The sequence below is a fragment of the Psychromonas arctica DSM 14288 genome (assembly GCF_000482725.1).
GTDB classification, from domain to species: Bacteria; Pseudomonadota; Gammaproteobacteria; order Enterobacterales; family Psychromonadaceae; genus Psychromonas; species Psychromonas arctica.
In genome coordinates, this window is record NZ_KI519478.1 from 48,401 (window position 1) to 97,522 (window position 49,122).

At 38.0% G+C, this 49,122-nt stretch carries 40 protein-coding genes; 15 read left to right on the top strand and 25 right to left on the bottom strand.

The window, feature by feature from the left end; all coding sequences use genetic code 11:
* Positions 1-49: 49 nt before the first annotated feature.
* Positions 50-1,114: a YcbX family protein gene (locus H592_RS22385; RefSeq protein WP_037071858.1), complete on the top strand. Its 1,065-nt coding sequence runs from the start codon at positions 50-52 to the stop codon at positions 1,112-1,114.
* Between the two features lie 61 nt (positions 1,115-1,175).
* Here the strand turns inward: H592_RS22385 and miaE are convergent, their stop codons facing one another.
* Positions 1,176-1,973: a tRNA isopentenyl-2-thiomethyl-A-37 hydroxylase MiaE gene (gene miaE / locus H592_RS24445; RefSeq protein ID WP_028869254.1), complete on the bottom strand. Its 798-nt coding sequence runs from the start codon at positions 1,971-1,973 to the stop codon at positions 1,176-1,178.
* Positions 1,974-5,216: a DEAD/DEAH box helicase gene (locus H592_RS0113665; RefSeq protein WP_028869255.1), complete on the bottom strand. Its 3,243-nt coding sequence runs from the start codon at positions 5,214-5,216 to the stop codon at positions 1,974-1,976.
* A 210-nt stretch (positions 5,217-5,426) separates the two neighbouring features.
* Here H592_RS0113665 and H592_RS23325 point away from each other — a divergent pair, with 210 nt between their 5' ends.
* Positions 5,427-6,311, top strand: coding sequence for a GGDEF domain-containing protein (locus H592_RS23325; RefSeq protein WP_028869256.1), 885 nt, complete (start codon positions 5,427-5,429; stop codon positions 6,309-6,311).
* Between the two features lie 118 nt (positions 6,312-6,429).
* Here the strand turns inward: H592_RS23325 and galE are convergent, their stop codons facing one another.
* Both galE and H592_RS0113680 read right to left on the bottom strand, forming a co-directional pair.
* On the bottom strand, positions 6,430-7,446 hold the full coding sequence (gene galE, locus H592_RS0113675) for a UDP-glucose 4-epimerase GalE (RefSeq protein WP_028869257.1): 1,017 nt from the start codon (positions 7,444-7,446) through the stop codon (positions 6,430-6,432).
* A gap of 197 nt (positions 7,447-7,643) precedes the next feature.
* On the bottom strand, positions 7,644-8,042 hold the full coding sequence (locus H592_RS0113680) for a ComEA family DNA-binding protein (protein ID WP_028869258.1): 399 nt from the start codon (positions 8,040-8,042) through the stop codon (positions 7,644-7,646).
* A gap of 164 nt (positions 8,043-8,206) precedes the next feature.
* Here H592_RS0113680 and glpG point away from each other — a divergent pair, with 164 nt between their 5' ends.
* Positions 8,207-9,043: a rhomboid family intramembrane serine protease GlpG gene (gene glpG / locus H592_RS0113685; RefSeq protein ID WP_028869259.1), complete on the top strand. Its 837-nt coding sequence runs from the start codon at positions 8,207-8,209 to the stop codon at positions 9,041-9,043.
* Between the two features lie 38 nt (positions 9,044-9,081).
* Here the strand turns inward: glpG and H592_RS0113690 are convergent, their stop codons facing one another.
* Positions 9,082-9,498, bottom strand: a complete 417-nt coding sequence (locus H592_RS0113690) for a flagellar basal body-associated FliL family protein (protein ID WP_028869260.1) — start codon at positions 9,496-9,498, stop codon at positions 9,082-9,084.
* Positions 9,499-9,819: 321 nt separating this feature from the next.
* On the opposite strand from H592_RS0113690, the gene H592_RS0113695 reads away from it, so the two are divergent.
* Together H592_RS0113695 and ubiA are read left to right on the top strand one after the other, a co-directional pair.
* Positions 9,820-10,377 carry a chorismate--pyruvate lyase family protein gene (locus H592_RS0113695; RefSeq protein WP_028869261.1) on the top strand — a complete coding sequence of 186 codons (558 nt, stop codon included), beginning with the start codon at positions 9,820-9,822 and terminating at the stop codon, positions 10,375-10,377.
* A complete protein-coding gene (gene ubiA / locus H592_RS0113700) occupies positions 10,374-11,246 on the top strand; it encodes a 4-hydroxybenzoate octaprenyltransferase (RefSeq protein WP_156916127.1) in 873 nt (290 codons plus the stop codon). Before H592_RS0113695 ends, ubiA begins: the two co-directional genes overlap by 4 nt.
* Before the next feature lie 109 nt (positions 11,247-11,355).
* On the opposite strand, the gene H592_RS0113705 is transcribed toward ubiA, so the two are convergent.
* The 3 genes from H592_RS0113705 to rep all read right to left on the bottom strand — a co-directional run bounded on the left by H592_RS0113705 (position 11,356) and on the right by rep (position 15,833).
* Positions 11,356-12,807 carry a dihydrolipoyl dehydrogenase gene (locus H592_RS0113705; protein ID WP_028869263.1) on the bottom strand — a complete coding sequence of 484 codons (1,452 nt, stop codon included), beginning with the start codon at positions 12,805-12,807 and terminating at the stop codon, positions 11,356-11,358.
* Between the two features lie 97 nt (positions 12,808-12,904).
* Positions 12,905-13,636 carry a glutathione peroxidase gene (locus H592_RS0113710; RefSeq protein WP_028869264.1) on the bottom strand — a complete coding sequence of 244 codons (732 nt, stop codon included), beginning with the start codon at positions 13,634-13,636 and terminating at the stop codon, positions 12,905-12,907.
* Between the two features lie 187 nt (positions 13,637-13,823).
* Positions 13,824-15,833: a DNA helicase Rep gene (rep, locus tag H592_RS0113715; RefSeq protein ID WP_028869265.1), complete on the bottom strand. Its 2,010-nt coding sequence runs from the start codon at positions 15,831-15,833 to the stop codon at positions 13,824-13,826.
* A 447-nt stretch (positions 15,834-16,280) separates the two neighbouring features.
* Between rep and H592_RS23330 the strand changes: the two genes are divergently transcribed.
* From H592_RS23330 to H592_RS0113735, 4 genes are all read left to right on the top strand, one after another.
* Positions 16,281-16,862, top strand: a complete 582-nt coding sequence (locus H592_RS23330) for a TetR/AcrR family transcriptional regulator (RefSeq protein WP_051369180.1) — start codon at positions 16,281-16,283, stop codon at positions 16,860-16,862.
* Between the two features lie 4 nt (positions 16,863-16,866).
* Entirely contained in the window at positions 16,867-17,988 is a 1,122-nt protein-coding gene (locus H592_RS0113725; RefSeq protein ID WP_028869266.1) for an efflux RND transporter periplasmic adaptor subunit, read from the top strand.
* 8 nt (positions 17,989-17,996) lie between these two features.
* A complete protein-coding gene (locus H592_RS0113730; RefSeq protein WP_028869267.1) occupies positions 17,997-21,083 on the top strand; it encodes a multidrug efflux RND transporter permease subunit in 3,087 nt (1,028 codons plus the stop codon).
* A 383-nt stretch (positions 21,084-21,466) separates the two neighbouring features.
* Positions 21,467-23,455 carry a methyl-accepting chemotaxis protein gene (locus H592_RS0113735; RefSeq protein ID WP_028869268.1) on the top strand — a complete coding sequence of 663 codons (1,989 nt, stop codon included), beginning with the start codon at positions 21,467-21,469 and terminating at the stop codon, positions 23,453-23,455.
* A 158-nt stretch (positions 23,456-23,613) separates the two neighbouring features.
* Here the strand turns inward: H592_RS0113735 and pyrE are convergent, their stop codons facing one another.
* The 7 genes from pyrE to typA form a co-directional block, all read right to left on the bottom strand.
* Complete coding sequence (gene pyrE / locus H592_RS0113740) at positions 23,614-24,255, bottom strand: orotate phosphoribosyltransferase (RefSeq protein WP_028869269.1); 642 nt, start codon at positions 24,253-24,255, stop codon at positions 23,614-23,616.
* Between the two features lie 3 nt (positions 24,256-24,258).
* Positions 24,259-24,978 carry a ribonuclease PH gene (rph, locus tag H592_RS0113745; RefSeq protein WP_028869270.1) on the bottom strand — a complete coding sequence of 240 codons (720 nt, stop codon included), beginning with the start codon at positions 24,976-24,978 and terminating at the stop codon, positions 24,259-24,261.
* Positions 24,979-25,174: 196 nt separating this feature from the next.
* Positions 25,175-25,915, bottom strand: coding sequence for a DUF481 domain-containing protein (locus H592_RS0113750; RefSeq protein ID WP_028869271.1), 741 nt, complete (start codon positions 25,913-25,915; stop codon positions 25,175-25,177).
* A 335-nt stretch (positions 25,916-26,250) separates the two neighbouring features.
* Positions 26,251-29,130: an insulinase family protein gene (locus H592_RS0113755; protein ID WP_051369181.1), complete on the bottom strand. Its 2,880-nt coding sequence runs from the start codon at positions 29,128-29,130 to the stop codon at positions 26,251-26,253.
* A 133-nt stretch (positions 29,131-29,263) separates the two neighbouring features.
* Entirely contained in the window at positions 29,264-29,701 is a 438-nt protein-coding gene (gene dtd, locus H592_RS0113760) for a D-aminoacyl-tRNA deacylase (protein ID WP_028869273.1), read from the bottom strand.
* Positions 29,698-30,585 carry a virulence factor BrkB family protein gene (locus H592_RS0113765; RefSeq protein ID WP_028869274.1) on the bottom strand — a complete coding sequence of 296 codons (888 nt, stop codon included), beginning with the start codon at positions 30,583-30,585 and terminating at the stop codon, positions 29,698-29,700. The genes dtd and H592_RS0113765 overlap by 4 nt, the downstream gene beginning before the upstream one ends.
* A 175-nt stretch (positions 30,586-30,760) precedes the next feature.
* Positions 30,761-32,584: a translational GTPase TypA gene (gene typA, locus H592_RS0113770; protein ID WP_028869275.1), complete on the bottom strand. Its 1,824-nt coding sequence runs from the start codon at positions 32,582-32,584 to the stop codon at positions 30,761-30,763.
* 476 nt (positions 32,585-33,060) lie between these two features.
* Here typA and glnA point away from each other — a divergent pair, with 476 nt between their 5' ends.
* From glnA to glnG, 4 genes are all read left to right on the top strand, one after another.
* Positions 33,061-34,479, top strand: coding sequence for a glutamate--ammonia ligase (gene glnA, locus H592_RS0113775; protein ID WP_028869276.1), 1,419 nt, complete (start codon positions 33,061-33,063; stop codon positions 34,477-34,479).
* Positions 34,480-34,608: 129 nt separating this feature from the next.
* A complete protein-coding gene (locus H592_RS0113780) occupies positions 34,609-35,148 on the top strand; it encodes a DUF4124 domain-containing protein (protein WP_156916128.1) in 540 nt (179 codons plus the stop codon).
* Positions 35,149-35,159: 11 nt separating this feature from the next.
* Positions 35,160-36,221, top strand: a complete 1,062-nt coding sequence (gene glnL, locus H592_RS0113785) for a nitrogen regulation protein NR(II) (RefSeq protein WP_051369182.1) — start codon at positions 35,160-35,162, stop codon at positions 36,219-36,221.
* A 32-nt stretch (positions 36,222-36,253) separates the two neighbouring features.
* Positions 36,254-37,654 carry a nitrogen regulation protein NR(I) gene (gene glnG, locus H592_RS0113790; RefSeq protein WP_028869279.1) on the top strand — a complete coding sequence of 467 codons (1,401 nt, stop codon included), beginning with the start codon at positions 36,254-36,256 and terminating at the stop codon, positions 37,652-37,654.
* 117 nt (positions 37,655-37,771) lie between these two features.
* Here the strand turns inward: glnG and recG are convergent, their stop codons facing one another.
* Positions 37,772-39,844, bottom strand: a complete 2,073-nt coding sequence (gene recG / locus H592_RS0113795) for an ATP-dependent DNA helicase RecG (protein ID WP_028869280.1) — start codon at positions 39,842-39,844, stop codon at positions 37,772-37,774.
* A 133-nt stretch (positions 39,845-39,977) separates the two neighbouring features.
* Here recG and H592_RS0113800 point away from each other — a divergent pair, with 133 nt between their 5' ends.
* Entirely contained in the window at positions 39,978-40,826 is an 849-nt protein-coding gene (locus H592_RS0113800) for a phospholipase A (RefSeq protein ID WP_028869281.1), read from the top strand.
* Positions 40,827-40,828: 2 nt separating this feature from the next.
* Here the strand turns inward: H592_RS0113800 and H592_RS0113805 are convergent, their stop codons facing one another.
* The 4 genes from H592_RS0113805 to H592_RS0113820 all read right to left on the bottom strand — a co-directional run bounded on the left by H592_RS0113805 (position 40,829) and on the right by H592_RS0113820 (position 45,092).
* Positions 40,829-42,235: a GTPase/DUF3482 domain-containing protein gene (locus H592_RS0113805; RefSeq protein WP_028869282.1), complete on the bottom strand. Its 1,407-nt coding sequence runs from the start codon at positions 42,233-42,235 to the stop codon at positions 40,829-40,831.
* Positions 42,228-43,688 (bottom strand): DUF2868 domain-containing protein, encoded by a 1,461-nt coding sequence (locus tag H592_RS0113810; RefSeq protein WP_028869283.1) that lies wholly within the window; start codon positions 43,686-43,688, stop codon positions 42,228-42,230. The genes H592_RS0113805 and H592_RS0113810 overlap by 8 nt, the downstream gene beginning before the upstream one ends.
* A 16-nt stretch (positions 43,689-43,704) precedes the next feature.
* On the bottom strand, positions 43,705-44,391 hold the full coding sequence (trmH, locus tag H592_RS0113815) for a tRNA (guanosine(18)-2'-O)-methyltransferase TrmH (protein WP_028869284.1): 687 nt from the start codon (positions 44,389-44,391) through the stop codon (positions 43,705-43,707).
* Positions 44,392-44,504: 113 nt separating this feature from the next.
* Positions 44,505-45,092, bottom strand: coding sequence for a superinfection exclusion B family protein (locus H592_RS0113820; RefSeq protein WP_028869285.1), 588 nt, complete (start codon positions 45,090-45,092; stop codon positions 44,505-44,507).
* A 284-nt stretch (positions 45,093-45,376) separates the two neighbouring features.
* Here H592_RS0113820 and oxyR point away from each other — a divergent pair, with 284 nt between their 5' ends.
* On the top strand, positions 45,377-46,279 hold the full coding sequence (gene oxyR / locus H592_RS0113825; RefSeq protein ID WP_028869286.1) for a DNA-binding transcriptional regulator OxyR: 903 nt from the start codon (positions 45,377-45,379) through the stop codon (positions 46,277-46,279).
* A gap of 198 nt (positions 46,280-46,477) precedes the next feature.
* Here oxyR and rplQ read toward each other — a convergent pair whose 3' ends face one another.
* The 5 genes from rplQ to rpsM all read right to left on the bottom strand — a co-directional run.
* Positions 46,478-46,858: a 50S ribosomal protein L17 gene (gene rplQ, locus H592_RS0113830; protein WP_028869287.1), complete on the bottom strand. Its 381-nt coding sequence runs from the start codon at positions 46,856-46,858 to the stop codon at positions 46,478-46,480.
* A 35-nt stretch (positions 46,859-46,893) separates the two neighbouring features.
* Entirely contained in the window at positions 46,894-47,880 is a 987-nt protein-coding gene (locus tag H592_RS0113835) for a DNA-directed RNA polymerase subunit alpha (RefSeq protein WP_028869288.1), read from the bottom strand.
* 25 nt (positions 47,881-47,905) lie between these two features.
* A complete protein-coding gene (gene rpsD, locus H592_RS0113840; RefSeq protein ID WP_028869289.1) occupies positions 47,906-48,526 on the bottom strand; it encodes a 30S ribosomal protein S4 in 621 nt (206 codons plus the stop codon).
* Positions 48,527-48,559: 33 nt separating this feature from the next.
* A complete protein-coding gene (gene rpsK, locus H592_RS0113845; protein ID WP_019613697.1) occupies positions 48,560-48,949 on the bottom strand; it encodes a 30S ribosomal protein S11 in 390 nt (129 codons plus the stop codon).
* A gap of 11 nt (positions 48,950-48,960) precedes the next feature.
* On the bottom strand, positions 48,961-49,122 hold a 162-nt coding region (gene rpsM, locus H592_RS0113850; protein ID WP_028869290.1), incomplete at its 5' end, for a 30S ribosomal protein S13.

Consider the following 49,122-nt stretch of genomic DNA (forward strand, 5'->3'; position numbering starts at 1 on the left):
TAACTAACACAAAAAGGTTCTTCTTTCTTCTATAAAATTCTATAACCACCTGAAATCAAATAGATCTTCCGTCGATTCAAAAGATCTACACCCAAAAGGTTTAGAAAATGATAGGCGTTACATGTTAGTTGACATGCAAGGGCAGTTTATTACGGGTCGAACACATCCTCAATTAACTCAAATCAGTATCGAATTTTCTAAAAAAGGCTTATTTGTTAGTGCACCGAATCAGCCTAGCTTCTATATTCAACGGGAGCAGTTTTCGAAGCAGTCATTAGCGGTTGATATTTGGGCAGACACAGTACAAGCGCAACACTGTCATAGCGATTATGATCAATGGTTTTCAAATTTCCTGAAACAACCGTGTCAGCTTGTTTACTTTGCCGAGAGTAGTGTACGCTGTGTTAAAAATAAGCAAACACAGGTCGGTTTTGCCGACGGTTACCCGCTATTACTGATTAATCAAGCCTCCGTCGAGCAACTTAATACACTGCTTGATAATCCTATCAGTGCACTGCATTTCCGCCCTAATCTATTAATCAAAGGAGATAGTGCCTTCGTTGAAGATAGCTGGTCTCGTATTAAAATTGGAGAAGTAGAGTTTGAGGTAAGTAAACCCTGCTCTCGCTGTATTTTTACTAATGTAGATCCTAAAACTGGTAAAGCGGATCTTGAACAGCCGCTTAAAACACTAGCGCAATATAGGTTCCACCAAGGTGATATCGATTTTGGCCAAAATTTAATCCCTTTAAATCAAGGAATTATCCGTAGTGGAGATCAAGTTCAAGTATTGGCTTCGCAGCAAGCGCCTGTTTATGAGTCGATGTTAGCAACTGAAGAAAGTAATAAAAAAGCACTACAGATAAACTTTGTAAGTACCGGCCTAGAAGTCACAGGTGATAATCAGCAATTGCTATTAAATCAAGCTGAACAGGCTGGAGTCAATATTCCCTATTCATGTAGAGGTGGTAAATGTGGACGTTGTAAAACAAAGTTATTATCCGGCGAAGTGGATGTATTAAATGACCAGGGTTTATTTAAAGAAGAAATAGAAGCTGGTTATGTATTAGCCTGTAGCTGTATACCTTTGTCCAATATCAGCATTGATCACTAATGATAAATACTTAAATGGTTACAGAAAGCCAGACCAATAAACTTTAAATGATTCATGGGAGCTAACAACATGAATCATTTTTAATAGAGCGAACAGATGCATCAACAGGGCAACCACTATGAAATCTAAAGTCTTCATCTGGCGAGCTAATCAACTGCCCTTCTAACTGGCCAAAATATTGAATACGATCATTAATATCTTTTCCCGCTATTTGCTCTGCTAATACTAAATAATCTTGATAATGACGCGCTTCCGAACGTAATAAAGAAACATAGAATTTATTTAAGATAGGGTCTAAATGCGGTGCTATTTTAGCAAACCGCTCGCAGGATCTAGCTTCAATATAGGCACTGCAAATCAGTTTATCAATCAGCATATTAGGCTCATGTGTTGTGACATGGCTTAACAACTCTTTGGCATATCGACTTGAGCCAACAAAATCAAAAGTAATATCGCGCGCGTGCATTATCTCTACTACTTGGTAAAAATGATGTAACTCTTCTTTGATCAACAAGATCATCTTATCAATTAAATCCTGTCCATAAGACGTGTTGTCTTTTGCGACAATTTTTTTGGATAAATTATTGTTAGCTAATGCTTTCCAATCCCCCTGCTTGCGATATACAAAATCATTATAAGGTGTCAACCAAGCCATCAGGGCATCACCACTTTGCTTGTCTACCGCATAACGACGAATTAATAACATCGCCGTCTGTGCCGCTTTTAACTCGCAAATCATATGATCAATTAATAGCGCAGATTGATTCTCCAGCAATTTTGCTTTATCTATCCAAGCTTGCGGTGTCTGCGTATGTAGAAACGCTTTTATCGGCGCTAATAATTGCTCATCTGCGTGCATCTAATAACGCTCAAATAGTTTTAATAACGCATCGCTATTATCAGCCGCAAAGTTCTCTTCTTGCTCTTTACCGTATACGCTATCAGCAAGCTTCTGCTTACGAGATTGCAACGCTAATACACGTTCTTCAACTGTTTGCTCACAAATCAGTTTATATACAAACACAGGTTTATCTTGGCCAATGCGGTATGCTCGGTCAGTGGCTTGGTTTTCTACAGCGGGGTTCCACCATGGATCATAATGAATAACCGTATCAGCAGCGGTTAAATTAAGGCCGACACCACCTGCTTTCAAGGAGATTAAGAACACTGGCACATCACCGCCTTGGAACTTATCGATAATTTCACTGCGGTTACGGGTTTGCCCTGTTAATTTAACAAAATCAATACCAGTTTCCTGTAAGGCTTCTTCAATCAAGCCTAACATTTGTGCAAATTGAGAAAAGATAAGAATACGTCTTCCCTCTTCTACCATTTCTGGCACAATTTCCATTAAGAAATCTAACTTAGCTGAACTTTTTATTTGCTGAGCATGCTCTAATTTCACCAAACGAGGATCACAACAAGCCTGACGTAACTTTAACAATGCGTCTAAAAATTCAATACGGCTTCTTGCCATGCCTTTTTCACGCAGTAAGTCACGTACTTTTGCTTCCATCGTAATACGAATGCTTTCATACAGAGTACGTTGATCGTTTTGCAGTGCAATCGTATGAATGATTTCAGTTTTAGCAGGTAATTCTTTAGCCACTTCATCCTTAGTGCGTCGTAATAAGAAAGGTTTAGTTTTTTGAATTAACCATTGCTGAACTTGATGATTACCCTCACCTTCAATACCTTTACGGTACACACGATTAAAGGTGCTGTATGAACCTAAGAAGCCTGGCATCAAGAAATCAAACAAAGACCATAATTCGCCGAGATGATTTTCCATTGGCGTACCGGTTAAACACAGACGCTGTTTAGCATCAATTTGTTTAATGCTCTTAGTCATTTTAGCCAGTGGGTTTTTAATGGTTTGCGCTTCATCCAAAATAAGATCAGAGAATGAAAACTCAGCAAACTCTTTAAAGTCACGAGCAATCAGAGGATAAGTAGTGATCACTAAATCATAGTTGTTGATATCTTTAAAGAATTGATGGCGACTAACACCATGCAAGACTAATACTTTCAAATCCGGAGTGAATTTAATCGCTTCATTTAACCAGTTACCCACTAACGAAGTAGGACAAATCACCATCGCAGGTAACGGCAACAACTGCTGTTGCTTTTTGTATAATAAGTAAGCTAACGTTTGTACCGTTTTACCCAAGCCCATATCATCGGCTAACACACCAGAAAACCCATATTCATTCAAGAACATAAGCCAGTTTAAACCTTCCTTCTGGTAGTCGCGTAAGTCGGCAGCTAGCCCTTCCGGTGCAGGTACATCTTGAATACCGCTAAAATTAGCTAATTTTTTAGCCAACGCTTGTACATGTTCCCCCCCAACCCAACGATTAATTTCAGGAAGTTGTGCTAATAAAGCAGCCTGATTCTGAGGTAAATTTATTTTACTGTCGCTAACTTCGCCTAGCTCTTGCAAAATAGATAAAATAGGTTGGATCGATTCGCGTTTAACACGTAGTGGACGACCATTCCCCTGAGCTAATAAAATATCGTAATCATTCTGCTGCCAGTCTTCATTACTACGCAACCATTCTAATAACAACGGTAATAGTTCGATACGCTTACCTTCCACTTCAATGGAAACACCTAAATCAAACCAGTTACCTTTTTCATCAATATCAATATCGATACTATCAACTTGCTGACTTTGTAGTGCTAAGTCCTTAGCAATATCAAACTGCCAACCTAATACTTCTAAACGTGCTTTATGCGCGGTTAATAGTGATAACCACTGAAACTCTTGAGATCCCCCTAATTCAGGCGGTAAGATACCTTGAGTATCCTTACTAACAGTATACTTAGGGTCATACATATACACATCAAGCAAACAAAGTTCATTAAACTCATTTAAAGCAGCTAACTCTGCATCAATATCTCTTGTAACACTGACAATTTGTCCTTTGTGCATATATTGATTACGTTGTTTATCTTCTAAGATGCTTGGTGTTAATAACAACACGCCATATTTAAAATACAAACGTCCTAAAAATAGACTTTGTCCTTTAATCTGTTGTACATCTAATTTAAAAATAACCTGTAAGGTCTCATCAATATGCTGAATATCGTAATGCTGCGGGTTAGGTAATACATTTTGTGCAAAACCCAGTGATACTTCTTGCGTAAAGTGCGCGCACTGTTCTTCACCTAATGGTGGAGTTTGTAACAAGGAAAGTAACCAATCACGATTAAAGTGAGTATCAAGTAGGCCAAATTGGTGACTATCAAGATCATAAAAATAAGGTTTAGGTGTTGGGATCAACAGCCAGTTTTCACTGCCTTCAAGATTGACCATTAACTGTTTCAGGCCATCTTCTAGCGATAACCATTCCAAAGTCACCGGACGAGAACCTGATAATGTTATTTTCTGGTCAAGGTGCTCCCAGAAGCAACGCCCAGTCTCTAATATTTTTTGTAAAGCCAATAAGTCCAGCTCAGTTTTAATATAAGTTTTGCCTAACTTAGTCGCTCGTCCTTCTTTAGTGAGTAATAAGCGTAAGATTTCAACATCCTCATCTTCTACCCATTTAAAGCTTTCCATCCAACTTTCATTGTCAGCAACAGACACTAAGTCTTTTTCACTAAAAACATGCGTATTTTCACTTTTCAAAAAGCGCACGCTACCATATTCAACTTTGATATAACGGTGTTCATGATTGAGGACTTTTTTATCAAAGGAAAAACGGAAGTATCCTTGATAAGCAGAGGCACGTACTTTTTCTGGTTGGCCTACTTTACCGTTTAACATTTCATACCAAGTTTGATAGCTATTTTCGATATTATAATTCGGCGTATCTGCTTGATAAGCTAACAGTAAAGCAACAGCATGTTTACAATTCCAGCCAACAGGGCAAGAACAAGTGCTGTGAATAATATAACCGCCTTTGTTAGACGGTTTAATGGATGCTTTAGTCTTATAAGGCGTGTCATTGGTCCCTTTGACCAATCCAACAAGTGAATTACTCGATTCATCGTAATCGCACGCTAATACACGACTTTCTTTAAAATAGAGGGTACCTCGGTCAATAATATTACGACCAAAACTTGTTGATATATCTTGCTGAGTCACTTTAGGCATCGGAAAAAACCATCTAAAAAACGGATCGTTAATGATAAAGAGATAGTGGACAGAAATAAAGGACTAATAATGGAATTACAGAATTCCTACGATTAACACCTTCATTTATTTACTAAAAAACGCAATTATAGTAGGTTATATAGAAATATTTATTTATCATCAATATTAACTAAACTAGATCATTATATAATCACAAGAGATAAAAATTAATTGATAAAAAATAAAGCCCTTAATCCACTGTATTTTTTTGTTATCGCCTACATTGCCCTACAAGCGTGGATCTTCCCAACTGTCTATAAAATAGACTTTTATGACATATTCTTTAAGTCTGTTATTGCCATTACGCTATTCTTATTATTGATTCAATTAAATAAAGTTAAGCATAACCGTGAAGTACATAAGTACTTAATGAGCGGATTTTTCTTTCTTTTTGTCACCCTATTAACTACAACTCTCGATGAAATATTTGTTCAACCTTGGTTGCTCAAAGTCTTATTCAAAGATATAGGTCAAATGATTGGCTTTATATTGGTATCTATAGGTATTAACAACTGGATAATACAAAATAGCGATCAAAGCTCTAAATTAAAACAGTTATCAGAGATTGATGAATTAACCAACTTATACACTAGACGCCATTTTAATGAACTACTTTCTAACGTACTTGTTACTCAATGTGCAGAAAAAGAATCATTCTCTATTTTATTAATTAATATCGATAATTTTAAACTTATTAATGAGCAACATACCCAAACAGGGGGTGATGTTGTCCTCAAAAAACTTGCGAATAAGTTGAGTGACTGTATTCGTAAAACAGATACTGTTGCGCGCTGGGGCGGAGAAGAGTTTATTATATTATTAAACAATAGTAATGATGTCATCGCTAAGCAAGTCGCTGAGATGATCCGTGCTAAAAGTGAGCTATTATGTGTGGAATATCTTCAAGATATTATTAATATTACTGTCAGTATTGGCGTAGCAACTTACCAAAATGAGGTGAAAAGCAGCGCATTAATTAACCGAGTAGAGCAATGTTTATCTGAAGCCAAAAAAAGCGGTAAAAACAAAGTATTAGTAAGCGGTAATAAGGGTTAAAACGCATAGCTTTTAAACCGCCATGACACAATGAAATAAGCGACTTATTTTCTTAATGCGTTTACACCTTAAAACATCACAGCGATAAAATGTAAACGCTAAATATGCTTATAACTAATTATGTCTTATACCCATTAGGGTTATTTGATTGCCAGCGCCATGTATCTTGCATCATCTCATCTAAGCCACGCTCAGCTTGCCAATTTAATTCTGCTAACGCTTTTTCAGGTGCGGCATAACAGGCTGCAATATCCCCTTCACGACGTGGTGAAATCTTGTATGGGAGAGTTTTACCACTAGCCGTTTCAAAAGCGTTGATCATATCAAACACAGAATAGCCATTCCCAGTACCTAGATTATAAATGAACACCCCTGTGTCACTTTGTATGCGATGCAATGCTTTTAAGTGCCCCAACGCTAAGTCTACAACATGAATATAATCACGAACACCTGTACCATCCGGCGTATCATAATCATCACCAAATATAGCTAAGGCTTTCAGTTTTCCTACCCCAACTTGCGAAATATAAGGCAATAGATTGTTTGGAATACCATTAGGATCTTCACCTATTAAACCAGATAGATGAGCACCAACAGGATTAAAGTAACGTAAAATAACAAACGCCCAACGAGGATCAGACTTGGCAACATCAGCTAATACCATTTCAACCATTAATTTTGATGTACCGTATGGATTAGTTGTCCCCCCTACTTGAAAGTCTTCTCTGATCGGTAAAGAGGCAGGATCACCATAAACGGTTGCTGAAGAGCTAAACACTAATTTAAATACGCCGGCATCTTTCATTGCATCTAAAAGAGTCAAGGTGCCTTGTACATTAGTTTGATAATAAGAAATAGGTTTGGCGACTGATTCCCCTACTGCTTTCAAGCCTGCAAAGTGAATAACAGAATCAATAGTATGTTGGCGAAATACATCATCCAAAAAATCTTTATCTAAGATATCTCCTTGATAAAAGACAGGTGCTTTACCTGTAATTTTTTCAACTCTATTTAATGATTCTTGCGAAGAATTACATAAGTTATCTACAATAATAACTTGTTGATCTTTCTCTAATAGCTCAACCACCGTATGTGAACCAATATAACCAGCACCGCCAGTCACTAAAATTGTCATAAATTACCTACTACTAAGGTTATTAAAAATAAAAAATAAAACGAAAGGGATTAATCTGATTTCAAGATGCGTTATCAGCATAAATTCTACCTGTTAACTTTATCATCTTGAATGATAAAAGGTATAAATCGTAACACCCTTGTTACGATTTATACCTTATCGATGAGTAATAAATAGAGGAGTTATCAATTGAGGAACTATAAGCTTAGATAAGGCATAATTTTTTGTAATGTCGTTGCGCCAATACCTTTAACGTTAACCAGATCTTTTAAATTAGTGTAATTACCATTTTTTTTGCGGTAATCAACAATGGCTTGTGCTGTTTTATCACCTATTCCATTAATTGTCGTTAATTGTTTAACACTGGCACTGTTAAGATCTATTTTTGATAATTTTCCAACAGCAGCAGTAGTTGAAGTCACTTTTTTCTTCTCACTAGCAACCGTTGTTTTTGCTTTCTGAGTTACTGTACTACTCTTATCAAGACTAGATGACACCTTGCTATTAAGATCGGCAGCTAACACAGATTGGAAACTAGCCGGTAATAAAAACAATGATGCAGCAAGAAGTAAACCACGCGTATATTTTTTCTTCATCATATTATCCTTTTTTTATTAGAGGTATCATTCAATTTAGCTTGTTCTATCATTAAATCAATAAAAAATCACAAAATAAACTAACAAAAAGATCCTTACTTAATTCATTCGATCCAGTCCCTTAGATCCGTTATGCTAAAAGCTTCGATTTTAGAGGACTTATTATGATTGAGTTACACCGTTTTGAGCATTTACGTATTGCACAGGCATTTTCTGATTTTTTAAGCAGCCAAAACATCACCAATATTATTGAACAAAGTGAATTCCAATATCCAATAATGATTAAAAACAAAAACCAATTAGCGCAAGCAAAACTTGAGCTGGCATTATTTTTGGATAACCCAAATCAAAGCAAATACTTATCAGCAAGTTGGAAAACCGGTAAAACCGAACCAGCATCATCGCAGTTAGCTTATGCCAATGTGAGCTTGTTATCTAACTTCAAAAATCATGGTGGGCTGTTCACTCACAGTATTTTTATAATCTGCATAATTATTTATGCACTTACTGCGTTTAATGTTTTTAATCCAATGAACTCACTTTTTGCCTTCTTCAGACAACAGCCTTTTGACTATATTGAAAGCTGGCGATTTATTACCCCTGCTTTTTTACACTTCAGTCTATTACATATAGTGTTCAATTTATTATGGTGGTGGCAACTCGCAGGCTTAATAGAAAAGCAACACGGTAAACAACGCCTAATTTTTTTATTTTTATTTTCAGCAATTGCATCAAATTTGGCTCAATTCTTTTTAGTTGGACCCTACTTTGGTGGTCTAAGTGGCGTCGTTTATGGACTAGTAGGTTACTGTTGGTTAACTGGGCAATTAAACAAACAAAGTCAGGTACATTTACCCAATAGTATGTTTGTTTTTTTATTAGGCTGGTTAATCTTAGGGTTTGTGGACTTATTACCCGCTAATGTTGCAAATTATGCACACTTAATAGGTCTATTAGCGGGGCTTACATTGGCAGCAGTTTGTCATAAACTCAAACTATAAATATACGACCAAGGAAAATGTCACATTAGATCGTAAATTTATTGCTCTAAATACTTAGTGAAGAGTAGGTTTTCAACGGGTCTGGTACCAATAAATTCAAACAGCACATCATTTACCTCTGTTAAACAACGTTGCCTGATCGCATCACGCTCGCTATTAGATTTGATTTGGCTTTCATTTTGTTCGCCAAAAATAGTAATAATACGATCCCTAATTAATGGCGCATTCATTTCTACCTGCTCATAAGCAGTGCTCGATTTAACCATTAAATCAACACGTAAGCGTACGTAACCTAAACGTTTTCCGGGTTTAATATAGTTAGTGATAATATCTGGGCTCAATGCGAAATATTGATAATCAGGGGCTTGTTGCCCTTCTTCCTCTTCAGCAACTACCGAGGTAAGCGGTGCAAGTAGTGCAAAATAAAGCACACACAAAAACACTTTTTTAAGCATAGTTAATTCCTTCAAGGAAAGATGTTAATATTTTTGAACAGTATATACCCATTACCATTCGAGATACCAAAATCAGCAAGGCATAAGGTTGAAGATCTAATGGGTTAAATCGATATTTCAAAACAACTAAGACATTTGCTGCACGGCCTCCCCTGTGAGTCACTAACTCGGAAACCTATACTGGGTCCATTGTCACCATATTACGCCTTGTTTTGGACTGAATAGTGCATCTTGATTGGCAGCAGGTATAATAGCTTAATAATAAAGTGTTTGCTTGATGTGGGCAGATAAAATAACTGGTTTTTTAAATTAAAGGTTTGTATGTTTAATCAAATGCTTAACATTGCGTCATCAACTCAATGGCAAGAAAATAGTAAATCGCAAAATTGTACCAAATACATTCTGTCGTGGTTATTAGATGAAACATCTTTGACTAAGAAACTTGAAAAAAAATGCCAAGAGTTTACGGTAGAGGTTAAGCAACAGCTTAATACAAATGCCGAACAAGCAACACTTTCCCCACATTTTCCCGTACCAGAACAAGTTTTAGTCCGAGAAGTCCTTTTATATTGTGATGGTATACCTAATGTCTTCGCGCAAACAGAAATCCCTTACAGTACACTATCAGACAAACAACAAAACTTAGCTAATCTTGGAACTGAACCCTTAGGGAGAGTTATATTTCAAGATAAAACATTACAACGCAGTAATATTGAAATTGCTGAATTTACAGTTGGTTCTCCATTACATCTGTATTGCGCCTCATTACAACAACCTTGCGAACATTCTTTATGGGCAAGACGCTCTATTTTTTATATTGAAAATAAACCCTTACTCGTTAGTGAAGTATTTTTACCTGCTTCAGGAATTTACTCATGACCGCATATTTGACCCCAGCTAAACGTCAAGCTTTTTTAGAGTTAATGCGTGTTGATAAACCAATTGGTACCTTGCTTTTGTTATGGCCTACTTTATGGGCATTGTGGATGGCAGCGCAAGGCTTACCAGATATAAATGTTTTGATTGTTTTTTGTCTGGGTGTGTTTTTTATGCGCAGCGCAGGCTGTGTAATCAATGACTTTGCCGATAGAAAAGTGGATGGATTTGTCACTCGAACCAAAAACCGTCCATTACCTTCAGGAAGAGCCACCAGCAAAGAGGCCGTATATTTATTTTTAGGGTTATCTTTATGTTCTTTTTTATTGGTACTAACGCAAAATAATTTAACCATTCAACTGTCTGTTATCGGTTTGTTTCTTGCGTTTATTTATCCCTTTATGAAGCGTTTTACCCATGTACCTCAATTTGTATTAGGGCTTGCTTTTAGTTGGTCGATACCAATGGCTTACGCAGCGCAAGCAAATACATTATCTAATACTATTTGGCTTCTGTTTATTGCAAATATTACCTGGACTGTCGCCTATGACACTATGTACGGCATGGTTGATAAAGAAGATGATCTTAAAATAGGCATAAAATCCACCGCCATCTTATTTGGGCAATATGACAAGTTAATTATTGCTCTATTACAAATTATGACCTTAATATTGTTAATTATTGTGGGCCTCATAGAAAATCTAAATTGGCTTTATTATGGGGCTTTAGTGGTGGCAGGTTTGCTCTTTTTACAGCAACAAAAAAGCATTAAAAGTCGCGATGAAAAAGCCTGTTTTAAAGCTTTTCTAGATAACAACTATGTGGGTTTAGTGATATTTATCGGTTTTATCCTCACTTATTTATTCCCCTAAATCAGCAAAGCTCACCAGTTAAAGGTTATCTCAGCTATCCCCCGTAAAAAAACGGTTAACTCTCACTAACCGTTTTTTGCTAACAGATAACATGACTGGTTGTTGTCAATTAACAACCCGGACCACATTCCATACACTCGCTGATCATTGCCGAGCCTAGTTTTAATTTAGCATTCAAATCACGCAACGCCGTTCTCACTCCTTCTTCAATAACCGGATGGTAGAAAGGCATATCTAACATTTGCGATATAGTCATACGGTTCTGATGTGCCCAAGCTAAAAGGTGCGCAAGATGTTCAGCTTGTGGACCAATAATTTCAGCCCCTAAAAAGCGACCTGTACCTTGTTCACCGTAAAGGTTTAATAGCCCTTTATTCTTTAACATGACGCGGCTACGACCTTGGTTTTCAAAGGAGACACTACCTGTTTCAAAACACCCACAACCAGAAAACTTCTCTGTTATCTGTTTATGACTAAGGCCAACCATCGCTAATTGTGGATCGGTAAACACAGCAGCGATTGATGAACGACGTAAACCGACACGAATATTTGGGTAAACGCCCGCATTACTGCCTGCAATTTTACCTTGGTCTGCCGCTTCATGTAATAATGGAATTTGATTACTCGCATCACCAGCAATAAAAATGGTCTGCACAGAGGTTTGCATTGTATAAGGGTCCGCAATCGGTACACCACGACCATCACTTTCTAGTTGAATATTCTCTAAACCTAAGTTATCAACATTTGGACGACGTCCGGTTGCTGCGAGTACATATTCAACTTCTTTAATTTGTTCAACACCTTGTTTATCAATATAAGTGATTTCAACTAACTCACCTTTACGTTGCATATTTTTTACATTCGCGTCGGCATCTAAATAAAATTCATCGCTAAACGCTTTTTCTGCATAAGCCATGACTTCAGGATCGGTAAAGGGACCTACTTGCCCACCCATTCCAAACATTAAGACTTCAACACCTAAACGATGTAACGACTGCCCTAATTCTAATCCAATCACACCAGGGCCAAATACTGCTACTGATTTTGGTAAATCCATCCAATCAAATACATCATCATTAACAACTAGCTTATCACCAAGGTCATTCCAAACGGGTGGATAACTTGGACGAGATCCTGTTGCAATAACAATACGCTCTGCATTAACAATTGTATGATCGTCTATCTGTAATTGTGTTTCTGATATAAACGTTGCTTTACCAATTAATTTTTCATCAGCATTAATTTCATCAACCGCTTCAACAACAAAACCAACAAAACGATCACGCTCATCACGTACACGTTGCATCACTTTTTTACCGTCAACGCGAACATCACCATCAACAAATACACCAAAGGGTTCAGTATGCGCAGCACTATGTGCCGCTTCGGCAGCTGCAATTAACAGTTTGCTTGGCATACAACCAACACGAGCACAGGTAGTTCCAAATTTTCCACCTTCAATTAATACCACTGAGTCTGTTTTTTCTTTAGCTGCTCGGTAAGCTGCTAAACCAGCTGTGCCACCACCGATAACGGCAACTTGTACATTAATTTGCTTCATATTGTTTCCCGATTTTTGTTGATTTATTGAATTTTGGATTTAAAAAAAGCGCATGTCAGAAATTCAACATGCGCTATTAAACTAATTACTTAGTCAACTAGCTATTTGCGTAGGCTATAGCTGCTTCACTATCACCAAGATGCTTACCATCTACAAAAATTTGTGGCACTGTCGTTTGTCCTGATACAGCTTTTAGCGTTACGCTAGTTGCATCAGTACCTAAAACAACTTCTTCAAAACCAATACCGTTCTCTTTAAGTGCTGCTTTCGCTTTTGCACAGAAAGGACAACCAGGTTTAGTAAAGATAGTTACCGCAGCTGGTGCTTTAGCATTTGGGTTAATGTAGTTCAACATAGTATCCGCATCAGATACTTCAAACGGGTCGCCCGGCTGGTTTGGCTCGATGAACATTTTTTCAATCACGCCATCTTTGACCAGCATACTGTAACGCCAGCTACGCTTGCCAAAACCGATATCACTCTTATCGACTAACATGCCCATACCTTCAGCAAATGCACCAGTACCATCTGGAACAACAGTAATATTTTCAGCTTCTTGATCTGCAAGCCATGCATTCATTACAAAGGTATCATTCACACTTAGACAAACAATATCGTCTACACCATTCTTTTTAAATACACCCGCTAACTCGTTGTAACGTGGTAAATGTGTAGAAGAACATGTTGGAGTGAAGGCACCAGGCAATGCAAATACAACAACTGTTTTACCTTTGAATAATTGATCAGTTGAAACATTTACCCATTCATCACCTTGACGAGTTGGAAAAGTAACATTTGGTACGCTTTGACCTTCGATATTATCTAACATTTGTAGCTCCTAATAATTATCAATTGTAGTTTTAAGTTTGCTAACAAGCTGTTGCTTGCTGCGATGGAGTTATTATGCAAAATAAACGATAATAGTTAAAATCGTTTATTATTTGCAAAGTGATAGTTAAAACCTATTTAAAGTAGTTTTTAACTATCAAATTTTATAATTTTCATCGTATAGACTATTAATCAAATAATGCTTTCAAACTTGCAATCCCTTTATCTGCTAATTGTTTCTTTTGCTCATCAGTACGTTTTTTAGGCCCACTTTCCCATTCCACATCTTCCTGTGGTAATTCATTTAAAAAACGACTCGGTGTTGGTTTAATGACCTCACCATACTGACTTCGTTCCTTAGCTAAAGTAAAAGTTAATTCCTTTTGTGCTCGCGTAATACCGACATACGCTAAACGTCGCTCCTCTTCTACATTATCTTCATCGATACTGACCTGATGTGGTAATAACCCTTCTTCCATACCAATCATATATACGTAAGGAAACTCTAGTCCTTTCGATGCATGCAAGGTCATCAACTGTACTTGATCTAATTCTTCTTCACTTTCATTACGAGATAACATATCACGTAGAGTAAGACGTGCAACCACTTGCTCTAGTGTCATCTCTTCATCAAGATCATCACCCTTGAGCATTTCAGTGACCCATTTGAATAATGTCGACACGTTCTTCATTTGCATTTCAGCCGCCTTCGGGCTCGGGCTACTTTCATACAACCAGTCTTCGTAACCTATATCACGAATTAAGTCGCGGACGACATCAATATCATCTTCTGTCTTCAAACGGTGATTTAATTCAACTAACCACTTTGTAAAAGCTTGTACAGACTGAAGCCCCTTGCCATTCAAGGTTTGCTCTAAACCAATTTCAAAGCTTGCAGCAAACATACTGATATGACGTAAATTAGCATAATTACCTAACTTTTCGCGACTCACGGCACCAATGCCTCTGGGTGGTTTATTGACCACACGAATAAAGGCATTTTCATCATCATGATTAACTAAAAGCTTTAAATACGCCATGATGTCTTTCACTTCACTACGCGCGAAAAAGGAAGTACCACCGCTTATTTTGTAGGGAATACGATTTTCCATCATCACTTTTTCTAATAAACGACTTTGATGATTACCTCGATACAGTACGGCATAGTCTTTAAAGTTGGCGCCATTCATAAACTTATGGCCCGATAACTCCATCACCACCCGTTCAGCCTCATGTTGTTCATTTTTAGCAAATAAAACTTTGATTGACTCTCCATAGGCTAATTCGCTAAATAAGCGTTTATCAAATTCATGCGGATTATTAGCAATTAATACATTGGCCGCTTTTAACACCCGTTGGCTAGATCGATAGTTTTGTTCTAGTTTAATCACCTTTAATTGTGGAAAATCCCTTTGTAGAAGTACTAAGTTTTCTGGTCGAGCACCACGCCAAGAATAGATAGATTGATCATCATCCCCTACCACAGTGAAGCGGGCACGTTCACCCACCAAGGATTTAATTAATTCATACTGACTAGTATTTGTATCCTGATACTCATCCACTAATAAATAGCGAATTTTTTTCTGCCAACGTAAGCGCACCTCTTCTTTATGTTTCAGTAATAAAGTTGGCAAAACAATAAGATCATCGAAATCTAAGGCATTGTAGGCTTTTAGCTGACGTTGATATAAATCGTAGCAATGGGCAAAAATAACATCACGCTCACCTTTTGCTTGTTTAATCGCTTGAGGCGGCAATATTAATGCATTCTTCCAATTTGAGATTTGTGTCACTAACGCTTTTAAAAGATCAGTATCTTCTTTGAGTTGTTTTTCAGTGAGTTCTTTTAATAACGCTAACGTATCTTGATCATCAAACAAAGTGAAACCAGCTTTCATACCCAGTGTTTTCACTTCACGCTTAATAATCTCTAGACCCAATGAATGAAAAGTAGATACCATCAACCCACGCGACTCTTTTCGCCCTAAGGTTTGACTAACGCGCTCTTTCATTTCTCGAGCGGCTTTATTAGTAAACGTTACCGCCACAATGTTTTTTGCCTGGTAATCACAATGCTGTACTAAATAGGCGATTTTATTGGTTATAACGCGGGTTTTACCACTGCCTGCACCAGCAAGCACCAAACAAGGTCCGGAGATCATTTTGACAGCGGCATCTTGTCCTGGATTTAATTTCATGACATTTCCTAAAAAAATAAAAAGCAGTTTGATTCTACTTATCTTTTAACTGAAAGCTAGTCTCTGATTTTTAGCCTTCAGGATCTAACCTCAAACTGAGGTAGTAGAGGTACTTCGCTAGTGAATGATTACAACACTAATGACATCACAGATAAATTAAGAACCAACTTATATAGGAATAGCCGCTTTGCTTGGTTTTATTTATCGCACGCTGAAATTATTTGCTTTAAAACAAAACCGAAATAGAAATAGCAACGTATCTATTCACTTATCAATGCACCTAACTCAACACACCTAAAAAGTTACCTATGAAGGTATCGAATCATAAAGAGTTGTTGGATATGGGTTTATTGGATATAGGTTTATTTTAGAAATATTTAGATTTTTTATTGCAATAACGCGCTATTAAACGATAATGAACATTCATTCATTTTTAATTGTAGAACTATGGATAAACGTACTCAAATTCTAAATGCAGCAGAAAGTATTCTTGCACAACATGGTTTTTATGCCTTCTCGATGCATCATTTAGCAGAAACAGCGGGCGTTGCAGCAGGCACTATCTATCGTTATTTTGAAAATAAAGAGGCATTAATGGATGCCCTTCAAGTGTTTATTCGCAAAGAAGCCGCTAATGATGTTTTTACTGGTTGGCAAGATAGCTTCACTGCGAAACAAAAGTACGATTTGATGTGGAATAATGTCTTTGATGCGGTACTAGCAAACCCGAAACGTCTGATTGTCATCGAAATGCTACATTGCGTCCCTAATATCAACCAAGCACAAATAACGTTATTGGACGATATTGCCTTTAAGCGTCTTATTGATTTTTACCAACAAGGCATCACAACAGCACGATTTTTAGATTGGCAGCTCTTAGCCTTAATGGCAGTCAGCTTTGATACTTCAATTAACCTAGCAAAAAGAATAATACGCAATGAGCTTACTTTTGATCAACAACAGTTAGATCAAGTGAGAGAAGCTTCATGGGCGATTATTCAAAACCCAAATTTTAACCAACAGGACTAACATAATGAAAAAATGGATAGCTTCAGCCATCATTTTGGCGATACTCGTATTTGGCAGTGTTATCGGCTTTAACATGTTTAAAGCGCAGAAAATTAAAGAGTTTCTTGCTTCTCGCCCTATTCCTGAATTCCCAGTGACATCCACAACGGTTAAATTGGAAGATTGGACTCCTCATTTACGTGCTATTGGGTTTATTGAGCCTATTCAAGGCGTAACTGTTGCCAATGAAGTGGCCGGTAAAGTGACTAAAATCAACTTCACATCAGGTCAAAACCTACAAAAAGACGATCCTATCATCTATCTAAATAGCGAAGTAGAACAAGCTAACTTAAAAGCTGCAAAAGGTCGTATGCCAGCTGTTGAACGTAACTACAAACGAATGAAATCATTATCTACAAGAGGTTCTGTTTCACAGGGGCAAGTAGATGATGCAGAAGCGGAATTTCTTGCTTTACAAGGTGAAATAGAAAGTTACCAAGCAACCATCAGCCTTCGTACCGTTCGAGCTCCCTTCTCAGGCATTGCTGGATTACGTAATGTGTTTTTAGGTCAATATCTTGCAAGTGGTACAGATATTGTTCGTTTAGAAAATATTAGTCGCATGCAAATGCGTTTTACCATTGCTCAAAATGACCTCAATAAAGTGCATATTGGTCAAGCAATGAATGTATTTGTTGATGCACGACCTGATACTTCTTTTACCGGTGTTATCTCTGCTATTGAACCTGCCGTTAACTATCAAAGTGGTGTTATTCAAATACAAGCATCAATCCCAAATGATGAACAAATACTGCGTTCAGGTATGTTCGCTAAAGCGAATATCATTTTACCCACTGTTGAAAAACAAATAATCATTCCTTCAACTGCCATTAATTACACACTTTATGGTGAAACTGTTTACGTGATAACAGAACAAACAACAGACGATGGAAAAACGTTCTTACAAGCGAAACAACAAATCGTGACACTAGGTAAAAGTAAAGAAGACAAAGTACATGTTTTAACGGGATTAAAAGAAAACGATGTGATTGCAACTAGCGGTCAAGTTCGTTTAAGTAATGGCTCACGAGTTAAACTCGTTGAATCACAAGCCCTTAATACTCCTTCTGTTCTTCCAGCATTGTAGGTGATGGTATGAAATTTACAGATATTTTTATAAAGCGTCCCGTTTTAGCCATCTCTCTGAGTTTGCTTCTTGTCTTATTAGGCATTCAAGCACTGACTAAAATGCAGGTACGCGAATACCCAAATATGACCAATACTGTGGTTAAAGTAACCACCAGCTACTATGGTGCAAATGCAGACTTAATACAGGGCTTTATTACTCAACCTATTGAACAAGCTATTGCACAGGCCGATAATATCGATTTTATCAGCTCACAAAGTTTTATGGGTAGCTCAACTATTACTGTGAATATGAAACTTAATACAGAACCTAGTGGAGCTGTTGCAGATATTCTAGCAAAAGTAAACAGTGTAAGTTCACAGCTACCTAGTGAAGCAGAAGATCCTACTATTGATGTCAGTACAGGCTCTACCACTTCAGTTATCTACATTGCTTTCTCAAGCGACAATTTAAATTCTAGTCAAATCACCGATTACCTAGAACGCGTTGTTAAGCCGCAATTATTTAGTATTAATGGTGTTGCTAAGGTTAACTTATATGGTGGTACTAAGTTTGCTTTACGAATTTGGTTAGACCCTGAACGAATGGCCGGTTTTGGATTAAGTACCGCTGAAGTTGTGACTATATTACAGGCTAATAATATTCAGTCGGCCTCTGGTCAGGCGATGGGTTATTTCACTCTATTTAACGGTAGCGCTGAAACTCAAGTTAAAAATGCAGCCGAACTAGAAAACCTGATCATTGCAACACGTGAAAACGGAAAGACCATTCATTTGCAAGATATAGCGCGTGTATCACTTGAAAAAAGCCACGATACTTACCGTGCAATGGCTAATGGTGATGATGCGGTAGTCGTTGCCATTGACGCAGCACCCACGGCAAACCCACTTGATATAACAGCAGATGTAAGGCTCATGCTACCGGCTTTAGATGCCAGCAATCCAAGCTCAATTAAAATGAAAGTATTGTATGACTCTACCATTGCCATCGAAGAGTCAATTAATGAAGTAATAAAAACTATCGCTGAAGCAGGCTTAATTGTATTGATCGTAATGATCTTATTCTTAGGTTCTTGGCGTGCCGTTATCATTCCAATCATTACCATTCCGCTATCGCTAATTGGTGTGGCTGTTGTAATGCAAATATTTGGTTTTACCATCAATCTCATGACGTTGTTAGCGATGGTATTAGCCATTGGTTTGGTGGTCGATGATGCGATTGTTGTGGTAGAAAATATTGACCGTCATATCAAAGCAGGTGAAGAACCTTTCCGTGCAGCTATTATTGGTACGCGTGAAATTGCGGTTCCGGTTATTTCTATGACCATTACATTAGCCGCAGTATATGCACCTATCGCTTTAATGGGGGGGATTACAGGTTCATTATTTACAGAATTTGCTTTGACTCTGGCTGGCGCGGTATTTGTATCGGGCATCGTGGCACTCACATTATCACCTATGATGTGTAGTAAAATGTTGAAAATTAATCATAAGCCAAATCGTTTTGAGCGTACTGTGGATTCTGTCTTAACTGGGTTAACTAATAAATACAGCCGTGCATTAAACATCCTAATGTTACGTCGCCCTGCTGTGATTATTTTTGCATTACTGGTTTTTGCTTCACTGCCAATGCTATTTAAATATATTCCTTCTGAACTAGCGCCAAGTGAAGATAAAGGTGCATTGATGATGATGTCTAAAGCACCTGCGAATGCGAATTTAGACTTTATTGAAAACAGTATGCGTTTGGTCACTGATATCATTTCAGATCAGCCAGAGGTAGAGAGTAGCTTAGCCATGTCTGGTATTCCTAATGCTAACCAAGCATTTGGTATCGCTATCATGAAAACATGGAGTCAACGAGACAAGGATCCAAAACAACTTTCAGCGGCCATGACACCTGCATTCAACGCTATTCCATCAGTGGCAACAACAGCGTTTCAAATGCCTGAATTACCAGGTTCATCAGGTGGTTTACCAGTACAATTTGTAATAACAACGTCTAATCCATTCCAAAGTTTAGTGAGTATTGCCAGCGATGTATTAGCCGCAACACAAGCTAACTCTACTTTTGTTTATTCAGAGCTCGATCTTGCCTTTGACTCAGCGACGATGAATATCAGTATCGACCGCGATAAAGCAGGAGCCTACGGGATCACGATGCAAGATATCGGTATTACCCTAGGCACCTTATTAAGTGATGGATATTTAAATCGTATCGATTTAGATGGGCGAAGCTATGAGGTGATTGCACAAGTTGAGCGTAAATATCGTTTATCACCAGATAAACTAGGTGACTTTTTTGTGCGAGCACAAAATGATGACATGGTACCGTTAAGTGAGTTGATTAGTATTGATATCACGGCAGAACCGCGTTCTTTACCGCACTTTAATCAACTTAATAGTGCAACAATCGGCGCTGTGTTAGCCCCTGGTAGCACTATGGGTGAAGCGATAACCTTCTTTGAAGAATTATCGACCACTAAACTACCACAGGGTTACCGCCACGATTACCTCGGTGAAGCACGTCAGTTCGTAACAGAAGGCGGCGCTTTATATGTCACTTTCCTACTTGCTTTGTTCATCATTTTCTTAGTACTTGCAAGTCAATTTGAAAGTATTCGAGATCCATTGGTGATTCTAATGACGGTTCCGTTAGCAATTAGTGGTGCGCTAGTTGTACTTGCTTGGGGCGCCGCCACAATGAATATCTATACTCAGGTAGGTTTGATAACCTTAGTTGGCTTGATTACTAAGCATGGTATTTTAATTGCTGAAGTAGCAAAAGAAGAGCAGTTACACCATGGTTTGAATAAGATAGAAGCAGTAAAAATAGCCGCTGCAGTTCGTTTACGTCCTATTTTAATGACCACCGCCGCAATGGTAGCTGGATTGGTCCCACTTTTATTTGCAACCGGTGCAGGTGCAGTTAGCCGCTTCGGTATTGGTGTCGTCATTGTGGCCGGTTTATCGATCGGTACCTTATTTACTCTGTTTATTTTACCGGTAATTTATTCATTCATTGCCAGCGAACATGAAAAGGTTCCTGAATTTGACGAAGATAAAGCTTTAAAGGTAAATGCTACCAAAGCGTAAGCGCTAACTAGTAAATAATATAATTAACAAATAGTTACATTGATTTATTTTACAACGCCACTGATGATTATTTCTCAGTGGCATTTTTTATTATATGACTTCCATTAGCTAGGCGATTGAGTATTACCTAGAAAAAATTAATTTAAGGCAAAAATCAGGTCAAATGACAGATCGCTTTGTGAAATTTATTACACATAAGTGATGTATTTATTATTTGAATCTAAATAATATTGATCAGCTGTTTTACAAAATTATTACTATCAGCCAGCAAAACCTACCTACCTCTCTTTTGTTACTATTAAATAACATTTTTTGACCTATTTGTTGAAAAATTTACTTTTTACCCTACTGTTAAAACATACTTATTTCAGCGGGGATAAAACATGCTTTTTTTGATCAATAATATTTCAATTCGCGGTAAACTTTTTGCTCTTACTTTATTACCCCTGGTTGGCTTTATCAGCTTTGCAGGTTATTACTCTATGCAGGCTTATCAAGAAAAAGTGATGCTAGAAAAAATGTTAGTACTCACAGACTCTGCTGCGGTAAGCTCGCTCTTGGTTCATGAACTGCAAAAAGAACGTGGTGCATCGGCTGGTTACCTATCTTCAAAAGGTGAACAATTTCAACAAACAATCAAACAGCATCGTCAAACCACTGATCAAAAAAATAGAGACTTACAAGCTTTTATAACCTCAGTATCACTTACGCCACAATTAACGACCCTCTTTAACAAAGTGAATCAGCAATTAGATAAACTACCTAGTTTACGCCAACAGATTGATAGCTTGTCTATCAGCGTTAGCGATGAAGTCGCTTTTTATTCAAACCTAAATGCGCTACTGCTATCCATTATCAATAACACAGCCAATGAAAATGAAAATTCGAAACTGGCTATATCTGCTGTTACGGTTGGTAGTTTTTTACAACATAAAGAACGTGCGGGTATAGAACGGGCAGTACTCAGTAATGTTTTCTCTATCGATCATTTTACCCCTGTATTATTACAAAAATTTATTAGCTTATTAGCAGAGCAAGACGTTTACCTAGATAAATTCAAAGCACATGCAACAACGGAACAACTCGCCATTTACCAAAACAACCTCACAGAGCAAGCTTTAAAAAATGTAAAAGACTATGAAAACCTTGCACTAGATAACTTTGAGAAAGGTGCTTTTAATACTGACCCAAAGGTTTGGTTTGATACGATCACTCAAAAAATAAACTTATTAAAAACGGTCGAAGTGGCACTACTTGAAAATTTACGTGAACATAATCAATTACTTGTAAATGATAAAGAAGCCTATTTATTTTCACTTTTGATCATTATTTTAATTTCATTTGTACTGATACTATTACTGTCTTTTTATATTACTAGCCAATTAAATAAAGGTATCCATGAAATTACTAGTAAGCTCATTAGCATTACAACGGATAACGACCTCACTCTGCGTATCGACGTAAATAGTAAAGATGAATTAGGTGAAATAGGACTAACAATAAATAAGTTGGTTAAACATCTACAAGGACTAGTCAATAAAATTCAACATACTTCTACTGCATTAAAAAGTAATTTAGCTGAAAACATTAAAAGTAATCATATTATCGAAGGTAACATAAATAGTGGCACTGAACAGGTGACACAAGTCGTTACTGCCACTACGGAGATGAGCAGCACCGTTAATGATATTGCGCGTAATGCAATACATGCATCAAGCGAAACAGAAAAAGCCAATACTCAGAGTCAAGATGGTAATCGGGAAGTGGAAGAAACGATTCAAAATATCAGTAACTTATCTATCGAATTACGCAATGCATCAACGGTGATCGACAATTTAAATGGCTCAGTGATCAACATAGGTAAATTTTTAAGTGTAATCAATGAGGTTTCAGAGAAAACTAACCTATTAGCACTCAATGCAGCGATTGAAGCCGCACGAGCCGGTGATTATGGTAGAGGCTTCTCTGTGGTTGCTGATGAAGTACGTAGTTTGGCATTCCAAACAAAAGAATCCACTAATGAAATAGAGATGATGATCACTGAGCTGCAATCAAGCTCTAAGGATGCACAAAAGGCAATGAGTAACGGCATTGAAATGGTCAATAAAAGTGTTGATGATGCTAAGCAAGCAGGGCAGGATATCTTACTCATCACTCATAGCATTCAAGAAATAAGCCAAATGAACGAGCAAATAGCGACCGCGGCTGAGCAACAAAGTAGTGTAACAGAAGAGATAAACCGCAATATGTTACATATACAAGATGGTTATACTGAAATGCAATTAAGCTATGGCAACATTGATAAATGCAGTGAGATGGTTGATTCATTAGCCACTGAACTGGAGAAAACAGTGAATCAATTTAAGATTTAGCATGTACCACAGATAAAACAGAAAAAGCATTAAATAACAGTAATAAAGGCAAGGTAATTGATTACTTTGCCTTTATTTTTAGTGCTATTTACTCACTATAAATCAAGGATCAAGCTAGTGCGTAAAGTTAATAGCTAATCGAATGGCCAAGCTAATAACTAAATACCATATTTAGCACGGTAAGCTTTGACAGATTGCAAGTGTTGTTGCATTTCAGGCAAGGTTTCAAGGTAGCTCACTACATCAGTAAGTTGCACGATTGAAATCACTTTTGCATCATAGTCGCGCTCGACTTCTTGAATAGCAGATAGTTCAGCTTTACCTTTTTCTTGGCGGTCTAACGCAATTAATACACCAGCAAGTTGAGCATTATTTGCATTGATTATATCCATTGACTCGCGAATAGCCGTACCGGCAGTAATAACATCATCCACCAGCATAATCTTACCTGTTAGCTCTGAACCGACCAAACTGCCGCCTTCACCATGTGTTTTTGCTTCTTTACGGTTAAAGCAATAAGGCACATCTAGATCATAATCATTAGATAAGGCAACCGCAGTTGTTGTCGCGATTGGGATCCCTTTATAAGCAGGCCCAAATAATAGATCATAAGCAATTCCAGAGTCTTGTAATGCAGCGGCATAAAAACGTCCTAAACGCGCAAGATCTCGACCTGAATTAAATAAACCTGCATTAAAGAAATACGGACTAATACGCCCAGATTTTAGGGTAAATTCACCAAATTTTAGTACTTGTTTCTCAATTGCGAATTCAATAAATTCTTTTTGATAATCTTTCATTTTCTACTCCATGTTTAATGCTTGTTTTTGTTCCATCACTAATTGTTCAATACCGCCTTTAGCCAAGCTTAACATAGCTAATAACTGTTCATGACTAAATGCGCCATCTTCAGCAGTACCTTGAATTTCTATCATGCCACCGGTTTCTGTCATCACAACATTCATATCAGTTTCTGCATTAGTATCTTCCGCATAATCTAAATCACATACGGGCAAGCCTTTATAAATGCCAACAGAAATTGCTGCTATCATCTGTTTTAATGGGCTTTTTTTCAGTTTACCTTGAGCAACCATCCAATTAAGTGCGTCAGCTAAAGCAATACAAGCTCCTGTAATTGAAGCGGTACGAGTCCCCCCATCGGCCTGAATAACATCACAATCAACGGTGATCATGTTTTCACCTAAGGCCTTTAGGTTTACTGCTGCTCGTAGAGAACGTGCAATTAAACGTTGTATCTCTAATGTACGACCAGCTTGTTTTCCCTGCGCCGCTTCACGATTATTACGATTATGTGTCGCACGTGGCAACATAGCGTATTCAGCCGTCACCCAGCCTTTACCTTTACCTTTTAAAAAGCGCGGTACAGAGCTTGAAACAGTCGCATTACATAACACCTTAGTATTACCTACTTCAATTAGCACAGAGCCTTCCGCATAATTAGTATAGTGGCGCGTAATTTTGATATCACGATGTTGTTCAGGTGCTCGATTACTTGGGCGCATAGATAAAAAACCTTATGGATGAAATGAACGCAGAGTATACCCGTTCTATAACAAGGAAAAAACGTTAGCTACAAGAAAAATAAAAGGAAAAGTGATAATAGCAATGCTAATAATTACAGAGAAGAAAGCACTGAAAAAGAGAAAGCTAGCATTGCTAGCCTCTCAATTAATACTCATTAAAACGGCGATGCGGTTGTTAGAATGCGTACAATAATGTCATATTAGTTTCAGTATCCGTGCTTTTTTTATCATCCAACGGTTTACTGTTATAACGAACAATAATTGCAAATTTCATTGCTAATGCACCAATAATGTTAGCGGTTAATGAAGTATCTGAACGACCGTTTATTTTACTTCCCCAATCAGCAACAAATTTTTGTTGGAATTTAGAAGAGTTACTAATTTTCATTTGAAAATCAACTACACCATGTGCAACAGCATTGGCTTCACTATCATGCCCTTCCTCCAATGCTGACTCACGATCAAGCTTTTGATAAATATAACCAGGCCCTAATTCTGCTTTCAAAGTCATGATATTGTTATCGATAAAGCGATATCCGTAACCAGCCGCAGTAGTTGAAGTAAAATCATAGCCAGTAAAAGGGTCAACTTCATAATTGGTATTAGCAAATAAATAACTTACGTCATCAAGCTGATAACCACCTTGCGCACCCAATAAATAACGTTTTGCTGTTACTTCGTCTTCATCTTCTTTGTATAACCCTTCAAATAGATAATCATTTTCCCAATTTCCTAATTCTTGCTTCAATGCTAGACGACCTTTAAACGAAGCAGTATCCGTATTACCCGTAGTCAAAGTTGCACCTAATTCAGATTCCCCAGCAAGCGTTGCATCACCTTCAACAAACTCACTTCGAGCTTGCGCGGCTAATGGTATCGTTATTGCGATCGCTGTAGTAAGTAGCAATTTTTTCATTTTTCTATCCTTCTTTGTCATTTATTTATTTTTCATTTGAGTTAATCACTCTCGACTTAGGATCAAAAATATCAATCCGTACTGTAAAGTATCAAGTTCAACTTGTTGATATAAAAGTTTAATTGTCTCTAGCCGAGGTTAAGTAATATTGAGAGGCGGACTTTAACAGTTGATCCGTGCTATTTATAAATCCAGCATGTAGATAGGTTTAGCAGAGAATTAATGGCAACAAAGCCCGTATCAAATACGTTGTATATGGGGAATAAGATCTGTAAAAAATAAAAAAGCATCAATCATTAACGATCGATGCTTTTTATGATTTTTTATTGGTTTTTTTATTGCTTAGGGAGTTGATCTACATTAGTGATTAGCACTTGTGGTGTTAAGTCTAAAGCTTTATCTTGACTGAATTTTTTACCTTTGACCTGTACCACAACTTGTTGTGTTTGTGTCTCATCAAAGAATAAATCAGCATAATATTGTTGTACTTGTTGTAATGTCACCGACTCCAACATAGCAACATGTACGCTTTTTGTATCAATAGCGGCTTTATTGCTCATCCATTCACTTATAATATAAGAAAATTCTCCACTTAAATTACTTGGTTTAGCTAAGTAATTAGCTATATGCGCTTTTTTAATGTCCTCAAAGTCACTTTCATCTGTTGCTGCTAACGTTGTTTTAAAGCTTTCTAAAAAGGCTTTAAAACGTCCATATAAAGCGGCACTTCCAATCGCTGGACTTTGAGTGAATAACCCGAAAGCAACACTATCATTTACTTCAAAACTGGCAGTAAAGGGTGAGTACGTCAATTGCTCTTGAGTTCTAATTTGGTCATAAAAAGCAGGTTTAAGTAGTTTATTCAGTAACTCTGCTTTTGCTAATGAAGTGGGATCTTGGTTTTTTGCTAAATACACACTAACCAAAGCATCATCCTCTAATGCAGACTCTCGTATAAAGTTTAATGCTCCTTTTTCAGGATCTGCATCAACACGTTTGATTTGATAAAAAGCATTAGGCTGAATTTTTATTTTCAGTTTCAATTTAGCAGTCAACTGTAATACATCTAATGTTGAAAAATTACCTAGTGCTAATAAACGCACACTAGATTGAGAAAAAATTTGTTTAGCTAAGGTAACTAATTGCTCGCTGGTTACAGTATCGATTTGAGATAATAGCGTCTGGTCAGACCAAGATGGTTGACGAATAATTTTTCTAAATCCATCTAAGCCCAAGTCCATTGCCTTTGTTTTAGATTTATTATTGAAACGACGTGTCAACTCTTGTTTTGCAAGACGCAGAGATTGCTGATCAACTGACATCTGTTTAATATGATCTAACAACATCAGTAATAATTTAATTTGTTTGTCGCTATAACCACTGGTGGTAATCAATAAACCTTCATTGCTGCTAATGGAAAAGCTTAAGCCAGCTTCTTGTGTAACAAAATTCAATTCAGAGAGTTGTTTTTGCAAAATATTTAACAATAAACTCATTTGCACTCTAGCTTGAGGACTTTGATCATTTAGGTTGTTGTTGAGCTGTAGGTTTAAAATGCCTTTAGGCTCTTTTAATTGGCTTTGCTTAAACCACACCGATAAACCTGACTCCTTGACCAGTGCTACCGCTTGATTATTTTTTTGTTCATTAACTAAGCTTAAATTTTCAGGTAACCAATCATTACTAATTGGTAATATCATTTTTGATTGAATTGTCTTCGCTGAGGTTAACCATTGCTGCAAACGCGATTTTTTTATCTTCGCCTGCGCATAATGCCCTTGGTAGAAAGGAATGGCTTTTGTAACCACTGCATTAGGTGACACCACAAACACTCGACTATTTTCAGGTGTTAAATAACCAACTAACTGCTTAATAAATTGAGGATTAAACGCATCTAAACGGAACGAATAAGAAAGTAAGTCTTGCAAAGGATAATGCTGCATATTGGCAGACAAAGACATTACGTAGTTAAAACCAGCACTCTTTGGTAAAAACTTAAAGTAATTCTCTAGGCTCTTTTTCTGCTCTGAATATTGTAATTCATTGATCCCTTGTTCTTTAATCAGGTTGATGTACGCAAATAAACTGGCTAGCACGGTATCTTGATCGCTCAACCCTTTTTCAGTGAGTTTAAAGGTCATCGAAAACTGAGAATATTCATCACTGTGCGCGGCATAAAAGCCAGCACTCACTGATTCTGCTAACCCCATATTTTGTAGATAGTCCGATAAACCACCCTTATGGTCAGAACCCAATAATCGGCTAATATAGCCACCTGGTTGATACATGTATTCATCTTTCACACTCGGCACTAAAAAGTTAACTTGTAACAATTTAAGATCAGCCGTTGGTTTCATTTGCACTTCTAATGCTAATTGCTTATCTGTTAATAAAGGCGAGATCAAGACAGGTTTAGTGATATTGTTATTAGGAATTTGAGTTAAATGTTTAACCGCAATTTTCTGCATATTAACTAATGAACGCGGACTAGTCATAGCCACTTTCATTGTATTAGCGGAATAATTTTGCTTAAAAAACAGCTCTAGTTCTTGTTGTAAATTACTGCCTGGTTTATCACTAAGGGTGCTCAAATCTCCGGTACTAAAGCGTGCCATGGGATGATCAGGGTTTAATGAATAACGCTGTAACGCATACAACTTTCTCATGTCGTTATCAAAATAGGTTTTATGCTCTGCATTAACCGTATGACGTTCTTTTTCTGCATATTTTTCATCAAGCAGTGGAGCACGCATAACATCACCTAGCCTGTCTAATGCCTCTGGTAATGCACTATCATTGACCTCAAAACCATACACAGTTGCGTCCTGTGCGGTATAAGCGTTGGTATAGCCTCCGTTTTGACTCATAAATTTGCTGTACTCATTAATCACTGGATATTTTTCAGAGCCAAGAAACAGCATATGCTCTAAATAATGCGCTAAACCAAGCTGGCTCTCTGGATTATGCATACTGCCAATTGGCACAGATAAGGATGCAGCACTATTTTCCAAATCAGGGTCAGAGATCAGTAGTACTTGTAATTGATTGGCCAAACGAATCACTTGATATTGACGCGTATCATTGGGACTTTTAGTAATAGACTGTTCGAGCACCTCAAATGAATTCATATTATTCTCAGCGGCTTGCGCTTGTAAGGAAGTTAAAAAAGTACAGATCAATAAAGATGTAAATCGGATAAATATTTTGCTTAACATTAACAACTCTCTTTATAGCGACAAATCTAGCTGGAGTCCTATAGACATAACAAAGCGTATATAGTTTCAAGTAGATACAATTCGCATCCTAACTCAAGCACAAAATCATGCTTAGATTGTGTTTAAATATCGACTAAATTTGTAGCCAAAACGTGGTGGGACCATCATTAGTGGAGGTCACTTGCATATCAGCGGCAAAAATACCATTTTCAACATGGCAGCCCAATTCAGAGCATTGTTGACTAAACCGTTGATATAAACGATCCGCTTCTTCAGGCTCCGCACCATTGGTGAATCCTGGTCGATTACCTTTTTTTGTTTCTGCCGCTAACGTAAACTGTGAAATAACTAATAAATCACCACCTGCTTGTTGCACGTTAAGATTCATTTTTCCATTAGCATCAGCAAAAATACGATAAGCTAAAACCTTTTGGGCTAAGCGCAGACAATGCTTATCGGTGTCACCTTTTTCTACCCCTAAAAGCACTAATAAACCGCTTTTAATTGCACCTACCGTTTCCCCTTCAACGGTTACCGATGCGTCAGTAACACGTTGAATCATCGCAATCATTGTTGATTCTCCGCTAATGCTTTGTCTGTTTCTTGCATCTCTTTTTCAGATACAGATAAAAATTCTTCTAGAGTAGAAGTCACTTCTGCACCAATCAATACAATTAACCAACTAAAATAGATCCAAACAAACATGATCGGAATAACCGCTAATGCACCATAAATAATTTGCTGTGATGGAAAATTAGTGATGTATAAAGTAAAAAGATCCGTTGCAAAATTAAATAATAATGCCGCGATCAGCCCTCCTGTTAGTGCATAACGAAAGCTGACACGCTGATGAGGCACTAAAGTATAAACGCCCGCAAATGCTAACCAAGAAAAAACAAAAGGGATAATGCTTAATATTTTCTGCCCCAGCGATAAAAAACCACCGGTTTGAACAATAGAAAAGAGGTAAGAACTAAGGGCAATACTACCGCCAATAATAATTGGCCCTAAACTTAAAATAGTCCAATAAATAGTAAAGGCCTGCACCACTGATCGTTTGTTTGTACAGCGCCAAATACGATTGATAGTTTGATCAATCGTCGAAATCAATAACAAGGCAATGACAATTAATGACGCGATCCCCATCATGCTCATTTTCTTAGTATTTTCAATAAATCCGGTCATATGCTCTTTGACTGCATTACCCGCTGTTGGCACAAAATTATTATAGATAAGATCTTCAATAATTTTATTCAACTCCGAAAACATCGGGAAGGCCGACAGCATATAAAATATAACCGCGAGAAAAGGCACAATAGATAAAAGGGTAACGTAAGCAAGATGACCGGCAGGGACTTTAATATTATCTTCTTGGCTACGCTTCCATAAAAAAATACTGTAGCTATAAACCAATTTGAGCTTTCGTACTAATACTTGCTTTTGTAATGGCAACATAGTCTTCCTAGATGAGTTTTAAGCAATGGGAAAAAACAGCCTTAGATTCTATGGACTATATAATGTAATTAATATTACAGAGCCGATATCGCTTAACTACAAATTGTAAACAAAAAAAAGGCCTTACGATAGTAAGACCTTAATATTAGGTTTTTTGTTCGTTTAAGTAAACGAATTAACCTTTAGTTGGACGAGCAGCACGCTTACGTTCATTCTCACCCAGTAGTTTCTTACGGATACGAATGCTTTTTGGTGTCACTTCTACTAATTCATCAACATCAATAAATTCAAGAGCTTGCTCAAGAGTCAAAATGATTGCTGGTGAAAGTGTTTGTGCTTCATCAGTACCAGAAGAACGAACGTTAGTAAGCTGTTTACCACGAATACAGTTAACCGTTAAATCGTTTGAACGGTTATGAATACCGATGATTTGACCTTCATATACTTCTGTTGCATGACCTAGGAATAAACGACCACGATCTTGTAAGAAGAATAAAGAGTATGTAACCGCTTTACCAGTTTGATTACAAACCATTACACCATTTTGACGTTGACCAATTGTACCGCCTTTGTGTAGACCGTAGTGATCAAAGCTATGGTATAAAAGACCAGAACCAGATGTGATTGTCATGAACTCAGTTTGGAAACCGATTAAACCACGACTTGGGATCATAAAGTCTAAACGTACACGGCCTTTACCATCTGGGATCATGTTAGTAAGTTCCGCTTTACGGATACCTAATTGTTCCATGATTGAACCTTGATGCTGCTCTTCACAGTCAACAGTCAATGTTTCCATTGGCTCATGTAACTGACCATCAATCATTTTTTCAATAACTTCTGGACGAGATACTGCTAACTCAAAACCTTCACGACGCATGTTTTCAATTAAGATACCTAAATGTAGCTCACCACGACCAGATACTTTGAATTTATCAGGATCGGCAGTTTCTTCCACTTTTAATGCAACATTATGTACAAGCTCTTTATTCAAACGGTCAAGGATGTTACGCGATGTAACGAATTTACCTTCTTTACCACAGAATGGAGAGTTGTTTACTTGGAAAGTCATTGTTACCGTTGGTTCATCAACAGTTAATGGCGTCATCGCTTCAACATTATTTTGTGCACAGATAGTGTCAGAGATTTTAAGTTCGCCTAACCCACTAATTGCAATAATGTCGCCTGCTTCACCATATTCAATATCATGACGTTCTAGACCTAAGTAACCTAATACTTGACCTACCTTGCCTTTACGTTCTTTACCGTCAGCACCAACAATAGTTACTGCTTGGTTTACTTTAACGTGACCACGTGTAATACGACCAACACCGATAACACCCACATATGAGTTGTAATCAAGTTGTGAAATTTGCATTTGGAAATCGCCATCGCGATCTGCTTCTGGTGGAGCAACTGTATCAACGATAGTTTGGAATAAATCTTCCATGTTATCTTTTACAGTGTCCATGTCAGTACTTGCCCAACCGTTTAATGCAGATGCATAAACAACTTGGAAGTCTAATTGGTCATCAGTAGCGCCTAGGTTATCAAACAAATCAAATACTTGATCCATTACCCATTCAGGACGTGCGCCAGGCTTATCGATTTTGTTAATAACAACAATTGGTTTTAAACCATGAGCAAATGCTTTTTGTGTTACGAAGCGAGTTTGTGGCATTGGACCATCAACCGCATCAACAATAAGACAAACACTGTCTACCATAGATAGAATACGCTCAACTTCACCACCGAAATCGGCATGTCCTGGAGTATCTACGATATTGATATGGTAATCATTCCATACGATCGCTGTATTTTTTGCAAGGATAGTAATACCACGTTCTTTTTCAAGATCGTTAGAATCCATTACACGTTCTTCATTATCGCCACGTGAATCCAAAGTACCAGACTGCTCTAACAGTTTATCAACCAATGTTGTTTTACCATGGTCAACGTGAGCAATGATGGCTATATTTCTTAATTTATCTAACGACATGATGCGCCTCAAAAATAACTACTAATTAAAAATACCAATTAAATAAAAACAGAAGGTCCTGTTTTTATTTAATTGGTACAAAAAGATTTAGGCCATGAAAACACTTAAAGTGATATAGCCAAATATGCGCACATTGTAAACATAATTTCAAAAATAGAAAGTTTTAAGTCGGTCACAGTTAGCTTAAATGCTGAAAAGTTTAAAAAACACGAACAACTGAGCGCTCAAACACAAAAGGCACCAAAAAAGAGCGGCTCAGCACCATATTGGTGCGCCCGATCACATTGTACGGGCTGTGGTAGAAGAAAAAGCGAGGTATAATGGGCTTTGCCAAGTTGGCATAGTTTTAGCTACTTGTATCAGCATAAGTTTAGAAGTATAAATACTAGTTCAGAATTACGATAAATCGATTTTCATACATTTATGAATAATGATTTGTTTTTTAAACATTTCGATGTCAAATGAGGTTCTACAACATGTCTGCACAAACAATTCAAGACGTTCTAGCTCTTATTAAAGAGCAAGACGTAAAATTCGTTGATTTACGCTTTACTGATACACATGGTAAAGAGCAACACGTCTCTATTCCGCATCACCAAGTAAACGAAGACTTTTTCGAAGAAGGTAAAATGTTCGATGGTTCTTCAATCGCTGGCTGGAAAGGGATTCAAGATTCAGACATGGTATTAATGCCTGTACCTTCAACTGCTGTACTTGACCCATTTACTGACGATGCAACATTAAACTTACGTTGTGACGTACTAGAGCCAAAAACAATGTTAGGTTACGATCGTGACCCACGTTCTGTTGCTAAGCGTGCTGAAGCTTACATGCGTTCAACAGGTATCGCTGATACTATTTTATTTGGCCCAGAACCAGAATTCTTCCTATTTGACGACGTTAAATACGGTAATACAATGCAAGGCGCTTTTTTCTCGATTGATGCTAAAGAAGCAGCTTGGAATTCAGGTACTTCATATGAAGAAGGCAACACCGGTCACCGTCCAGGTGTTAAAGGTGGTTACTTCCCAGTAGCACCAGTAGATTCATCTCAAAACATCCGTTCTGCTATGTGTTTAATCATGGAAGAAATGGGTTTAGTTGTTGAAGCTCATCACCACGAAGTAGCAACAGCGGGTCAAAACGAAATCGCATGTCGTTTCAACACTATGGTTGAAAAAGCAGATGAAATCCAAATTTACAAGTACGTTGTACATAACGTTGCTCACGCATACGGCCAAACAGCTACATTTATGCCTAAACCAATTATTGGCGATAACGGTTCTGGTAACCACTGTCACCAATCTTTAGGTAAAGATGGTGTTAACTTGTTCTCTGGTGATCAATACGGCGGCCTTTCTGAAATGGCGCTTTATTACATCGGCGGTATTATCAAACATGCTAAAGCACTTAATGCATTCACTAATGCATCAACTAACTCTTACAAACGCTTAGTGCCACACTTTGAAGCGCCAGTAATGCTTGCATACTCTGCAGGTAACCGTTCTGCGTCTATTCGTATTCCAATTGTACCGACTGCACGTGCAGCGCGTATCGAAGTACGTTTCCCAGATCCAACAATGAATCCTTACTTAGGTTTCGCTGCAATGTTGATGGCTGGCCTTGACGGTATTAAAAACAAGATCCACCCTGGAGATTCTCTAGATAAAGATCTATACGACCTACCTAAAGAAGAAGCTGATGCAATCCCACAGGTTGCAGTATCTTTTGAAGAAGCACTTGCTGCACTAGATGCAGATCGTGACTTCCTTATTGAAGGTGGCGTATTCTCAAATGAAGCAATTGATGCATACATTGGATTGAAAACAGCTCAATGTGAAGCCGTTTCTCGCGCTACGCATCCAAAAGAGTTTGAATTATACTACAGCGTATAATAGAACTTTTATAAAGCATGGCATGGGTCAGTTCATGCTTTAAGTCAGAAAACCCGTCTTTGCGCGGGTTTTTTTGTCTATATTCTTTATATGAGCAACAAATAAGTTGTCCACGATATGAGGTTTTTGATGATTAAAGTTCCCATGCTCTTGTTGATCCCGTTGTTTGCGATGTCAGTATCATCATTACAGGCAGAAACAACGATTTATCATTGGGTTGATAAACATGGAAAAAGTCATTTCTCAGATACTGCAGCACCGGGTACAGAACAGATTATTGTCGAAAATAAAAATTTAATGCCGGTTAACACCAGCCAACCTAAAATAAAAAAATTATCAGAAGTTGATGACTTAAGTCTAGATAGAAAAAAAGCAATAAACTATCAAGCAGAAATTATTTCACCTCAAGATGATATGGCGATACGCAGTAACGATGGAGCATTAGATATTCACGTTAAAACAACACCTGAAAAAGAAAGCTCCCAACGTTTACAGTTATTTTTAGATGCAGAGCCCTTAGGCACACCTCAATTGTCGCCAACGATGCGAGCATTTAATGTTGACCGTGGTACGCATCAAATACAGGTTCATTTGTTGGATGAAACAGGTAAAACCTTAGCTAAAACGCAGATTGTGACGATTCACTTAAAACGCGCAGCACTTAAATAGAACTCAAAAATATGCAAAATGAACCCAGTAGCGATCTTATTTTTACCTTTCTTGAAGAAGCTAAAACCGCGTTTGTAGGATTAGATGCTTCATTAAAATTGATTTACGCCAACCCTGCGAGTGAACAATTATTGTCACAAAGCAAACAACGTTTATATGCACAAAGCCTGTATTCACTGGCTGAGCAATTCCATTTTAGCCCAGTTTCTATTGCCAACCTATTACATGAACAAGCCTCTTTTACTGAAAATGAAGTCACCTTATTCATTGATGGGCAGTCTTTATTAATTGATTTAAGTGCAAGTTACGTTAGCGTTAAATCAGATTGTTATATTATTTTGGAGATGCGTTGTATTGAGCAGCAAAAACGCATCAGTCAGGTGCATTATCAAGAGCATCAACAAAAAGCCGCGCAGGAGTTAGTCCGAGGTTTAGCCCACGAGATAAAAAACCCTTTAGGTGGTTTACGCGGAGCGGCACAACTGTTGGAAGCGGAATTACCAGATCCAGAATTAAAAGAGTTTACCCAAATAATTATTGAACAAGCTGATCGCTTAAGCGCCCTAGTAAACCGTTTATTAGGCCCACAAAAATTAGGCACAAAGGGTATCCATAATATTCATTCTGTTTTAGAAACAGTTAGAAAGTTGGTGTGTTTAGATTTACCTAAAAATATCACTATTCACATTGATTATGATCCCAGTATTCCCGATTTTGAGATGCAACCGGACCAATTACAACAAGCCTTTTTAAATATCATTCAAAATGCCGTACAAGCCTTACAAAATCAGCCCGAAGAACACCGTATTACAGTGCGTACGCGTGCCGCGAATCAAATTACGATTAATGGTTTACCACAGCGTTTAGCCACTGAAATAAAAATTATTGATACCGGCCCAGGCATACCAGAACACCTCAAAAGCACATTATTTTATCCGATGGTGACAGGCCGTAAGGATGGTACTGGTCTAGGGTTATCTATCGCACAGGAATTGATCAAACAACATCATGGACGTATTGAATTTAATAGTTGCAAGGGTAATACAGAGTTTTCTGTTTATTTACCAATTTAACTTCCATCTATGTATAAAAATAAGGAACTAAAATGGCCGCTTGGATTGTAGATGATGACCATGCCATTCGCTGGGTATTAGAACGCACATTAAAAGCTGAAAACATCGAGCATGCGAGTTTTCCTGATGCTGAGTGCCTATGGCAACAATTGCTCATTGAACAACCTGAAATAATCATTTCTGACGTACGTATGCCAGGGATTGACGGACTTGAGCTGATGCAAAAAATTCATCAACGCTACCCATTAATTCCGATCATTATTATGACTGCACATTCAGATTTAGATAGCGCAGTGAATGCTTATCAAAGTGGTGCCTTTGAATACTTACCTAAACCCTTTGATATCCATGAAGCAACTGCATTAATCAAACGCGCAATCAACCATAGTAAAGAATTAAAACAACAGAAAAAGCCTAATAATCAACCGATTTCAACCCCTGAAATTATTGGTGAAGCACCGGCCATGCAAGAGGTTTTCCGTGTCATCGGACGTTTATCTCGCTCCAGCATGAGTGTATTAATCAATGGTCAATCGGGTACAGGTAAAGAGTTAGTGGCTCAAGCCTTACATAAACACAGCCCGCGTAAAAACGAGACTTTTATTGCGCTGAATATGGCGGCCATCCCTAAAGAATTGATTGAAGCAGAGTTATTTGGCCATGAAAAAGGCGCGTTTACAGGTGCGGCAGCCAATCGACAAGGGCGATTTGAACAGGCAGACGGCGGTACGCTCTTTTTAGATGAAATTGGTGATATGCCTCTAGATGTTCAAACTCGTTTGCTACGTGTACTCGCTGATGGTCAGTTCTATCGTGTAGGTGGCCACCAAGCAATCAAAGTAGATGTTCGAATTATTGCAGCTACACATCAAAACTTAGAGAAAAAAGTGCAAAGCGGAGATTTCCGTGAAGATTTATTTCATCGTTTGAATGTAATACGCTTGCAACTTCCCGCACTAAGAGAGCGCCGCGAAGATATTCCACTACTCGCAAACCATTTTTTACATAGTATTGCCAATGAATTAACCGTTGAAAGCAAACAACTCACCAAAGCAACACTCAATTACCTGAGTGAACTACCTTGGCCTGGCAATGTGCGTCAATTGGAAAATATTTGTCGTTGGTTAACGGTAATGGCTAGTGGACAAGAGGTTCATATTAGTGATTTACCTCCTGAATTAGGCCATCAAGATATTCCTGAACAAGACGGTGAGCCAGTGATATGGCAAGAAAGCCTGAAACAATGGACTGATACTCAATTAAGAAATGGTGAAACCAACATATTAGGGCAATTATTACCTGAATTTGAAAAGATAATGCTACAAAGTGCACTAAAGCATACGCAGGGTAAAAAACATGAGGCAGCTAAACTACTCGGATGGGGCCGTAATACCTTAACGCGTAAATTAAAAGAGTTAAATTTAGCAGATTAACGACATAACCAAGGTTAACTGACTGCCACAGTGTTAAAAATTAACAAATTTGTGATCTCACCAACCTATTGCACCAATATGGTGCGATAGGCTGGTGAACTATTTAGCTATTCCACTTTAAACTTGTGCATAATCAGCTCTATCACCCAACCAACGTTCAATTAGTGGTCTAATATATTCAGGATGGGAGCGTATTAATAATAAAGCCAATTGTTGGACCTGTGGTATAAGTCCTTGATCTCTTAATAAGTCAGCAATTTTCATATCGGCGATCCCAGTTTGTTTTGTACCTAACACTTCGCCTGGTCCACGAATCGCCAAATCTTGCTCTGCAATATAAAAACCATCATTACTTTCTCGCAGTACATTTAAACGTTTTAAAGCCGTTTTTGATAAAGGATATTTATACAATAAAACACAGTGGCTTGCGACTTCGCCACGGCCAACACGACCACGTAATTGGTGCAGCTGTGCTAATCCTAAACGCTCTGGATTTTCGATAATCATTAAGCTCGCATTAGGCACATCAACACCTACTTCAATCACAGTCGTTGCAACAAGTAGATCTAACTCTCCGGCTTTAAAAGCATCCATCACATATTGTTTTTCAAGCGCTTTCATTCGCCCGTGCACCAAGCCAATACGTAAATCAGTTAATGCTAACTGTAAATCATTAGCGGTATCTTCAGCGGCCTGACACTCTAAAACTTCTGACTCCTCAATTAATGTACAAACCCAATAGGCTTGACGCCCCTCTGTTTTACAAGCTTGGTAAACGCGTTGAATAACTTGATCACGGCGAGAATCTGCTAATGCTACCGTTTTAATCGCAGTTCTTCCCGGTGGTAACTCATCAATAACTGAAACACTTAAATCTGCATAAGCCGTCATCGCAAGCGTCCGCGGGATCGGCGTTGCAGTCATCGTCAGCTGATGTGGTACTAAACCATTATTCACGCCTTTTTCTCGTAATGATAAACGTTGATGTACACCAAAACGATGTTGCTCATCAACAATCACTAGTGCTAAGTTATGAAAAACAACATTTTCAGAAAATAGCGCATGTGTCCCTACCACCATTTTTGACAATCCGAGGGTAATATTTTCCGTCTGGTCTCGCTTTTCCTTCACTTTCATTTTTCCGGATAACATACCAACTCGAATACCGAGAGGTTCAAACCATCCCTTAAAATTTAATAAATGTTGTTCAGCAAGTAGTTCAGTAGGTGCCATTAGTGCAACTTGATACCCAGCTTCAATCGCTGTTAATGCAGCTAATGCGGCGACTAATGTTTTACCTGAACCTACGTCTCCCTGCACTAAACGCATCATTGGTAGGTTTTGAATTAAATCCTGTTGTATTTCATGGTTAACTCTTTGCTGTGCACCAGTAGGGGAAAAAGGTAGATTATTTAATAATTTTTTACTCAGCTCACCATTACCTTTAAGCGCTGGAGACAGGTGTTTCTGCGACTGTTCACGCAACACTAACATACTGATTTGTTGTGCTAACAATTCTTCTATAATCAATCTCTGTTGGGCTGGGTGAGTACGATTTTCTAACTGTTCAATACTGGCCGTTGGCGGAGGTCGATGAACTGTCATCAATGCATCAAATAAGCTAATAGGATGCGATAATAATGCTGTGGGAATTAATTCTTGTACTTGATTTTGTTGCAGGTGTTGTAAGGCTTGATCAGTTAATTGACGTAAGCTATTTTGTTTCAAACCTTCCGTTGTGGGGTAAATAGGTGTTAATGCTTCTTCTACTGATATTACTTGGTTTTCACCCACTAAAGAGTAATCAGGATGAGTCACCTCTAAACCTTGAAAACCGCGTTTAAACTCTCCAAAACACTTAATCCACTGGCCTTCTCTAAAACTGTTTTTTTGTGCCGCATTGAAGTGAAAAAAGTTTAAGGTAGCCACCCCATCACCATCGCTAATTTTACACTTTAAGATACGCCGTTTACCAAATTGTACTTGGCAGCTAACGACTTCACCTTGCACACTGACCTGCATACCGTCTTTGATCGCATTAATGGGATAGATTCGCGTGCGATCTTGATAATGTAATGGTAAATGGAAAAGCATATCTTCCACTGAACTTAAGCCTAATTTGCTTAACCTCTCAGCAACTTTCGCTCCCACCCCCTTTAACGCAGATAGAGGTATTTTGTTTAAATTCATGGTTTATCCCAGCCACTGATTGATGTTATGTTTTATGAACAAGCTTCCAATAATTCATACATATTGCTATACCAAAAGTAGCAATATGCGTAAACTAGCACTTATTATTATTATATTGTTAAGGTTATTTGTTATGCGTTACATCTATTTGGTTTTGGTTTTTTTTAGTTCGATAGCTTTTTCGGAAACCAGCGCTATCGATGAACGTATCAAGGATGAAGCTAAAAGCGAACAATTTAATTTTTCAATTATACCGCATAAACCAAACTATATAATGCCGATTTATTTTAATGAAAAAATTGCAGACTATGCTATTTATCAAGGTAGCGATGGAAAAAGCAGTTCACAACGCACTGAAATAAAGTTTCAAATTAGCCTTAAAGTACCACTATTTCAAAAAATCGGTAACTTGCCTATCTCTGGTTATGTTGCTTATACGCAGCTTTCTTATTGGCAAGCCTATAACACAGAGTACTCATCGCCATTTCGTGAGACAAATTATGAGCCAGAAGCTTTTATATTGTGGGAGACGGATCAAGAATTAGGTTTAGGTTGGCGCTTTAAAGCGGCACAATTTGGATTTACACACCAATCTAATGGCCGTACAGAGCCTACCTCTCGTAGTTGGAACCGTCTCGATGGTAGCTTACTGTTTGATAAAGGCAACTTAGTTATCTCCATTAACCCTTGGTATCGGTTTGAAGATGCCGACGATGATAACCCGGATTTATTGGATTTTTATGGGCATGGACAAATCATTACCGCTTATAAGTACAATGACCATGTCTATTCATTAACCAGTCGTAATAATATTGAAAGTGGTTTCAGTAAAGGAGCAGTGACAGCCTCTTGGAGTTTCCCTATTTACGGTAAAATAAAAGGCTATGTACAAGTTTTTTCTGGTTATGGCAACAGCCTAGTGGAGTATAACGAATACACTAATACGGTAGGCCTAGGTATTTCAATTTCTGACTTTCTTTAACCTTAATTGGTATTGCTGCTGGTATCGTTACTAATAGCAGCTAGACTCTCAGAAATTTGCTTTATTAATAGTTGTTTTTTAGCTTTTAATGGTGGCTGCTCACTATTATTAGAGTCTAACCACTGTGGATGTTGCCGAGCACTCTTAAGCCATTGATTCCACGCCTTAGGTAAGGTTGTTTTTTCTGAGTTTATCTGCGCTAGAGATAGTTTAGTCACACTCGCATGCCCTCGTTGCTGCAAGGCAATAAGTAAGCTCAATTGACGAGCCCATAAAATATGTAACGTCAAATCATCTGCACACAGATAACGATGCCCTTTGACCTTGGCATGTATCTCATCATAATAACGCTGTTTAACCCCCCATAATACGCCCATCACGCCGCCAGCAACCGCTGCCGCACCTAATGTTAACCCTGCAGCAACCAAGTCAACAGCAACACCAATACCAGCCCCTTTTACAAAGTTACTGGTTACCTTGATACCAAACTCTTGTAGGTTATCAGAGGAAAAAAGATCTAACTCCCATTGGCCTTGTTGAATAGGTAAATCATATTGGTCGATATCCTGTTGCTTAAATTGATATAACGCAAGCAATTGATTTAAAGCACTTGTTTCTAAATCACGGATTGTCACCTGCAGTTGATTACTGATTTTAGCGATACTCTGTTCATTATTATCAGCTTTAAAACGACACGCTGCAGCTTCTACCAGTAACCTAGCAATTAGTTGTTGCGCGGCTTTTTCTCGCTGCTGCCATTGTACTTTTCTTTGCTCTATCAATGCTTCAAGTTGCTGCTCTCTGTGTGCTAAAAGTGTTTGCATCTTCTGATAAATTTTCAGTTCATCGGAAAACCTAAACACAACGCTATCAAAGCTAACATGAGCATGCAGATTCAAACGCGCAAGTTGCGTTTGCCAATTACGCATATTATCGCTACCAGCTTCAATAAAATTAAGCACTGGAATAATGGGTTTAGCCGCATAGCTGAGAATTTTTAATTCATCTCGGTACTTACCTAAAATAGGTTCTCTGATATCAATAACATAGAAGATAATATCATTGCTTAATAACGCTTTAAGGACCTTCAATTCTTGGCTTAATTCAGGATAGCTATTTTCATTTTTAATAAAAGATAACAGCCGGTCAATACCATCATCATGCTCTGAAATCGATTGCTCATCAATAACACTTAATAAATGAATGGAATCTTCTAAGCCAGGCGTATCATAAATAACTAAATTATGATTATCATCAACACGAATTTCAGCTCCTTCAACATGTCGAGTTGTGCCTGCTTTATCGGCAATTTCACCAAAACTAGCATCTCGTAGTAGAGTACGAATTAAGGAGGTTTTACCTGTATTGGCGTGACCAACAACAGCGACGGACAACAGTTCCTTATCCATTTTCCAGCTCCTGATGTGTGTTAGGGGGAGTCATCTTTTGACCCAGGTACGTTATGTATTGTGAGGAGATATTCACTTTAGCAGCGATCTCAATCCAATCTTCTAGACGACTCGCTATTTTTGCTTTGTTCACTGGTTGATCGGCCAATAAAAGTAAATACAACTGCACATTGCTTTTATACTGGCATTTTTTAGCAAAGCTTAACCAACCGCGATCTGGCACACGCTTAACATCCACATACAAAATAACATGATCTGCTGCCGATGACTTCAATGCAGAGAGTGCAGCTTGTTGACTGATATTATCTAACACATTGATTAAGTCGACTGAGTAATGTTTCAATACATGTTTATCAGCTTGTTGAAGATTACGTTGATTGAGTTCAATAGCAATCGGATAAGCGTTTTTCGGCATCACTAATGACTGATTATACTGACTAGACTCTTTGTTTTGGTGGTTGTTAGCATTGCCTTGATGCAGGTCAGCATCACTAATAAAACTGGCTTTTCCAATGGGATGCAAAATATTTTTTAGTTGAATGTAGTAGGCATCTGAAAGATCTAATTGGAAGTTTTTTTTCTTCTGTTTAATGCTTTGATAAAACACTAACATCAAAATAATTCTAGGTAACAAAGCGTAAACGATTAAACTAAATATTAATAGGTTAGACCAGCTAATCCGGATTTCTTGTGCTACTTGTAAAGGGTTAACAATACCAATACTAGCATGGCTCACATCACTTGGCGTAGGCACGTTAATGGCTAAAAGATTAGGTAAATAAGTTAACCATTGGGTTAGTTTGAAAAAAGTATCTTCACTTAAAATAGTAGTTTGCCAAATAAAGTCTACCTGATGCGTTGCTAACACTAAAAATAATGACAAGGTTGCACCGAGTAAATAACTACTCCACCATAAATGGCTAATCAATGACAACTGTACTCGCCCCATGTAAGCACCAAATCGATGTTCAAAATAAAATTGGAACAGGTCAATATAATGGATATGTTTAGTGCTCACTTTATGCTGTAATTTATCCACTAAAGTCAGCATCGATAAGATCAAATTAGCTAACCACGGCAGACTCAATGCATGGCGCTTAAAATACACAATACACCAAATAATTAAAGACAAAATATTAGGCGCAATAAACAACACAATGGCCCAAAAGAAGTTAATTTGAGTGCTCGACTCATTAACTAAAAACTGCGAAACACTGCTTGCACCGACTATCAAAAAAAATACACACATTAATCCAATAGAAAACGTAAGTAGTTGTTGTAGATGTCGTAGAACGGAACTAGCTTGGTAACGTAATTCTGCAAGTTGGGTACGCTTAGATAAAGCATCAGAAAGGTTTAAAGTACTATAATCTGCATTAAAACGATTAGATGGAGATGATTTTTCAATGATACGAATGCCCTCCGTTAATAAACGGTTTTGGTATAGGTCCATTAAGTACTCCCTTTAATTATTTACGACCACGGATAGCATTCCACCAATCTTCTGATGCGTCAATCTGTCCTTGCTCATCAAGTGGTGGATAAGGCAGACTTTTCTCGCGACATAACTGTCGATAAATAGGATGACCACCTTCAAATAAGATGCGGTGTTGTTCTTCCTTAGGTAAACGACAGGTTTGTTCATATAAACCCGCGATTTCTCGTTGCCGTTGCGCTTCGTACATGATCAATGCAGAAGCCACAGAGACATTCAAAGACTGACACATACCAACCATTGGAATAATCACATCTTGGTCTGCTAAAGCTAAGGCTTCTTCGCTAATACCATACTTCTCCTGACCCATTATAATGGCAGTCGGTTTGGTATAGTCAACTTCACGAAAGTCTATAGCGGTAGCAGATAAGTTAGTCGCAATAATTTGCATCCCCTGTTCACGCATCACAGCAATCGCATCCTGTGTTGTTTCATGTGAATGAACATTAACCCATTTTTGGCTACCAGAAGCAACGTTACGGGAAATTCGAGTACTATCGATATCCCAAGTTGCATGCACATTATTAATTCCCATCGCATCAGCAGTGCGCACTATCGCAGCTAAATTATGTTGCATATGAACCTGCTCCATAAAAACGGTTAAATCAGGCTGCCGACGGTTTAGCATGGTCGTTATTCGGGTAAAACGTTCGGGGGTCATATACTCTCACACAGGGAAATTATAAAAGAGAGTATTATACAGAATTATTGACGGAGGCTAAAGGTGTGTCAAAAAAGCAGACTGTTTTCTGACACAAGGTTCAATAAGTATGATTATAAAGAGATATAGTTATTGCGAGCATATTGTGGACGAGCTGCTTTTAATACTTCAGCTTCCGCTTCAGTTAATTTTCCAGTGGGTAACCCAATCACCTTATGGGTCAGTTGTTCACGAGCATCAATCGCAATAGAAAGCTTAATAATTCGACTACTGCCTTTGATCTCTTGAGTTTCAAATGCAGGAGCAAGCACACCAGAAGCCAATAAATTACTCACAGCCGGTTCAGTTAGCGGTAATGCCAACACGGTTTTACGTTGAATAATGAATTCACGCAGTAATGCTTTCTCTTCAAAGTCTAATTGACGGATCATTTTATTACGACGCGCTAATAAATGCTGTCTTTCATAATATTCGGTTAAACGACTAAATGAAGAAGTCAGTACACGCGTCAATAAATACGAACCTGTTAACAATGCCAGTATCCATAAATATGGGGCATAAGTATTGGGTAAAAGATCTGAATTATTCAGAGAAAATAAAGAACTAGGCATAACCAGTAATACGGCACAACTAAAACACATCCACATCATAGTCGTGGTAATACCTTGCTGTTCTGTCAAACGTTGAAATAATCTTTTCATAGTTAGCTCCTGCCAATAATTTGTCGTACATCGCTATAAAAGCAGGATCTATGCCAGTATTAAAGGACAAGTAAGCCAATATTGAAAATAGCATAAAATGTACGCCTTTATGCATCACGTTCACTTCATTGCAAAACTTATAATTTTTTGTACCTGAATGAAAACGAGTATAGAAAATGATAATTTCAATGTAGATCTGACATAATAAGAGTTGAATCTGTTAAAGAGTGACGCCATTATTGATATTACTCACCGAACAATAACAAAACCCTATAGGCTAAATAATGAATTTTAGAGATCTTGAGTACTTAATTGCTTTAGAGGAATTAAAACATTTTCGTAAAGCAGCTGAAAAATGTTTTGTTAGCCAGCCAACGCTGAGTGGTCAAATAAAAAAGTTAGAAGAAGAATTGAATGTGCAACTGATGGAGCGTTCTTCACGTAAGGTTATTTTCACTCCCGCTGGTATCGACATTGTTGCAAAAGCAAAAACCATACTATTAGAAGCTAAGTCGCTTAAAGAAATTGCAAAAAGCCATAACGAACCAATGCGGGGCACATTGCATATTGGGCTTATTCCGACCGTGGCACCATATTTATTACCACTTATCATTCCGGTTATGAAAGAAACCTTTCCTGACTTAGAGTTGTATTTACATGAGAATCAAACGGAAGTACTACTCAAACAGTTAGAAGAAGGTGAACTAGATTGTTTAATGCTCGCATTGTTACCAGGTATGGAACATTTAAATCAGTTAAATTTATATGATGAACCACTTGAATTAGCATTATCAGATAAACATGCTTGGTCAAATAATCGTGTAATCAATTTACAAGAGCTAAGTGGAGAGCATGTATTAATGCTTGCTGATGGACACTGTTTGAGAGACCAAGCAATGGGGTTCTGTTTTGCAGCGGGTGCCATTGAAGATAATAGCTTTAAAGCAACCAGCTTAGAAACACTACGGCATATGATCAGCGCCGAAAATGGCTTAACCTTGTTACCACAATTAGCGATACCATTAAACCGTTATCAATCAGGCGTAAAATACATTCCTTTTGAAGCGCCAATACCAATGCGAACTATTACGCTATTAAGTCGTAAAAATAGTGCACGTCAGGCTTGTTTTGATCAGCTAGCGGTGTTAATCAACAAAGCGGTACAAACTAAGTTAGATGAGTATTAGCAGGCGGTGATTATGATAAGAAGATGTTAGTAGTGATGTGAACTAAAATTTTATGGAATTATTTGAGCACATGAGGTTAGTGATAATTGACCTCAACTAGATTGATTTTTAGCATTGTAAGCAATGCATTTTAGCCAAAATTAAGACACAAAAAAGCCGAACTTGCGTTCGGCTTTTTTCATGCAACTATAAAGAAACTTACGCTTCTTCGTCCGCTACAACTGGACGGTCAACGAACTGGATGTAAGCCATTGGAGCTTTATCGCCAGTACGGAAACCACATTTAATGATACTAGTGTATCCACCAGGACGAGTCGCATAGCGAGGACCTAGTTCATTAAATAATTTTGCCACTACTGCATCATCACGAAGACGAGCAAAAGCTAGACGACGGTTAGCAACACTATCCGTTTTAGCTAGTGTAATTAATGGCTCAATTACACGACGCAATTCTTTTGCTTTAGGCACGGTAGTTTTAATAACTTCGTGCGTAGCAATCGAGATTGCCATATTACGAAACATAGCCTGACGGTGGCTGCTGTTTCGGTTAAGTTGACGTCCACTTTGACGATGGCGCATAACCTAATCCTTATTATTCGTAAATCGGTTTTAGACTAATCTTCAATTAAACTTGCTGGTGGCCAATCTTCTAAGCGCATACCTAGAGACAATCCACGAGAAGCAAGTACATCTTTGATTTCAGTTAGAGACTTCTTACCTAAGTTAGGTGTTTTAAGAAGCTCAACTTCAGTACGTTGTACTAGATCACCGATATAGTGAATCGACTCTGCTTTCAAACAATTAGCAGAACGAACAGTTAGTTCTAAATCATCTACTGGGCGTAAAAGAATTGGATCAAACTCAGGTTTTGCATCAACAACAGGTACTTCATAAGTAGTGCGTAAATCAACAAATGCGTCTAATTGCTCAGCTAAAATTGTAGCTGCGCGACGAATTGCTTCTTCAGGCTCTAAAGTACCATCTGTTTCCATATCGATAACAAGTTTGTCTAGATCGGTGCGTTGTTCAACACGAGCTGATTCAACACTGTAAGCAATACGCTCAACAGGACTGAAAGTCGCATCTACTAATAGACGACCAATTGGACGCTCATCTTCTTCGCTATGAATACGTGATGAAGCTGGAACATAACCGCGACCTGATTCAATTTTAATACGCATGCTGATTTCAGCATTGCCCGTTAAATTACAGATCACATGTTCTGGGTTGACTATCTCTACATCACCATCATGAATGATGTCGCCTGCAGTAACAGGACCAGCGCCAGATTTAGTTAAACTAACTAAAACTTCATTTTTACCTTCAAGCTTAACAGCTAGACCTTTAAGGTTAAGAAGGATCTCTAGGATATCTTCTTGCACGCCTTCTTTGGTGCTGTACTCATGTTGTACACCATCAATCTCGACTTCTGTTACCGCCGTTCCCGGCATAGATGATAACAAAATACGACGAAGAGCATTACCCAAAGTGTGGCCAAAACCACGTTCTAGTGGTTCAAGAACCACCTTAGCTCTAGTTGTTGAAATTTGTTCGATATCAACTAATCTTGGTTTTAGAAAATCAATTACAGAACCCTGCATTTGTGCCCTCTCTTAACAGTTAACTTTACTTAGAGTAAAGTTCGATGATTAACTGTTCGTTAATCTCAGCAGATAAATCTGAACGTTCAGGTTGACGTTTAAACTCGCCTTCCATCTTCGTTGTATCAACTTCAACCCAAGCAAGGGCTTCACGTTGACCAGCGATTTCTAATGCAGCGCCAATACGTGATTGCTTTTTAGCTTTTTCACGAATTGCGATAACATCGCTAGGTTTAACGTTAAATGAAGGGATATTTACAACTTTACCGTTCACTAGAATAGCTTTATGGCTAACTAGTTGACGTGATTCAGCACGTGTTGCGCCAAAGCCCATACGGTATACAACATTGTCTAAACGACCTTCAAGAAGTTGAAGTAAGTTTTCGCCAGTGTTGCCCTGTAAACGAGCAGCTTCTTTATAGTAGTTACGGAATTGCTTTTCTAATACACCGTACATACGACGTACTTTTTGCTTTTCACGTAATTGTAAACCGTAGTCAGATAGACGTGGTTTACGCGCACCGTGTACACCTGGTGCATTTTCGATTTTACACTTAGAATCGATCGCGCGGACACCTGATTTTAAGAATAAATCAGTTCCTTCACGACGGCTAAGCTTAAGCTTAGGACCTAAATATCTTGCCATTGTTCTTTCTCCAATTACCTTAGAAAGGTGCGATTAAACGCGACGTTTCTTTGGTGGACGACAACCATTATGTGGGATCGGTGTAACGTCAGTAATATTAGTCACACGGAAACCCGCCGCGTTTAGTGCGCGAATCGAAGATTCACGACCAGGTCCTGGTCCATTTACAAAAACTTCTACGTTTTTAAGGCCATACTCTTTTGCTGCTTCAGCAGCACGTTCAGCAGCAACCTGTGCAGCGAACGGAGTAGATTTACGAGAACCACGGAAACCAGAACCACCTGCAGTAGCCCAAGAAAGAGCATTACCTTGACGGTCTGTAATAGTTACGATTGTGTTGTTGAAAGAAGCATGGATGTGAGCCATACCATCAGCAACTTGCTTTTTAACGCGCTTGCGAGCACGAGTTGGTGTTTTAGCCATGATCTCTTACCCTATTTCTTAATTGCTTTACGCGGACCTTTACGGGTACGAGCATTCGTTTTAGAACGCTGTCCACGTACAGGCAAGCTGCGACGATGACGAAGTCCACGGTAACAACCAAGGTCCATTAGACGCTTGATGCTCATAGATACTTCACGACGTAAATCACCTTC

Coding starts and splice junctions, on each gene's coding strand:
- galE (WP_028869257.1), bottom strand. CDS start 7,446: ATGACAATTTTAGTGACTGGCGGTGCTGGTTATATTGGTTCACATACG.
- H592_RS23330 (WP_051369180.1), top strand. CDS start 16,281: ATGGATAAACGTACTCAAATTCTAAATGCAGCAGAAAGTATTCTTGCA.
- H592_RS0113735 (WP_028869268.1), top strand. CDS start 21,467: ATGCTTTTTTTGATCAATAATATTTCAATTCGCGGTAAACTTTTTGCT.
- H592_RS0113820 (WP_028869285.1), bottom strand. CDS start 45,092: ATGAAAAGATTATTTCAACGTTTGACAGAACAGCAAGGTATTACCACG.
- H592_RS0113705 (WP_028869263.1), bottom strand. CDS start 12,807: ATGAAGCAAATTAATGTACAAGTTGCCGTTATCGGTGGTGGCACAGCT.
- H592_RS0113800 (WP_028869281.1), top strand. CDS start 39,978: ATGCGTTACATCTATTTGGTTTTGGTTTTTTTTAGTTCGATAGCTTTT.
- H592_RS0113690 (WP_028869260.1), bottom strand. CDS start 9,498: ATGCTTAAAAAAGTGTTTTTGTGTGTGCTTTATTTTGCACTACTTGCA.
- H592_RS0113730 (WP_028869267.1), top strand. CDS start 17,997: ATGAAATTTACAGATATTTTTATAAAGCGTCCCGTTTTAGCCATCTCT.
- typA (WP_028869275.1), bottom strand. CDS start 32,584: ATGTCGTTAGATAAATTAAGAAATATAGCCATCATTGCTCACGTTGAC.
- rpsK (WP_019613697.1), bottom strand. CDS start 48,949: ATGGCTAAAACACCAACTCGTGCTCGCAAGCGCGTTAAAAAGCAAGTT.
- miaE (WP_028869254.1), bottom strand. CDS start 1,973: ATGCACGCAGATGAGCAATTATTAGCGCCGATAAAAGCGTTTCTACAT.
- H592_RS0113725 (WP_028869266.1), top strand. CDS start 16,867: ATGAAAAAATGGATAGCTTCAGCCATCATTTTGGCGATACTCGTATTT.
- pyrE (WP_028869269.1), bottom strand. CDS start 24,255: ATGAAAGATTATCAAAAAGAATTTATTGAATTCGCAATTGAGAAACAA.
- H592_RS0113710 (WP_028869264.1), bottom strand. CDS start 13,636: ATGTTAGATAATATCGAAGGTCAAAGCGTACCAAATGTTACTTTTCCA.
- H592_RS0113780 (WP_156916128.1), top strand. CDS start 34,609: ATGATTAAAGTTCCCATGCTCTTGTTGATCCCGTTGTTTGCGATGTCA.
- H592_RS0113750 (WP_028869271.1), bottom strand. CDS start 25,915: ATGAAAAAATTGCTACTTACTACAGCGATCGCAATAACGATACCATTA.
- H592_RS0113665 (WP_028869255.1), bottom strand. CDS start 5,216: ATGCCTAAAGTGACTCAGCAAGATATATCAACAAGTTTTGGTCGTAAT.
- glnA (WP_028869276.1), top strand. CDS start 33,061: ATGTCTGCACAAACAATTCAAGACGTTCTAGCTCTTATTAAAGAGCAA.
- trmH (WP_028869284.1), bottom strand. CDS start 44,391: ATGACCCCCGAACGTTTTACCCGAATAACGACCATGCTAAACCGTCGG.
- H592_RS0113680 (WP_028869258.1), bottom strand. CDS start 8,042: ATGAAGAAAAAATATACGCGTGGTTTACTTCTTGCTGCATCATTGTTT.
- oxyR (WP_028869286.1), top strand. CDS start 45,377: ATGAATTTTAGAGATCTTGAGTACTTAATTGCTTTAGAGGAATTAAAA.
- H592_RS0113805 (WP_028869282.1), bottom strand. CDS start 42,235: ATGGATAAGGAACTGTTGTCCGTCGCTGTTGTTGGTCACGCCAATACA.
- recG (WP_028869280.1), bottom strand. CDS start 39,844: ATGAATTTAAACAAAATACCTCTATCTGCGTTAAAGGGGGTGGGAGCG.
- H592_RS0113810 (WP_028869283.1), bottom strand. CDS start 43,688: ATGGACCTATACCAAAACCGTTTATTAACGGAGGGCATTCGTATCATT.
- rep (WP_028869265.1), bottom strand. CDS start 15,833: ATGAAATTAAATCCAGGACAAGATGCCGCTGTCAAAATGATCTCCGGA.
- glpG (WP_028869259.1), top strand. CDS start 8,207: ATGATTGAGTTACACCGTTTTGAGCATTTACGTATTGCACAGGCATTT.
- glnG (WP_028869279.1), top strand. CDS start 36,254: ATGGCCGCTTGGATTGTAGATGATGACCATGCCATTCGCTGGGTATTA.
- H592_RS0113755 (WP_051369181.1), bottom strand. CDS start 29,130: ATGTTAAGCAAAATATTTATCCGATTTACATCTTTATTGATCTGTACT.
- glnL (WP_051369182.1), top strand. CDS start 35,160: ATGCAAAATGAACCCAGTAGCGATCTTATTTTTACCTTTCTTGAAGAA.
- H592_RS0113695 (WP_028869261.1), top strand. CDS start 9,820: ATGTTTAATCAAATGCTTAACATTGCGTCATCAACTCAATGGCAAGAA.
- rpsD (WP_028869289.1), bottom strand. CDS start 48,526: ATGGCAAGATATTTAGGTCCTAAGCTTAAGCTTAGCCGTCGTGAAGGA.
- rph (WP_028869270.1), bottom strand. CDS start 24,978: ATGCGCCCAAGTAATCGAGCACCTGAACAACATCGTGATATCAAAATT.
- dtd (WP_028869273.1), bottom strand. CDS start 29,701: ATGATTGCGATGATTCAACGTGTTACTGACGCATCGGTAACCGTTGAA.
- H592_RS0113835 (WP_028869288.1), bottom strand. CDS start 47,880: ATGCAGGGTTCTGTAATTGATTTTCTAAAACCAAGATTAGTTGATATC.
- ubiA (WP_156916127.1), top strand. CDS start 10,374: ATGACCGCATATTTGACCCCAGCTAAACGTCAAGCTTTTTTAGAGTTA.
- rplQ (WP_028869287.1), bottom strand. CDS start 46,858: ATGCGCCATCGTCAAAGTGGACGTCAACTTAACCGAAACAGCAGCCAC.
- H592_RS0113765 (WP_028869274.1), bottom strand. CDS start 30,585: ATGTTGCCATTACAAAAGCAAGTATTAGTACGAAAGCTCAAATTGGTT.